We start from the raw sequence: 56,577 nt of genomic DNA, 5'->3' as shown, positions 1-56,577 counted from the left end.
CCATTGGCAACGCGCGGCGACAATTCCTGCTCGAGCGAGCAGCAACGATGTTCCGACAGGGGCATGTCGGCATAGTCACCGCCGGCAAAGGCGTTGAGAAACTGTCGTCGCCATTGGTTGTGCAAGCGTATGGCGCTGTCGATGTCGATACGCTTCATGCGTCGTATTCTCCGGGAAAAAAAGACCGGAAAGTAAAGCAATTCCGGCGGTAGGCCGGATTATGCCGCAGCGGGGCGCTTGGGCAAATGGGGGAAGACGACGATTGTGCCCGGACAAAGCGGTTGACTACCCCATCTCCAGTTCCCCGCCAGCTAAAACGCGGGACGAATTTCCTCTGTTTAGATGCTGATCCGTTGCCGGCGTCGCCAGCAGGCCGGGACATTCAGCGCCGTTGCATCCCAGCGGTTGTCGGCAAAGATGGCCTTGGCGCGGGCGAGGCGTGCGTCTTCTTCGGCGGAAATGCCGGCCAGCAGTTCAAATAGCTTCTGAATGCGTTCCATGATGGTGACCTCCGGGAGGATGTGCGATTGACTGTATGAATAGCCAGTTGTTTGGCCGTGAGTGCACATTAAACGATAACTGTATGGATGTACAGTATTCGTTAAAATCTTGTTCGGAGGTAGCCTTCAGCTGTCTAGATCAACAGGACAAGCCAAGATGCCCCGTGACAAATTCTCTTCGTTTCCCGCAGCCGGTACGTTTGTGGCCTACCGCGGGCGAAGCAGCAAGGCGGAGCGCAATGTCCGGGTGATCGCCGAAGCCTCGGGCGGGCGAATGGTTGTCGAGGCGATCGGCCGGCAGGGGATTCCCGTCCGGCTGACCGTCAAGCGGGAGAATCTCGCCCCTATGCAACCCTGCCTGTTCGACTGATCCGCGCTGCAGTTTCACGCAACACCATTGCCAGTTCGTCGCCCAGGCGACACCAGCGCCTCGATGCCACCCGAACGACGGCGGGACATTCAAAACGAATCTGCGCTTGGCCGACACCCTCGATGAGCGTCAGGGCGCGGCTGTCGATTTCATGCCATTGGTCGCTGCGAAGAAAAATGTCATCGGCCCGGCCCGTCGTCGTGATCCAGACTGTGCCCTGCAAGCAGCAGACACGTATGCCACGCGCGCCGGTTACCCGTAGCGGCCTGCCTTCGGTCAGGAAAAGTTCGCTGTTCAGCCATTCGATATTCATTTCACTCTCCGTGCTTTGTCGGTGAAAAGTGTAGGCTTTGCGCAATGAGTGATACAGTCACAATAAAATCAAATTGTGATCAATACAGTTATTGAAAATACAGACTGTACTGCACCCTTTCCAACCTCACTGTATTGGTGTGGCATGCCCGAAGACTTCTTGCGATATGAAAAACTGGCCGACGAACTGGCTGGAATGATGGCCGGCGGCGTGCTCAAGCACGGCGACCGGCTGCCCTCGGTGCGTCGACTGGCAGAGGAACGCCGCGTATCGGTCAGCACCGTGGTACAGGCGATGCGCCAACTCGAAAACCGGGGCCTGATCGAGGCCCGCCCGCAATCCGGATTCTATGTCCGCCGCACAAGGATGGCGCATGCCGAGCCCTTGCTGCGGACGACGCCCGACATGCCCCTGGCGGTCGATATCTCGCAACGCCTGGTGCGTGTGATGCAAGCCGGCATCCGTCCCGGCGTGGCACCGTTGGCGGCGGCGTTGCCGGCTTCGGAGCTCATGCCGGTCGCGGCGCTGCACCGCCTGTATGCCAGCGTGGCCCGCCGCCATCCCGATCTGCTATGCAGCGGCAGCCACATCAACATGGACGATCCGGTGCTGGTGCGGCAGCTGGTCAGGCGTTCCCTGGCCTGGGGCGGACCGCTGGCAGCCGAGGAATTCGTCATCACCAACTCCTGCACCGAGGCGCTTGCTCTCTGCCTGCGCGCCATTACCAAACCTGGCGACACGGTGGCCGTCGAATCGCCGGCCTATTACCTGATGCTGCAACTGCTCGAGAAGCAGGGGCTGCGCGCCCTGGAGATACCGACCGATCCGCGAACAGGCATGTCGGTCGAGGCACTCGATCTGGCCACGCGCAACGGCGGGATCGCTGCCTGCCTGCTGGTATCGAACGGCAGCAACCCGCTCGGCTCCCAGATGCCCGACGAACGCAAACGGGCATTGGCCCAGCTAACCGCCGAGCGCGGTGTACCGATCATCGAGGATGATATCTACGGGGATCTGCACCTTGCCGAAGGGCGCCCGTGGCCGATCAAGGCTTTCGATACCAGTGGCAACGTCATGCTGTGCTCGTCGTTCTCGAAGAGCCTGTCACCATCGTTACGAATCGGTTATGTCGCCGCCGGGCATCGTCGGAGCGCCATCGCCTTGCAGAAAACCATCGGCAGCGGCGCGACGAATCCGATCACCCAGCGCGTGCTGGCCGAATATCTCGAGTCGGGCGCCTACGAGCGTCACCTGCGAACCCTGCGGCGCTGCTACCAATCCCAGGTCGACGCGATGAGCGCAGCCGTCTCCCTTCATTTTCCGCCCGGTACCCGGATTTCAAGGCCGCAGGGGGGATTTGTCCTGTGGATCGAGTTGCCCGAGGGAATCGATGCGACCGAGCTGTACGAGCGGGCGGTCGCCGAAAACCTTGCCTACGTGCCGGGCGAGCTGTTTTCTGCCAGCGGCATGTATCGCAATTGCCTGCGCCTGAACTGCGGCAATCCCCATACGCCGGAAATTGAAGATGCCGTGCGTCGCCTCGGCATCCTGTTTTCAGGCGCCCAAATCAAATAGGGCAGGGGCAAACTACGGTATGATTCCCCTTTTTTGGGCAAGCTGCTTTTTGCCTTTCTGAACGCATCCGAAGGATTTTTCTGCTCATGTTCGACGCAGTCCGCAACAACAAAAGAATCGTCCAGGTTTTCCTTGCGCTGATCGCCCTGCCGTTCGCCTTTTTCGGCGTGGATTCCTACGTACGCAATTCCGGGGCTGGTGGCGACGTAGCCGCCATCGGCGACGTCAAGATCACCCACCAACAGTTCCAGCAAACCCTGCGCGAGCAGCAGGAGCGCCTGCGCGCCCAGCTCGGTGCGCAGTTCGATCCCAAAATGCTGGACAACCCCGAAGCTCGCAAGGCGATTCTCGATGACCTGATCAACCAGCGCCTGCTGCTGATCGAAGCCGGCAAGAACCGGATGTTCGCCAGCGACGATGCGGTGCGCCAGATGGTCGGCTCGGTCGAGGCCTTCAAGGTCGACGGCAAGTTCTCGGTCGAACGCTACGAAGCTGCGTTGCGGGCGCAAGGCATGTCGCCACAAGGCTTCGAAGCCCAGCTGCGCCAGGATTTGACCGTCCAGCAACTGGCCGGCGCCCTCGGCCAATCCGGCCTCGTTGCCCGCACGGTCAGCGACCGCCTGCTGGCCCTGCAAACCGAAAAGCGTGAAATCGTCGAATATCGCCTGAATGTCGATAGCTATCTCGACAAGGTCAAGCTGGCCGACGATGCTGCAAAGAAGTTCTACGACGAAAACAGCAATCAGTTCCAGACGCCGGAACTCGCCAAGGCCGAATACGTCGTCCTGTCGATGGAAACCATCGGTGCCCAGCTGAGCGTCAGCGAAGCCGAAATCAAGGCCGCCTACGACAGCCGCAAGGATCGCTTCCAGCAGCCGGAAGAGCGCCGCGCCAGCCACATCCTGGTGGCCTCCGACAAGCTCGGCAAGGACAAGGCCAAAGCCAAGGCCGAACAACTTCTCGCTGAAATCCGCAAGACGCCGGCTGCTTTTGCCGATCTGGCCAAGAAGAACTCCGACGATCCTGGCTCTGCCGCCAAGGGAGGCGATCTCGGCTTCTTCGGTCGCGGCATGATGGTCAAGTCCTTCGAGGACAGCGCCTTCGGCCTCAAGGAAGGCGAAATCTCCGGCGTGGTCGAATCCGATTTCGGCTTCCACATCATCAAGGTTACCGGTATTCATGCCGCCAAGGAGAAGCCGCTGGCCGAAGTCCGTGGCGAGATCGAGGCAGAACTGAAGAAGACGGCCGCATCGCGCAAATTTGCCGAAGCTGCCGAAGCTTTCAGCAACATGGTCTATGAGCAGTCCGACAGCCTCGGCCCGGTTGCCGAAAAGTTCAAGCTGACCGTCAAGCAGACCGACTGGCTGGGCCGTCAGGCTTCGCCCGCCAATGGCGTGATGGGTAACGAAAAGATTCTTGCTTCGTTGTTCTCTGGCGATTCGGTCAAGAACAAGCGCAACACCGAAGCGGTGGAAATTGCCCCCAATACCCTGGTTTCGGCCCGCGTCCTCGATTACAAACCGGCTGCGCTGCAGCCGTTCGAAAGCGTCAAGGCCAGTATCGAAACCCTGCTGAAGCGCCAGGAAGCCCAGACACTGGCCGCCAAGGATGGCGCCGAGCGGCTGGCCGCTCTGAACAAGGGTGAGGACAAGCTCAACTGGGGTGCCGCCAAGATCGTATCCCGCCTCGATTCCCGCGCCATTTCACCGCTCGAGGCACAAGCGGTGTTCCGCCTTGAAACCGCCAAGCTGCCGGCCTACACCGGCGTCGAGTTGCCGGGTTCCGGCTATGCGCTGGTGAGGCTGAACAAGATCGTTCCGGGCGACAAGATCGACGACGCCACCCGCAAGGGCATGACCCAGCAACTGGGCAACCTGATGGCCAAGGAAGAAATTCAGCTCTATCTGGCCGCCCTGCGTGCCCGCTACAAGGTTGAAATCAACCAGGCTGCACTGGAGGCCAAGGAGAAGTAATCTCCTGCGGCAACCTGATATCGGAAAAACGGGCTGCGGCCCGTTTTTTTATGCCTTTGCCGGGCAGTTGTTCGGAACTGCCTTCATCCAGAATGCGAGCGGTTGACGAAATAGGTCAATCGCCCTACGCTATAGGTCAGTTGACCTATTTATGATGGAGCACTTGGCCATGACCGGACTTTTCTCTCCTCTGAGCCTGAGCGATTTCAATCTGCCCAACCGTATCGTGATGGCTCCGATGACCCGCAACCGGGCAAATGCGGAGGGTGTTCCGACGGCTCTGATGGCCTCGTATTATGGTCAGCGGGCGGATGCGGGATTGATTATCTCGGAATCGGTACCGATTTCGCCCCAGGCTGTCGGCTACCCCTGCACGCCCGGTCTCTTCAGCGCGGCACAGCTTGCCGGCTGGCGTCAGGTGACCGAAGCGGTTCACGCACGCGGAGGCCGGATTTTTGCGCAATTGCAGCATTGCGGCCGGATATCGCACCCCAGCCTGCAGCCCGAAGGAGCCGAGCCGGTTGCACCTTCCGCCATTCAGCCGCAAGGCATGGCGGTTACCTGTAACGGCATGCAGGCATTCGTATCGCCGCGAGCGTTGCGCACCAACGAAATTGTCGGCGTCGTCGAGCAATTCAGGGCCGCCGCCCAACTGGCCAGGACAGCCGGTTTCGACGGTGTGGAAATCCATGGTGCGAACGGTTACCTGATCGATCAGTTTCTGCGCAACGGAAGCAATCATCGGACAGATAACTACGGCGGCACACCAGCCCGGCGGCTGGCGTTTCTGCTGGAAATCATCGAGGCCGTTTCGGAGGTGTGGCCACGTGAGCACATCGGCGTGCGACTGAGTCCGGAAAACCGCTTCAACGACATGACGGATAGCGACCCGGACGAGCATTTCGCTTACTTTGTCACTCAGCTTGGTCACGCGAAACTTGCATATTTACACGTGCTGGAGGGTGAGATGATGACGCAGTCCGGTGTTCTGGACTATGGGGCGCTGCGACGTTGCTTCGCCGGGCTTTACATCGCGAACAATGGCTACGACAAGGCGCGCGCGCTGGACGTGCTGCGCGATGGCAAGGCTGACCTGGTGGCCTTCGGTACCGCTTTCATCGGCAACCCCGATCTGGTCGAGCGGCTCAGGCACGACTGGCCTTTGGGTGCGCCCGACCCCGAAACCTTCTATACCGGCGGCGAGCGGGGCTATGTCGACTATCCTGTTTTTGCCCCGATTGCAGGCGACCTGCCATGACCCGCCCCAGCTCCCAACCCAGCACGCGCGAACGAATCGTGGAGGCTGCCGACATGCTGTTCTATCGGCATGGCTTCGAAAAAACCTCGTTTGCCGACATCGCTGACGAAGTTCGGCTTTCACGCGGCAACTTCTACTACCACTTCAAGACGAAAGACGAGATTCTCGCCGCGGTGATCGAACTAAGGGCCGCCCGCACGCGAGCCATGCTCGATACTTGGACGGGAGATGCGCCGACGCCATCCGACCGGTTGCGGTGCTTTGCGGCCATGCTGGTTCATAACCGCGAGGACATTCAGCGTTACGGCTGCCCGGTGGGAACACTCTGTGCCGAATTGGCCAAGTTGAAGCATCCGGCGCAAGGCGATGCCGGCATGATCTTCGCTCAGTTCCGTAACTGGTTGGAGGGGCAATTCAAGGCGCTTGGCTTTGGTGACGAAGCGGATGCGCTTGGCATGCACCTCCTGACCCGTAGTCAGGGCATTGCCGCATTGGCCAATACTTTCCATGACGAAGCCTTTATCCGCCATGAAGTCGAACTGATCAATGCCTGGCTGGAGTCGTTGCATCCGGGCAAGATCGCACCGCCGGGACAGGCTCGCAAAGCAGCTCAACCACCAATCTAGGAGGCACCGTGTATATCGTTTTCTTGAAATTCGGCCCCAATCGGGGTCTGGCCGGCCAATGGATGGATGAACACGCACGCTGGATTCAGCAAGGCATCGAGGAGGGGGCTTTCCTGGTGGCGGGCTCGCTCGATGCCGCGCAAGGTGGTGTCGTGCTGGCTGCGAATATGGCACTCACCGAGATTCAACAGCGAGTCGGGCGTGACCCGTTCGTAATGCATGGCGTGGTTGTGGCTGAAGTTCACCGGGTCACCCCGTCGCGTATGGTTCAGGGCATGACTGCTCTTCTCGAGGGCGCCAAATCGCCTTCTCTCGCATCATGAGCGCGACCATTGCCGGGAGCGATGGCCGGCCGCGTTGCCGCTGGTGCGCAGCGGCCCCCGAATTCGAGGCCTACCATGACAAGGAGTGGGGCTTCCCCGTTGCCAACGACATTCGTCTATTCGAGAAGATTTGCCTGGAAGGTTTTCAGTCCGGGCTGAGTTGGCGAACGATATTGACCAAGCGCGAGAACTTTCGGCGCGCTTTCGACGGCTTCGATTTTAACCGGGTGGCAAGCTATGACGAGCAGAGAGTCATCCAGCTGCTACAGGATGAAGGCATTGTGCGCCACCGGGGCAAGATCGAAGCCGTCATCCACAACGCCCGATGCGCTGTGAATTTAAAGAACGAGTTCGGGTCACTGGCCGCCTATTTCTGGCAATACGAAACCGATCCGGCAAACCGCCCGCCGGCGCAGACGCTGTCCACCTCGCCAGAGTCGGTTGCCTTGTCCAAAGACCTGAAGCGGCGCGGCTGGAAGTTCGTCGGGCCGACAACGGTTTTTGCCTTCATGCAGGCGATGGGCCTGATAAACGACCACGTGCCCGATTGTGTCATCTCGGAAAAAGTCGCGCGGGCGCGGGAGAGGTTCCGGGTTCCTGCCTGAGGGATGTGACAGCAGGGGGGCTAAAAGAAAAACGCCGATCGAATCCGATCGGCGTTCTTGTTGGGCGGCGGAACGTCGGTTCAGGCCGGCAGCGGGTCCGCGTTGCCCAGGGCGGTGGTGTTCATGCCGCCGTCGACATACATGATTTCGCCGGTGATGCCGCTGGCGAGGTCGGACAGCATGAAGGCGGCAGCGTTGCCGACTTCATCGATGGTCACGTTGCGGCGCAGCGGGGCATTGTGCGAGTTGTAGGCGAGCAGCTTGCCGAAATTGCCGATGCCGGAGGCGGCCAGCGTCTTGATCGGACCGGCGGAGATGGCGTTGGCGCGGATGCCCTCGGGGCCGAGGCAGAAGGCGAGGTAGCGGGTTGCCGCTTCCAGGCTGGCCTTGGCCAGGCCCATGGTGTTGTAGTTGGGCATGGTGCGCTCGGCACCGAGATAGGAGAGGGCGAGCATCGAGGCATTCGGGCGGCCTTGCATCATCGGGCGGGCACCCTTGGCCAGCGCAGCATAGCTGTACGATGAAATATCGTGGGCGATGCGGAAGGCGTCGCGGGTGATACCGTTCAGGAAGTCGCCTTCGATGGCTTCGGTCGGAGCATAGGCAATGGAGTGGACCAGGCCATCCAGGCCATCCCAGCGCTTGCCGAGTTCGACGAACAGGTTGTCGATTTGCTCGTCGCTGCTGACGTCGACCGGAATGGTGATATCGCTGCCGAATTCAGCGGCAAACTTCTTGATGCGATCTTCGAAACGCTCGTTCTGGTAGGTAAAGGCCAGTTGAGCACCTTCACGATGACAGGCCTTGGCGATGCCGTAGGCGATGGAATGCTTGGACAGCAGCCCGGTAATCAGAATCTTCTTGTCGGCAAGAAAGCCCATGTGTTGTTCTCCCTAGGGGGGTTAAGCCCGAGGATTATAAACCGATAAGCCACAATTCGCGCCCATTGCGGACGAGAACTATGGCATGCCGGTTATTGGTAATTACATATTGGGGTAGGTCGGACCTTCGCCGCCCTGAGGGACGACCCAGTTGATGTTCTGGGTCGGATCCTTGATGTCACAGGTCTTGCAGTGGACACAGTTTTGCGCGTTGATCTGCAGGCGTGGCTGGCCTTCTTCCTGACCGAGGATTTCATATACCCCGGCCGGGCAAAAGCGCTGTTCGGGCGCGTCGTACCTGGCCAGGTTGACGCTGATCGGCACCGCGGCATCCTTGAGTTGCAGATGGCAGGGCTGATCCTCCTCGTGGTTGGTGCTCGACAGGAAGACTGATGACAGGCGGTCGAAGGTGATGACGCCATCCGGTTTCGGATAGTCGATCTTCGGACACTCGCTGGCCGGCTTGAGCTTGGCGTGGTCGGCCGTCTTGTTGCGCAGCGTCCATGGCGCCTTGCCGCCAAAGACGATCTGGTCGATACCGAACATCAGCGAACCCAGTTTCAGCCCCTTGGCCATCCACGGCTTGAAGTTACGTGATTTATGAAGTTCGTCGTACAACCAGCTGTTTTTAAACAATTCCGGGTAGGCAGACAACTCATCATTCTGACGTCCGGCGACCAGGGCTTCGAAGCAGGCCTCGGCCGCCAGCGAGCCGGTCTTGATCGCGCAATGCGAGCCCTTGATGCGAGCCGCGTTGAGGAATCCGGCATCGTCGCCGACCAGAACGCCACCCGGGAAGGTCAGTCTGGGCAGCGATTGCAGGCCGCCGGCAACCAGTGCGCGGGCGCCGTAGGCGATACGCTTGCCGCCCTCGAGGAAGTTGCGGATTTCAGGATGTGTCTTGAAGCGCTGGAACTCTTCATAGGGTGACAGATGCGGATTGGTATAGCCAAGGCCGACCACGAAGCCGATGGCGACCTGATTGTTTTCCAGGTGATAGAGGAAACCGCCGCCATAAGTATCCGGCTCCATCGGCCAACCGCCGCTATGGATGACGAGGCCGAGCTGATGCTTGTCGGGCTGGATTTCCCACAGTTCCTTGAGGCCGATACCGTAGGTTTGCGGGTCGGCATCCTTGTTCAACTGGAATTTTTCGATCAGTTGCTTGCCGAGATGGCCGCGGCAGCCTTCGGCGAAGAAGGTGTATTTGCCGAGCAACTCCATGCCCAGCTGGAAATTCGGACCTTCGGAACCGTCGTGCAGGCGGCCCATGTCGCCCGTGGCGACGCCCCTGACAGCGCCATTTTCATCGAACAGTACTTCCGAGCCGGCAAAGCCGGGGTAGATTTCGACGCCAAGAGCTTCGGCCTGTTCGCCCAGCCAGCGACAGACGTTACCGAGCGAGATGACGTAGTTGCCTTCATTGTGGAAGCAGCCGGGCAAAAGACTGTTCGGCACCTTGGTCGCACCGGTTTCGGAGAGGATGAAGAAACGGTCTTCGGAGACGGGGGCATTGAGCGGAGCGCCATCTTCCTTCCAATTGGGCAGCAGCTCGCTCAGGGCACGCGGGTCCATGACGGCCCCGGAGAGGATGTGGGCACCGATTTCGGCGCCTTTCTCGATCAGGCAGACTGAAATGTCGCTGCCCTTTTCTGCCGCAAGCTGTTTGAGCCGTATCGCCGAGGCGAGACCCGCGGGGCCGCCACCAACGACGACAACATCAAATTCCATGGATTCCCGTTCCATGATGCCTCCTAGAATTATTGTGAGCTTATTTTCAATACGGTACAGTATGGAAAATTTTTGATCAACCACACTCTAGTATTCGTATTCATGGAACACAAGAAAAAGCTCATTCATGTGACCCGTTTACCCATCCGCTGGGGCGACATGGATGCCTACGGGCACGTCAATAACACTGTCTATTTCCGCTTCATGGAGCAGGCGCGGGTGGAGTGGATCGAAGACATGAAGGTTCAGGTTCGCCCTGGCGGCGATGGTCCGGTGATCATCAATGCCAGCTGCACCTTCCTGATCCCGATGAATTACCCGGGCACCGTGGAGGTGCGGACCTATGTCGGCGCCATTGGACGTTCCAGCTGCCAGACCTATGTCGAGATGCGCATCGAGGGCGACGACAGGATCTACGCAGAAGGCGCGGCCAAGGTCGTGTGGATGAATACCCAGAACGGCAGATCGGTTCCGCTGCCGGATCACGTGCGGGCACTGCTCGAAGCAGAGTAAACTCGCAGCCCATTGCATCCACGAATCCGACGCGCATGGGCCAACGAAAAATCTGGGAAAAACTGCTGTCGAGCGAACGTCTCGGTGCCGGCAAGGCACCGGAGTCGGCCGAACGGACGGCTTTTCAGCAGGACTACGACCGCATTGTCTTCACCTCGGCCTTTCGCCGCCTGAAGGACAAGACGCAGGTTTTCCCGCTCTCCAAGAGCGATTACGTCCGCACCCGTCTGACGCACAGCCTCGAGGCGAGTTGCGTCGGCCGTTCGCTGGGTGCGGTAATCGGTCGCGAGATCATTGCCCGGCATGGGCTGAAGGATGTGGAATCAGGCGATTTCGGCGCCATTATTGCCGCCGCCTGCCTCGCTCACGATATCGGCAATCCGCCTTTCGGCCATGCCGGCGAGGATGCCATTCGCGAGTGGTTTCGCAATTCCGGCCTGCTCGAGCGGCATGCCTTCACACCGGCACAACGGGCTGATTTCGAGCGCTACGAGGGCAACGCCCAGGGTTTTCGTATCGTCAGCCGCCTGCAAAGCCCGGCCAACCCCGGGGGGCTGCAGCTGACCAGCGCGGTGCTCGCCACCTTCACCAAGTATCCGCGGCCTTCTCACATCGATTGCGAACTGGACGGCAAAAGTGCCAGGAAATTCGGATTCTTCCAGCAGGATGCAGATAATTTTGCCCAGGTAGCGCGCGCGACCGGCATGGTCGAACGCATTCCGGGCCTTGCCTGGCGTCGCCACCCGCTCGCCTCGCTGGTCGAAGTGGCGGACGACACCTGCTACCTGATCGTCGATCTCGAGGATGCCGCGCGGCTTGGCTTCGTGCCCTACAAGGATGCCGAATGCCTGCTCGGCGACCTGGCCGGCAATGCCGTCAATGGCGGGCGCCTGGCACATCTGCACGATCCGAAGGAGCGCCTGGAATACCTGCGCGCCAAGGCCATCGGTTGCCTGATCAATGGCGCCGCGGCAGTTTTTCTCGAGAACGAATCGGCTATCCTGAGCGGCGACTTCGATGACGAGCTGCTGGAAAACTCGCCCATTGCCCGTCCCTTGCAGGCTGTCCTCAAGCTGGCCAAGGAAACCATCTACACGGCGCGCCCGGCGCTGGAGATCGAAACCGCCGGCTTTGAGGTACTGGGAGCCTTGCTGGGCTTGTTCACCAACGCCGTCGAAGCCAGGGCAGGCGTACCGGGGGCCCGCTACACGACGCGCGAACGCATGCTGATGAAACTGCTGCCTACCCAATTTCTCGGGCACGATGGCGAGCCGGATCCCGATCCGTACATCCGCCTCCTGCAGGTTGCCGATTTCGTAGCCGGGATGACCGACTCCTACGCGGTCGACATGTACCGCAAACTCAAGGGTTTCGATCTGCCGACCTGAAACTTCCCCAAGGCGGCGCCGGAGAAAACTGGCGCTCCAGTTCCTCCAGGAAAACGCGGACTTTCGGCAGGCGTACCCGGCCCGGGGTGTAGCAGGCATACAGATCGCGGCCAAGGCCGGTCAGGGGTTCGTAATCGTCGAGCACGGTTTCCAGGTTGCCGCGCCGGATTTCAGGGCCGGCCATGTAGGTGGGCAGGATAGCCAGTCCATGCCCGGCCATGACGGCACCGAAGATGCAGTCCAGGTTGTTGAAACGAAAGCGGCTGGATATCGGTATGCTGGCTTGTTCGCCGTTGCGCCCCAGCAGCTCGAGCGTATTGCTGGTTTCGGCCTGCAGGTAGCCAAAACAGGCGTGCCTGATCAGGTCGCCCGGGTGTTGCGGTCTGCCATGTGTCGCCAGATAGTCCGGCGTTGCGCAAATGACGCGTTCGATGGAAAACAGTCGGCGGGCGACGGCATCTTCGGGAGGTGCCTTGGTATGGCGCAGCGCGAGGTCGATGTTGTTGTCGAATAGATCGAGCAGTTGGTCGGAGAGAACCAGTTCACATTCCAGCTCCGGGTACTGTGCCGTGATACGCGGTAGTAGCGGGGCGATGTACAGGCGGCCGAAGGCGAGCGAAGCACTGATGCGCAGCAGGCCGCAGGGCGTGTCGCCGAGGTTGCGCACGGCGATCTCGGTGCTGGCCACGGCATCCAGGGCGCGCAACGCATGCTGGTAGAAGACTTCGCCGGAAGGCGTCAGGGCCAGTTTGCGGGTCGAGCGCTCGAACAGCCGTACACCGAAATTACGCTCCAGTTCGGCGATCTGCTTGCTGACCTGGGCGCGCGTGCAATCCAGTCGGCGGGCGGCGCCGGCCATGCTGCCGGTTTCGACCACCCGGACAAAACTTTCCCAACTGCTGAGCCAGTTCATTTGTCAATTCTCCGTTGACGATATGGTGCCGATTATGGGCTATTTGGTAACTTATTTGGCGACTATAGTTCGGGCTGGCAACCGACAGGCATAACAACATGTTTCGCGCACTGAACCGCCCCGACATTCTCATCACCGCCCTGGCGGCCGCCGGGATCATGATGATCTCGATGGGCATCCGCCAATCGCAGGGTCTGTTCGTGGCGCCGCTCAACGACACCACCGGCCTGGGGATCGCTACCATCAGCTTCGCGCTGGCCATCGGGCAATTCACTTGGGGCGCCATCCAGCCGCTGGCCGGTGCCATTGCCGATCGCCACGGACCGCGTGTCGTGCTGATTGCCGGCATCGTGATGCTGGCCGTCGGTTGTGCGCTGACGCCGTACATGGGCACCGGCTTCGGCCTGGCCGTGTCGCTCGGCCTGTTCTGCGCGATGGGCTCGGGCGCCAGCAGCTTTTCCGTATTGCTGGGTGCCGCCGCCCAGCGCATGCCGGCCGAGGCGCGTGGTGCAGCTTCCGGATTGATCAATGCCGGCGGCTCCTTCGGGCAATTCATCTTTGCTCCCATCCTGCAGAAGTTGATCCAGGGCTTGGGCTGGGTTAACGCCATGTGGGCGATGGCTGCCACGGCCTTGCTGGCCTTGCCGCTGGTCGGCAAGCTGACGCAATCAACCCATGCCATGCACGTTCAGGACGACGAGGGCGGGGTGCTGAAGGCGCTCGGCACGGCCATGCAGGATCGCAGTTATCTGCTGCTGCACGCCGGTTTCTTCACCTGCGGGTTCCACATTGCCTTTCTCGTCACCCATTTGCCGGGCGAGGTGAATTTGTGCGGCCTGCCGCCCGCCGTGGCCAGCTGGTCGTTGGCCATCATCGGCCTGACCAACATCTTCGGCAGCCTGTACGCCGGTTCCTGCGTCGCCAAGTACCGCAGCAAATACGTGCTGGCGATGATGTACGGTTCGCGGGCGGTGCTCATCGCCTGGTACCTGATGATGCCGCGCACCGAATGGACGTTCTATGTTTTTGCCGCCGGTCTCGGTTTCACCTGGCTGGCCACGGTGCCGCCGACCGCTGCCATCGTCGGCAAGCTGTTCGGCATCCGCTACCTGGCAACGCTGTTCGGTATGACGCTGCTGTCGCACCAGATTGGCGGTTTCCTCGGTGCCTGGCTGGGCGGCCTGGCCATCACGCAATTCGGTGACTTCGGCTGGATGTGGTATGCCGACATGGCGCTGGCCGCCGTTGCCGCCGTGCTCAACCTGCCCATCCGCGAAGCACCGGTGGCCCGTCCGGCTGCAGCCTGATTACCTGAGACGGCCGAGGAAGCGTTCGCGCGCCTCGGCCAGTGCGGGCAGGGCGGATGCGTCGAGCAGTTCGCTGCAGGTCCGGTAGAAGTCGTCGAATGCGGCGAGCACTTTTTTCTCCTCCACCTTGCGGCGCAGGCCGGGCTTGTCGTCTTCGCAGACCGGCGCGTCGAGGGGCTTGAGGATTGCATAGCGGGGAATCATCTGCTGCCCGCCGTTCTCGGAAGAGGCCGTGACCGGGCCGGTTTTTACGAAAATCTTGCCGTCGTATTCGAAGCGATCGCCGATCGCCAGGTGTTGCAGTTTCATGTTCGGTGTTTCCGGATTGCGCTGGCGCCAGAGTGTACAGGATTCTTCGCTTGCCAAAAATCGATTACTGTACAAAAATACAGCTAACGAATTTTGCAGGGAGCAGACCATGAAGCTCACGCCACGCCAGCAGGAAATTCTCGATTTCATCAAGAACACCGTCGAAGTGCTCGGCGCGCCGCCGACGCGGGCGGAGATCGCCTCCGCCTTCGGTTTCGCCTCACCCAATGCGGCGGAAGACCACCTCAAGGCGCTCGCCAAGAAGGGCGCCATCAATCTCGAGCCGGGTTCGGCACGCGGCATTCGCCTCGTCGAGCAGCTGGGCTTGCCGCTGATCGGCAGCGTGGCCGCCGGTTCGCCGATCCTTGCCGTTGAAAACGTGCAGGCACGTTATGCCTTCGATGCCGGCATGTTCAATCCGCGCGCCGACTTCCTGCTCAAGGTGCGCGGCCTGTCGATGATCGACGTCGGCATCTACGACGGCGACCTGCTGGCCGTACACAAGACCAACCAGGCCCGCGACGGCGAAATCGTCGTCGCCCGGATCGACGAAGAGGTCACCGTCAAGCGCCTGCAACGCAAGGGCGGACACATCGAGCTGATTGCCGAGAATCCGGATTTTGAACCGATCATCGTTCGCCCCGGCGAAGTCGAATTTGCCATCGAGGGCGTTGCCGTCGGCCTGATACGCGGGGCAGGCTCGAAGCTGTCATGAACGCCTTGCCGTTGCCGGTCGCTTTGGCGGATGTGCTGGCCAGAGGCGATGTCTGGCGCGGCGATACGCTGGCCTCCCTGGCAGAGGCCGCTATTCCCAGCGGCCATCCCGAACTTGACGCCGAATTACCCGGCGGCGGCTGGCCGCGTGGCACGCTGACGGAGTTGCTCGTCGGACGTAGCGGCGTCGGCGAAATGAGTCTGTTGCTGCCGGCCCTTTCCAGGCTGTCGCAGGCCGGAGGCTGGCTGGCCCTGGTCGCGCCGCCATGGCTGCCGCATGCGCCGGCCTGGGCCGCAGCAGGCATTGCGCTGGAGCGCCTGGTCATCGTGCGGGCCGGCAAGGATACGGCCTGGAGCATCGAACAACTCCTTGCCTGTGGCGGTTTCGCCGGCGTGCTGGGCTGGCCGGGTGACGGAGTCGATGCCAAAACCCTGCGCCGCCTGCAGGTTGCGGCTGAAGGACGTTCGACATTGGCCTGTTTGTGGCGCTCCATGGCCGCGGCAGATACGCCGTCGCCGGCGCCGTTGCGGGTGGCGCTGGCCAACGGCGACGACGCGCTGAACATCCGTATCCTGAAACGGCGCGGCAGGCCGGCATCACGGCCGCTCGAACTGCCGTATTCATCCTCCATTCCTCGCCCTGGGAGACGTTTGCGTGCTGTGGCTGGCCCTGTCCTTTCCCGGATTGCCGATCGAGGCCTTGCCGCTGCGCCAGCCGCCTAGCGCGGTGGTCGTGCGCGGCCGGATCATGCAGGGCGATGTGGAGGCCGTTGCGGCCGGCATTTGCCCTGGCCAAAGGCTATCGACCGCACTGGGCCTGCTGTCGACCTTGTCGGTTTTCGAGCGCAATGAAGCGCGCGAACGGCAGGCCCTCGAAAGCCTGGCCTGCTGGGCGGGACGTTTTACGCCCACCGTCAGCTTGGTGCAGCCCAACGAACTCCTGCTCGAAATCGGTGCTTGCATCCGCCTCTTCGGCGGCATCGAGCCGATTGTCGGCGCCGTGACGGCCGGCTGTGCCGAACAAGGGCATGCTCCCGGCTGGGCGGTGGCCCCGACGCCGCTCGGCGCGCGCTGGCTGGCGCGTGCAGGCAGCGGAACGATCCATCGCAAAGCAGTCAGTCTGCACGCGGCGCTCGCCGATTTGCCGTGCCATATCCCCGACTGGCCGGCCGAAGCCATGACCCGTCTGGAATCCTTCGGCCTGCGGCGGCTTGGCGGATTACGCGACATGCCGGGAAGCGGCTTGCGGCAGCGTATCGGCAACCGTCCGGTGGACGACCTGGCGCGTGCCTGGGGGGATTTGCCGGACCCGCAAACGGCTTTCGCCTTTCCGGAAGACTTTGCGATTGAGCTCGAACTGCCATCCCGCGTCGAGCATGCCGAAGCCCTGGTTTTTTCCGGCCAACGCCTGTTCTCGGCATTGGCCGGCTGGCTGAATGCCCGGCACTTGCTGCTTCGTCGCTGCACCTTGCGCTTCCGGCACGATGACGCCGAACCGAGCGATCTCTCCCTGCGTCTTGCCGAACCGGTCGCCGACGAGGCGCGCTTTTTACGTCTGCTGCGCGAGCATCTGGGGCGCTGGCAATTGCCAGCGCCAGTCGAAGCGGTACGCCTGCAGGCCGACGAATTGGCCGAAAAAACAGGAGCGAGCGTGCCTCTGTTTGAAGGGGCTGCAAGCGGCGAGGGGCATCTGGCGTGCCTGGAGCGCTTGCGCGCCCGGCTCGGCGAGCGCGCCGTGCAAACACTGGATGCTGTTTCCGATTATCGGCCGGAGTGCGCAAGTCGCGAGCGGGATGCCGTGATTGCCTCGCGCTCGCCGGCGAACAATGCATCCGGCAAGCCGGCAACGCCCCCCGGCTCGGCACGTCCGCTGTGGTTGTTGCCGATCCCGCAGCCGCTCGCCGAACGGGCAGGCAGCCCGGACTGGCACGGACCGCTCAAGCTCTTGTCCCGCGCCGAACGACTGGAAACCGGCTGGTGGGACAGCGGTGAGAAAGGGGCGACCGGCGATGTCCGGCGCGACTATTTCGTGGCCCGCAATCCGCAAGGGGAATGGGCCTGGATTTTTCGCAATGCCGAGGGCTGGTTCCTGCATGGCTTGTTTGCCTGACACGGGGGAGTCATGTCGCTGCCTGCCTATGCCGAGTTGCATTGCCTGTCGAATTTCAGCTTCCTGCGCGGCGCCTCGCATCCGGATGAACTGATCGAACGGGCTGCGGAGCAGGGTTATGCGGCACTGGCGCTGACCGATGAATGTTCGCTGGCCGGCATCGTCCGGGCGCATCAGGCGGCCAAGCGGGCGGGCTTGAAATTGATCGTCGGCAGTGAAATGACACTGACCGATGGCCTCAAGCTGGTGTTTCTGGCCATGAATCGCGAAGGTTACGGCAATCTCTCGGCGCTGATCACCCTGGCGCGCCGGCGTGCGGGGAAGGGGCATTACACGCTGCAGCGTCATGACCTGACGGCCGTTTCACCAAGCGGGGCAGTGCCTGATTGCCTGGTTCTCTGGATTCCGGACGAGAAGCCTTCCATCGAGGATGGGCGTTGGCTGGCCGAACGTTTTCCCGATCGGCTCTGGATTGCCGCCGAACTGCATGCCGGACCGGACGATGCGGGAAAACTGGCCGATCTGCTCGCCCTGGGCCGGGCATGCCGCTTGCCGCTGGTGGCGGCCGGCGATGTTCATATGCATGCCCGCAACCGGCGGCCGGTGCAGGATGTACTGACCGCCTTGCGCCTGAAGACGACCCTCTTCGAGGCCGGCTATGCGCTGTTTCCCAACGCAGAACGGCACCTGCGGACGCGGCTGCGCCTGTCGCGCCTCTATCCGGACGATTTGCTGGCCGAAACGCTCAGGATCGCCGAGCAATGCTGCTTTTCACTCGACGAATTGCGTTACGAATACCCCGAAGAGATCGTCCCGCCGAATCATTCGGCCAGTTCCTGGCTGCGCCACGAAACGGAGCGCGGCCTGCAATCCCGCTATCCGCAAGGGGTTCCCGATGCCGTTCTGCAACGCGTCGAACACGAATTGGCCCTGATCGCCGAACTCCGATACGAAGCTTATTTTCTGACTGTCTACGACATCGTGTGCCATGCGCGCAGCCTTGGGATTCTCTGCCAGGGGCGCGGTGCGGCGGCCAATTCCACCGTCTGCTTCGCGCTGGGGATTACCGAGGTCGATCCGGCGCGTTCCGCCATGCTGTTCGAACGTTTCATCTCGAGGGAGCGCGGCGAACCGCCGGATATCGATGTCGATTTCGAGCATGAAAGACGTTCCGAAGTCATTGCCTATATCTACGGCAAATACACGCGTGAACGCACGGCATTGACTGGGGCGCTGATCACCTACCGAACCAAGGGCGCCCTGCGCGATGCGGGGCGGGTTCTCGGTTTCGAAGCGGCGCGCATCGATGCCCTGACTGCCTCGCTGGCCTGGTGGGACAAGCGGGAGCAACTGCCCGGGCGCTTTGCCGAGCAGGGGCTCGATCCCGCGTCGCCGCGCGTCGAGAAATGGCTGTGGATAGCCGGACAATTGCGCGGATTCCCCCGCCACCTGACCCAGCATGTCGGTGGTTTCGTGATGTCGCGAGGTCCGCTGGCCCGCCTGGTACCGGTTGAAAACACGGCCATGCCGGAACGTACGGTGATCCAGTGGGACAAGGACGATCTCGATGCCGTCGGCCTGATGAAAGTCGATGTGCTGGCGCTCGGCATGCTGTCAGCGTTGCGGCGCATGTTGTCCATGTTGAGCGAGACGACAGGCCGGCGCTGGCATCTGGGCGATATTCCGGCCGAAGACCCGGCCACCTACGCCATGCTCGGCCACGCCGACAGTATGGGTGTCTTCCAGGTCGAGTCGCGTGCCCAGATGTCCATGCTGCCGCGCCTCAAGCCACGGTGTTATTACGATCTCGTCGTCGAGGTGGCGCTCGTCCGGCCGGGGCCGATCCAGGGCGACATGGTGCATCCTTACCTGAAGCGGCGACAGGGCAGGGAGCGCATCGAGAAAATTTCGCCGGCGGTCGACAAGGTGCTCGAGCGCACCTATGGCGTACCCATCTTCCAGGAGCAGGTCATGCAGCTGGCCATCGTCGCCGCCGGTTTCACCCCCGGCGAAGCCGACGAGCTGCGCCGCGCCATGGCTGCCTGGCGGCGCAAGGGCAACCTGCAGCGCTACCAGGACAAACTGCGTGCCGGCATGGCCGCCAACGGTCTGCCAGCCGAATTCGCCGAACGCATCACCTTGCAGATCCAGGGCTTCGGCGAATATGGCTTTCCCGAATCGCATGCCGCCAGTTTTGCCCTGCTGGTCTATGCCTCGGCCTGGCTCAAGCGACACCACCCGGCCATCTTCCTGTGCGGCCTGCTCAACAGCCAGCCGATGGGTTTTTATTCGCCATCGATGCTGATCCAGGATGCCCGCCGCCATGGTGTCGTCGTCTTGCCCCCGGATGCCGGCAGCAGCGACTGGGATTGCACACTGGAGCAGGCAGGGGCCGTGCGCCTTGGCCTGCGCGAAATCGGCGGCTTTGCGCAGGCCGCCGCCGAACGCATCGCAGCAGCACGAAAAAATGCGCCTTTCCGCGACGTTACCGACCTGGCGATGCGTGCCGGACTGCAACGCCGCGATCTCGACCGGCTGGCCGCCGCCGATGCCCTGCGCAGTCTGGCCGGGCATCGCAGGCAGGCCGCCTGGGCCGCCACGGCAGCGGTGGTGCAGGGCGACCTCTTCGACGGCATCAAGCCGCCGGAGCAGACCGTCACGCTAAGCCCGCCCAATCAAGGCGAGAATCTTGTCGCCGATTATCGGCATCTCGGCCTCACGCTGCGCGAGCATCCCCTGAGTTTGCTGCGCCCGCACCTGGCGGGGCGCCGTTTCGTGCCGGCCGCCGAACTCAGGCTGTCCGGAAACCGGTCGCTGGTCCGCGCTGCCGGCATCGTCGTCGGCCGCCAGCGGCCGGGGACTGCAACCGGCATCGTATTCGTTACCCTGGAGGACGAAAGCGGCCTGACCAACGTCGTCATTCATCCCCAATTGGTCGACAGGCAGCGTCGTGAACTCCTCGGTGCCAGCCTGCTCGGTGTCTTCGGGCAATTACAGGTGGAAGGCGAGGTCGTCCACCTGGTCGCCAAGCGCCTGGTCGATCTGTCCGCCTGGCTGGGTGGGCTGGAAACCTTCAGCCGGGACTTTCATTGAGCAACCGCCCGCCTACCTCAAGTCGTGCGCGCTGCCGAGACAAGCATCGCCAGTGTATTCACCGAGCGCAAATGCTGGCGCGATCCTTCATCGTTCGCCTCGATCACGATCCCGTACTTCTTCTTGAGTGCCAGGACCAGTTCCAGGGCGTCGATTGAGTCCAAACCCAGCCCATCGTCGGCAAACAAGAGGGTGTCATCGCCAATGTCGGCGGGTTGCACATCTTCGAGATTCATGGTCTCGATAATGAAGGCTTTGAGTTCCTGGTGCAGTTCGTTCATGGTCGTTTCAATTCAACTTCTTGCGTAGTTGCAGGCCCGAGAAGTTCAGGATGGCTTTATCGCCCGATTCGATGAGCCGCAGGGTGTCGCCGCGACTGGTTCCCAGTCCGGCCGTAACAACTTCGTGGTCCGATACGGGGTTGAAGGCGATGCGCAATAGCAGGTCGGGGACTTCGGGGAAGTGCGCTTCACCGATAAGCAGCCCGTTCTCCTCGCGGAGCAGCAGCCGGTCAGGCTTCGGGCCATCGAGGGGGCTGGCGACTTCGTAATGGCCGAGGCTTTTCATGAAGCGTTCCGGAACCTTGCCGGGGCTGAGTCGTTCGCCAAAGATCATCGATTCGCTCCCCATCTTCCCCACGATGATCTGCCGCCCATCGACATTGACCGCCGACAAGCGAATGTCTTCGAATGCCCCGACGCGTACCGGCAACATGCCCAGCACCTTGTATTTGATGGTAAGCAAGCCATCCTCGTGTGGTACGAGGCGGAACTGATGACCAACCGCTTCGACGTCGATCACTCCGGATTTCGTGCTGATCTTTGCCAATCCGACCATCGAATCGAAATAGCCATTGAAGAATCTCAATTCTTCATCCGTCGGTTTCCGTTCAACCGCATGCACAGGCGATGCCGCTTCCTGACGAATGCCGGTTTTGGCTTCCAGCATCAGGCGTAGCGCTTCGGCGGCAATTTTGCTCACGGTCACATGCGACGTGGCTGAATTAGTCAGGACCACAACGCCCAGCTTGTGCTCGGGCAACATCGCCATCATGCTGTGCGAATCCGGAAGCGACCCCCCGTGGCTGGCCACGGGGCCACCGCCCGGAACGTCGATACCGCTCATCATCCAGCCCAGCCCAACGTATTGCCCGAAAGTCAGCGGAAAATCCTTGTTCTGGATACGCCGCATTTCGTTCAGCGATGAGCGGCCGAGAATCCTTTGCCCGCCAACGTCACCGTCGGAAAAGTGCATTTTCATGAATTGCGCAAGGTCAATCACATTGCTCAGCAAATTGGCTGCCGGCATGTCGCGCATCGAGAAAACCTCGGTTTCCTTGTTGCGATCATAGACTTTGGTGACGGGGCGCTGGGAAAAGCGGGTCTGGTTCATGCCCAGTGGCTGGAAGAAATGATGCTCCATGTATGTATCGAACGGTTCGCCGCTGACTTGCTGGATGGCTGCGCCCAGCAAGGCCATCCCCAGATTGGAGTATGAGAAGACATAGTTGGCCGGGAAGGCCTGGTATTCGTCATGGATCGAATCGACCACCGTATCGAAACGACCGGGGTTGCGAACGAACAAGCCATGCAGGAAATTGGACGGCAACCCCGAGTGGTGACACATGATGTTGCGCGGTGTGATCGGCGCCGAATTCGGAAAACGGCTCTTGATCGAAAACCCGGGCAGGGCTGCGCTCAACGGACGGTCGATATCCAGCTTGCCCTGTTCGGCCAACTGCATGGTGGCAGCTGCGGTAAACACCTTTGCAATCGAGCCGGCGCGATAGACGGTTTCCGGGGTAGCCGGGGTCCCGTTCTCAAGATCGGCGTACCCAAATCCCTTTTGCCAGATGATCCGTTGGTCGTCCACCAGGGCAATGCTGACGCCGGTGATGTCGTTTTGGCTCATCTCGCGCTCCACCATCCAGGCAAGATAGACACGGGTATGGCTGTAATCTCCAGGCGAGACGCTGACCGCGGCAGGCGGAGCAATGGCACAAGCGCCGAGCAGGGCGAGGGTGCCAAAAACAACCGGAAGAAAGCGTGCAAGCATCGATGGCGACAGCGTAATGAGGCGTGAATTATAAGCGGATAAGCGGAGGCCCCCATTGGTGAAATAGCTGACAAATTCACTCGAGTATTCTAGAATTATCCCTCTTTGAATTGGGGAGATCAGGTTTCATGTTCCGGAATTTGCGTGAGGATATCCGTGCGGTCTTTGACCGAGATCCGGCGGCGCGCTCGTTCTGGGAGGTTCTGACCTGTTACCCGGGGATTCACGCCCTGATCCTGCACCGTGTCGCCCATTGGTTTTGGGGGCATCGTTTTCGCTGGCTGGGCCGGTTCACGGCGCATCTGTCGCGCATGCTGACGGGGATCGAGATTCATCCCGGCGCCACCATTGGCCGCCGATTCTTCATCGATCACGGCATGGGTGTGGTGATCGGAGAAACCGCCGTTATCGGGGACGATGTCACGCTTTACCACGGCGTCACGCTCGGCGGCACGTCATGGAACAAGGGCAAGCGTCATCCAACGCTCGAGAACGGTGTCGTCATCGGTGCAGGGGCCAAAGTACTGGGCCCCATCACGGTCGCCACCGGCGCCAAAGTGGGCTCCAATGCCGTGGTGACAAAGGAGGTGCCGGCCGGTGCAACGGCAGTCGGCAATCCCGCCCGGATTCTGGACAACTCGGAGCAGGGGCGCCAAAGGCAGGCGCAGGCCGAAAAGATGGGATTCTCGGCCTACGCGGTCGGGCGCGATCAGGATGATCCGCTGGCCAAGGCCATTCACGGCTTGCTGGATCATGCGGCAGAGACCGATCGTCGCCTTGCGTGCCTGGTTCGGGAACTGGAGGCGCAGGGAGTGAAGTGTGACAGCGAGGTTCAGGCTGTCGATTCTTTCGACCCACAATACCTGAGTAAAATAGTTGACTAATCGGCGGCAGCTTGCTTATAGTTGACTTAATTACTGGGCTATTTTCAGGAGTTCGAGAATGCGTTTGACAACCAAAGGGCGTTTTGCCGTAACGGCCATGATGGATCTGGCCTTGCGTGGTGAAGAGGGGCCTGTGGCACTGGCCAGCATCAGCGAGCGCCAGAAAATTTCCCTGTCTTATCTTGAGCAATTGTTTGGCAAGTTGCGTCGTCACAAGCTGGTGGATAGCGTTCGCGGCCCCGGCGGCGGCTACTGCATTGCCCGTCCGCTCGATCAGGTGCCTGTATCCGAGATCATTCGTGCCGTAGACGAACAACTCGATGCCACGCAATGCGGTGGCAGGGAAAATTGCCACGACGAGCATCGCTGCATGACCCACGACTTGTGGACGACGCTGAATACGAAGATGTACGAATATCTTGCTTCGGTCACCCTCGAGCATCTGGTTCAGCGCGAACGGCAGAAGCGGTCACCCGGCATGGCAGTCCTCGAAGATCAGCGCCGCCTCGGTCCGCAGCCGCGAACCAAAAATTCGCGCGACAAGGTTTCCGCCATCGTCTGATTTCCAGCCATGTTTCGCCCCGTCTATCTCGACCACAACGCCACAACGCCGATAGATCCGGTGGTGCTGGCGGCCATGCTGCCCTGGCTGGAGAGCCAGCACGGCAATGCCTCGAGTCGCCATGAGTATGGCCGGCAGGCGCGGCAGGCAATCGACGAGGCGCGGCAGCGTGTCGCAGCGGCGGTGAATGCGCACCCCACAGAAGTAATTTTCACCAGCGGTGGTAGCGAGGCCAACAACCTTTTCATCAAGGGTGCTGCGGGATGCCTGAAGGCGGGGGTCATCGCCGTGAGTGCCATTGAACATCCCTGCGTTCTGAAGCCAGCCTTGCAGCTTCAGGCACACGGCTGGCAGGTGCGTACGCTGGCTGTCGATGCAGACGCCCGTATCGACTTGGCAGACTTTTCTGAAGCGCTGCGACTGAAGCCAAAGTTGTTGTCCGTCATGGCAGCCAACAATGAGACCGGCGTTCTTCAGGATATCGAACGGCTTGCCGGCGAGGCCAGGGGTCATGGATGGTTTCATACCGATGCCGTCCAGATGCTTGGCAAGCAGGTAATCGATTTCCGGGGGCTGAATGCCGCGGGACTTCATGCGATGACGCTGTCGGCGCATAAGGCTTGCGGCCCCAAGGGCGCAGCCGCGCTGATTTTGGACAAACGCATTGAAATCCAACCGCAGATTGCCGGTGGCGGCCATGAGCGCGGCTTGCGCTCAGGTACGGAGAATGTGGCAGCCATCGTCGGGTTCGGCGTTGCGGCGGAACTTGCAGCGCGTCGCGTTGCCGAACTGCCGGCTCGTTTGTGTGTCATGCAGAAAGCGCTGGAGGCAGGGCTGCTGGGATTGGGCGCTAAAATATTCGCCCAAGGCGCAGCACGATTGCCCAATACCAGCTACTTTGCATTCCCTGGTATCGATGGTGAAACCCTGGTCGGCAAGCTGGATCGCGAAGGCTTTGCAGTAGCCAGCGGCGCAGCTTGTTCCAGCGCCAATCCGGAACCTTCGCACGTACTGCGGGCGATGGGCGTGGATGGCGAGCAGGCGCGAGGTGCTGTACGCGTCAGCTTGGGCTCTGGCAATACCGAAGCTGACATAGAACAATTCATCAACGCCTTGCAGGCTACAGTCGGACGCTTGCAAGGACTGACAGCCATGGCTGTCTGAACAACCCGACTTTGCGAGAATAACGATGAAACTCCCGATCTACCTGGATTATTCGGCTACTACCCCGGTTGACCCGCGCGTTGCGGAAAAAATGATTCCTTACTTGTGCGAGGACTTCGGCAACCCGGCTTCGCGTTCGCACAGTTTCGGCTGGGTGGCCGATGCGGCGGTGGAGGAAGCGCGCGAGCAGGTGGCTGCACTGGTCAACGCCGACCCGAAGGAGATCGTCTGGACTTCGGGAGCAACCGAGTCGAACAACCTCGCGATCAAGGGCGCAGCCAATTTTTATGCTGGCACCAAGGGCAAGCACATCATTACCTTGAAGACAGAGCACAAGGCCGTCCTCGATACGGTACGCGAAATGGAGCGCCAGGGCTTCGAGGCAACTTACCTGGATGTCCAGGAAAACGGCCTGCTTGATCTTGAGGTTTTCAAGGCTGCGATTCGACCCGATACCGTGCTTGCATCGGTGATGTTCGTCAACAACGAAGTCGGCGTTATCCAGCCCATCGCCGAACTGGGTGAAATCTGCCGCGAGAAGGGCGTCATTTTCCACGTCGATGCCGCCCAGGCAACCGGCAAGGTAGAGATCGACCTGCAGAAGCTCAAGGTCGACTTGATGAGCTTCTCCGCACACAAAACTTATGGCCCGAAGGGCATCGGCGCCCTGTACATCCGCCGCAAACCGCGTATCCGCCTCGAGGCCCAGATGCATGGTGGCGGTCACGAACGCGGCTTCCGTTCCGGCACGCTGGCGACGCACCAGATCGTCGGTATGGGCGAGTGTTTCCGCCTGGCCAGGGAAGAAATGGCCGAAGAAAACAAACGCATCGGCACCTTGCGCGACAAGCTGCTCAAAGGACTGCAGGATATTGAGGCAACCTACGTCAACGGGGACTTGGACCAACGCGTCGCGCATAACCTGAATATCAGCTTTGCCTATGTCGAAGGCGAATCGATGATCATGGCCATCAAGGATCTGGCGGTCTCCTCGGGATCCGCCTGCACCTCGGCCAGCCTTGAGCCATCCTATGTCCTGCGTGCCCTGGGGCGCGACGATGAATTGGCCCACAGCTCGATCCGCTTCAGCATTGGTCGCTTCACGACAGAAGAGGAAATTGACTATGCAATCAAATTGTTGCATGCGAAAGTTGGGAAACTGCGTGAACTTTCGCCGCTATGGGAAATGTACAAGGACGGCATCGATCTGAGTACCGTTCAATGGGCTGCACATTAAGTTACCGGCCGTGAGCCGTTAGTTTGTTAGCGGGCTTTGGCTGGCTATCAATAACGAGAAACAATAGCGGGAAACCAACAACAGAGTTTAGGAGAAACAACATGAGCTATAGCGTAAAAGTCATTGATCATTATGAGAATCCACGCAACGTCGGCTCCTTTACCAAGGAGGATGACGGCGTGGGTACCGGCATGGTCGGGGCGCCCGCCTGTGGCGACGTCATGAAACTGCAGATCAAGGTCAACAAGTCCGGTGTGATCGAGGATGCCAAATTCAAGACCTATGGCTGCGGTTCGGCCATTGCCTCGTCTTCGCTGGTGACCGAGTGGGTCAAGGGCAAGACCGTGGATCAGGCACTGGCCATTAAAAATACGGAAATTGCCGAGGAACTGGCGTTGCCGCCGGTTAAAATCCATTGTTCGATCCTGGCCGAGGATGCCATCAAGGCAGCCGTGGCGGATTACAAGAAGAAGCACGGAGAATGACCATGGGCGTCACCTTGAGCGACAAGGCGGCAAAACACGTCGCCAACTTCCTGACCAAGCGGGGCAAGGGTATCGGCTTGCGCCTCGGTGTGCGTACCAGCGGCTGTTCCGGCATGGCGTACAAGCTGGAGTTTGTCGACGAGGTGAACGAAGACGATCTGGTCTTCGAAAGCGCAGGCGTCAAGGTGATTGTCGACGCCAAGAGCCTGCCTTACCTCGACGGAATGGAACTGGACTACGCCCGCGAAGGCCTGAACGAAGGGTTCAAATTCAATAACCCCAACGTCAAGGATCAGTGCGGCTGCGGCGAATCGTTCAACGTCTGATGGATTTCAAGGCGGATTACTTCGTCCTGTTTGGAATCAAGCCTGTATTCAGGCTTGATCTGTCGGATCTGGATTCGCGCTATCGCGATATCCAGGCCCAGGTTCATCCGGACCGGTTTGCCCATGCCGGCGAAGCCGAAAGGCGCCTGTCCATGCAGTGGGCAACGCATGCCAACGAAGCCTACCAGGCACTGAAAAAGCCGCTGGAAAGAGCCAAGTACATGCTTCACCTGGCCGGGCACGAAATTCAGGCCGAAAACAACACGGCCATGCCGGCTGACTTCCTGATGGAGCAGATGGAGTGGCGCGAAGCCGTGATGGAAGCGCGTAGCGGCGGCGACCATCACGAACTGGAACGCCTGCATAACCGCCTGCGCAGCGATATCAAATCGCGTTACGAAGAACTCGGGCAGTTGCTGGATGATGCTGGAGATTTTGCTCTGGCAACGGATCGTGTCCGCCGGCTGATGTTCCTGGAAAAACTTTTGTACGAAATCGACGACGCATTGGCGTCGCTGGAAGAATAAACAATGGCTTTGTTTCAAATCGCCGAACCCGGCGAATCGGCGGCTCCGCACGAGCACAAGCTTGCCATCGGGATCGACCTTGGCACCACCAACTCCCTGGTTGCCACCGTGCGCAGCGGCATCGCCGTTTGCCTGAACGACGATCAGGGGCGCCCCTTGCTGCCATCGGTGGTTCGCTATCATGCCGACGGCAGCACGGAGGTCGGCTACGACGCGCAGAAGAATCAAGCCGTCGATCCCAAAAACACGATCGTTTCGGTGAAGCGTTTCATGGGGCGAGGCACCAAGGACATCGCCCATATCGAGTCGATGCCTTACGATTTCATCGAAGCGCCGGGCATGGTCAGGGTCAAGACCCATGCCGGTATCAAAAGTCCGGTGGAAACCTCGGCGGAGATACTGAAAGTCCTTAAGGCGCGCGCCGAAGCAGGGCTGGGCGGTGACCTCGTCGGGGCCGTCATCACGGTCCCGGCCTACTTCGACGACGCACAACGCCAGGCCACAAAGGATGCGGCTCGACTGGCTGGGCTCAATGTCTTGCGCCTGCTCAACGAACCAACGGCGGCGGCGATTGCCTACGGTCTGGATAACGCCGCGGAAGGTGTCTACGCGGTTTACGACCTGGGTGGTGGCACCTTCGATATCTCCATCCTCAAGCTGACCAAAGGCGTATTCGAAGTCATGTCCACCGGTGGCGATTCCGCCCTCGGAGGTGACGATTTCGACCATCGCATCTATTGCTGGGTCATCGAGCAGTCCAAGCCACAGCCATTGTCGCCGGAAGATTCGCGCCGCCTGATGATGCGCTGCCGCGAGGCCAAGGAATTCCTGACCAACAATCCGGAAGCACCGATCTCGCTGCGCGTTGCCAGCGGCGAAATGATCGACGTCAAGCTCGACGTGGCGACCTTTGCCAATATTACGCAAACCCTGATTTCCAAGACCCTCCAGCCGGTCAAGAAGGCATTGCGCGATGCGGGCCTTAGAGCCGAAGACATCAAGGGTGTCGTCATGGTCGGCGGCGCCACGCGCATGCCGCAAATCCAGAAGGCAATCGGCGACTTCTTCCGCCAGGAGCCGCTGACCAATCTCGACCCGGACAGGGTCGTTGCGCTCGGTGCGGCCACGCAAGCCAATTTGCTCGCCGGCAACAAGACGGGTAAGGACGACTGGCTGCTGCTGGATGTCATTCCGCTGTCGCTCGGCCTGGAAACCATGGGTGGCTTGACCGAAAAAGTCATTCCGCGCAACTCGACCATCCCGACCGCTCGCGCTCAGGAATTCACCACCTTCAAGGATGGCCAGACGGCGATGGCCATTCATGTCGTGCAAGGTGAACGGGAAATGGTTTCCGATTGCCGATCCCTGGCCCGTTTCGAACTGCGCGGCATCCCCCCGATGGTAGCCGGGGCGGCACGTATCCGTGTCACCTTCCAGGTCGATGCCGATGGTCTTTTATCGGTGACCGCGCGCGAACAAACGACGGGGGTCGAGTCGAGCATCACGGTCAAGCCATCCTATGGCCTATCGGACGATGAAATCGCCGGCATGCTCAAGGATTCGATGGCACATGCCAAGGACGATGCCGTGGCACGCGCCCTGAAGGAAGCGCAGGTCGAAGCCCAGCGCATGATCGAGGCGACCGAAGCGGCTTTGGCCGAAGATGCCCATTTGCTCAACGAGGCCGAGATTGCCAAGATCAAGGCCACGATTGCCAAGCTCGCAGAAACCATGGCTGGCGATAATCGCCGCCTGATCAACATCGCCATGGACGATCTCGGCTACGAAACACAAACCTTTGCCCATCGCCGCATGGATCAAAGCATCAAGAAGGTACTCTCCGGACGCAATGTTGACGACATTGAGGTTGGAGAAGAGGGAGAAAAGGCATGACCCAACTCATCGTGTTGCCCCACGTCGAACTGTGCCCGGATGGCGCGGTCATCGAAGCGGAGGAGGGCAAATCCATCTGTGAAAATCTGCTGCACAACGACATCGAACTCGACCACGCCTGCGAAATGTCCTGCGCCTGCACCACCTGCCACGTGATCGTACGCGAAGGCTTCAACTCCCTGGAGCAGGCTGAGGAAGTCGAGGAGGATCTCCTGGACAAGGCATGGGGACTGGAACCCAACTCGCGCCTTGGCTGCCAAGCCATCGTCGGCAAGACACCACTGACGGTCGAAATCCCGAAATACAGCATCAACATGGCGAAGGAGGGGCATCGCAAATGAAATGGACCGACATCAACGACATCGCCATTGAACTGAGCGAAGCCCATCCCGACAAAGATCCGCTGAAGGTCAATTTTGTCGATCTTCGCGATTGGGTAATGGCCTTGCCCGGCTTCAACGACGATCCCAAGCATTGCGGGGAAAAAATTCTCGAAGCAATTCAACAGGCCTGGATTGACGAAGTATCGTGAAGCAATCGGGAATACTGTTGGCTGCACCCTTCTATTAACAAAAAAGCCCCGGAATATTCCGGGGCTTTTTTTTCATCTGGACATATAAGGGACACAAGACAGCATCGCAAGTCCGAGAAAACAGTATTCCAGGTTGCGATATCAATCGACAAATTCGCCGCGCTTGAACTCGCGGTCAGGAAACATCGGTTGCCTTTTGGGCGGTTTGGGAATGGACCAGTTGTTGGCCTTGGCCCAGGCCTTGATATCGGGAATGATGCCGGGGGCTTCGCCATTGGGGCATTCGTGGAGGCAGACCCAGGCTTTGCCGTGTTTGCCGATGACGGGTTTGGGGCGCTGGCCGAGCAACTCGGCCGCTTGGGCTCTCAGGTTATTGGATCCGGTATGGTCGACGGCGAGTATCGTGAAGCGGGCGTCGTCACCGGCGTATCCGTCGTGCTGAGGGCTATTTGCTGTACTCCAACAGAAGCTCTCGAATCTCATCTTTTGTTAGAAAGCTAGATTTCAAAATTGCAGCGAGTTCACTTTTTCCAAGTGGGTATCCCGCCAATAGCTTTTTTAACTCACCTTGATCTGGAGGAAAAGCTGTTAGCGGGTCGAGCCAAAATTTATCTGTTGCCTCTTGAGAGTCAAGACGAACCCCTTCGACATTGAAATAAACCTTGTACCGCACAAACCCCTCTGGAAACGCTTGGTCGAAATAAAGACTGGTTCCTGCAGGTAATATGTATTGATGCTCTGGAGCACCCGCGCCATTGAATAGCAGTGGAGTTTGAAGTTTGTGAACGAGAGGCATGGATTGCTCCTTTATGATTTGGTAGGTCAGAAATGCGCCGGAACAGAAAGCAAGGGCAGCCATGACCACATAATTGAAAAAACGTCTATCTCCCATAATTGAAAGCCTTATTTTGTACCGCCATAGGTATCGATGCGCGCAGGTTTTTGAGGTGGCTTTGTCAAAAGAAACGTTTCGAGATTTGCTGGTAAAAATATCCTTGTGGGAATCCCTCCGCCCACTGTTTTCATTGCCAAGCGTTCGCTGAAGGTCATAACAGCCTCCGGTTTAATAAATGATGAACTACCCTCTTCAAAATTCGGAATGGCCTTTTTAGCCCCATCCAAGCTGAGAGTCGTACAGTTGTAGCCAAGGGCGTGATAGTTCGTTGCAAGATGATAAATCTTGATACCGTTACGCCCCCTCTCCGCCTCTGGGCGAGGAGTGGCACTATCAATGATGGACTTGTAGTAACTGTTGATTGCCGAAGCCTGGTGATCAAAAATCAAAAAAACAAAGCCGGTAGTTCGCCTACCAGTGGCATTCTCACCCGCAATGTACGGTGAGAAATTTGACCAGACACGCAGAATACCCTCACCCTCAGCACCAAAGTCACCAGTAACCCGCCCATACCTGCCAAAGTCGTAGGTAGTGTCTGAGCCCTTTATCTTGACCCGAATTGCCGTATGACCATATCGATGCTCTGTTCCATCCAGAGTATAAGGCCCTCCTACAAGAATATGCATTTCTGACGACGGCGTTAGCTTGTCATCGACAACGCTGCCACGACGATCATTGGTCAATGGCTGAAACGGCTTTGACTTATCCATGCAACGACCTTTCCGGCGGCAAATATCCCCAATACACCTTGATCTGTTCTGGATTTATCGTCGCTATACGCATGGTTTTCCCTTCGGAGTCGGTGAGACCATAGAACACATCACCATCGCCCGTCTCAATCTTGTAGGGCAAATCCGGGATAACTTCTCCTGTCAGCGAATTGATGGCACGAGCCTGCTCATCGTACATTTTGACCCGCGAATCCGGCAGTGAGTCCAATGCCGCCGGACTCTTCCCGGCCTCAAGGAAAGCAATCCCGCTCCCCTTGACCGAGAACTTTCCAGGGCAGGCAAAGGTGATGTTGCTGCCTTCGAGGGTGACGGACGATTGCCCGGCCTGGAGGACGATCTTCTCCTTGGCCAGCAGATGAATTTCGTCGTTGGAACTGGTCACGGTCAGCGACTGGTCGGCAAGAATCTCCAGCTGGTCGGTATGCGCCTGGACAGTGTGGCTGCCGGCCTGGGCAATGCTCCTGATCCCGCCTGAATGGCTGAACCAGCTTGCTCCTTCGCCCACGGCGCTGGAGATCGTGTGAGCACTGGCAACATGCAGATCTTGCTGCACCGTGGCATGCAGGTGGCCGCCGGCGAAGAGCAGGCTACTGGTCGGGGACGAGAGTCCGATGTCGGCAGGGGCTTCGTTAACGATGAAAGGCTTGGCAAAGCGTTCGGTCGGGTCGCCGAGGTCGCGGCTGCCCGGAATGGCCTTGCGGGCTTCCTGGCCGCCGACACGGCTCTGGTATTGGCCGTCCTGTTGCGGATCGATGGCTTTGATGAATGCCGTTTGGTCGGCATTGGCTTTCAAAGGGAGAGCCGTTTGTTGCCTGGCCGCATCGGACAGGGCCTTGGCCGTTTCAGCGGCAGCTTTCAACTGGCTGGTCGTCTCCGCCACATCCATCTGGGTACTTTGCCCGTTGGGGCGGGCGGTGGCCGAGATCAGCATGCCTTCGCCGGCCCGCACCGCCAGCCAGCCGTCGGTTCTCAGTTCGAAACCGCTGCCCCGCCAGGCACCGCGGGTGGCCGATTCGGGGGCTTGATGAACCAGATGCCCCAGGCCCAGTTGCCCGGCGTTCTCGGAAGTGGCGAGCCGGGACCGTAACTGTCCCGGGGCATCGTCGGTGATCCATTGGTTGAAGCCGGCTTCGTGATTGTGGCTCATCCAGCCGGAGATCACGCCGGGATGGTTGGCACCGGCCTCATGGCCGGCAGAAAAGGGGGGGAGATCGGCCCCGTTGTAGCTTTGTCCGACGACGATGGGGCGGTCGATATCGCCATCGAGAAAGTCGATCAGCACCTCGGTGCCAATACGGGGCAGGAAGTGACTACCCCAGTTGGCGCCGGACAGCCATTCGGCAACCCGGACCCAGGTACCGGATTGATCGTTGCCCGGCGCGTTGCCTGTCTTGCCGGCGTTTCGTCCGGCCGGGCCGGTTTCGGTCAGCCCGCCCGCATGCGGCGTGGCACCGCGTCCCCCAAGGGGACTTCCTTCGGGGCGTTGCCAGGGGAACTGGATCTTGATGCGATGATCCCGCTCGGTGGTGACCACCTGGTTGGGGAGGCCCACCACATGGGCCACCTGCGGCCGGGCGACAGGCCGGGGCAGGGATGGTGAGAACAGGGAGGCAACCACCGGCAGCGCTGCCGGCTGGGCGGTGAACAGGTTGCGGTAGGTGCCTGCTTCAACATCCGCATGGCCGAGCAATTCGGCCGCTTGGGCTCCCAGGTTATTGGCGCCGGCATGGTCGACGGCGCGTATCGTGAAGCGGGCGTCGTCACCGGCGTATCCGTCGTGCTGACTCAACGTGACCCGTGTTCCCTCGGCCAGATGACGGATGGTGCTTTCACCCACGCAACGGCGATAGCCGGACTCGATAGCGGCCAGGGCCAGATCAGTACGCAGGCTGGCGGCTGCACCGTCCTCGAATCGGTAGGGGCGGGACGCATCGTGGATTTCCAGACGCGGCAGTTCGCCGTTGTCGGCAACAGTCGTGGATTGGGCGCCCGTGGCGACCAGGGTCTTGTAGTCCCAACCGGCCAGCGTCACCGCATTGGGCGCGACAAGGCGGGTTTCCTGCCAGATTTGCACGGTATCGGCCGCTTCGGTGGCATCGTTGCGATGAAAGCGGATGACCGGCTGGGCGCCAGCCGGCAGCTTGGCTTCGCGGTCGAAAATGACCAGCTTGTGCCGGGCGTGTGGATGGTCGTTCCCGGCAACCGCAGACTGGTCGTGTTCAAAGCGAAACGACAGCCCTTCTTCAGCGAGAAGACGACGGATGAAGTGATCGTCGGTTTCCCTGTATTGCGTCGCGATGCTGTAGGTGCGCAAGGGCTGGGTAACCAGGTTGGCCCAATCGGCCTCCGGGTAGTCGGCAAGAATTTGGCCGACAATGTCGATGACCGTTTTGTCTTGAAATAGATAACAGTCGCGGCGCTGGCCGAGAAAGGCGAGGAAGGGCTCCATGATCAGCCGGTAACGGGCAAAGCCGCCATCGGAGCCAAGCTGCATGACCTGGGTGATGTACCCATGCCAGGATCGCTTGCCGCCATCGGCCTGCAGCAGGCGCAGGGTAAGCTCTTCGCCGAGCAGCAGTTGGAGGTCGACATGGGCATGACTCGATACACAGTCAATCTCGAAGCGGAAAGACTCGGATAGCGCTTCGCGACCGGTAAAACGCTCGACGATCAGCGCTGCTTCCGGTAGCGGCGTCTTGAGCTCCAGCAGGCGGGCGTTCTGATTGAACAGCGTGTCAAGCAGGGATTCAAGCATGGCGAAGGGATCAGGGCAGGGTGATGGTCAGCGTCGGAGCGCGCGGCGCCAACTGGACGACGTTCTTGAAGGGCGACAGGGTCTGCTGCACTGTGCGACCGGCATGCCAGTCCAGTCCAACGTAGGCGATCAGGCCGAAAAGGGCGAGCACGGAGACAATCACCCAGATCGGAATGTCGCGCTTGATGGCATTGGCAATGCTGTCCGGAGCGGCCCAGTGGGGTGAAAACGTGGCGGCTTTGCCCTTGATGTGGGCAATTTGCTCGCCCAACTGCTGAGTCAGGTATTTGAGCTTTTCCGGGCCTTCGAGCAGGTAACGCCCCTTGAAGCCGATCAGCAGGCACATATGAAACACTTCGAGCGCGTTGATGCGATTGGCTCCTTCGTTGCGCGCTGCTTCGAGTTTGTCGAAGAAATGTTCGCCGGCCAATTGGTCACCGAACAGCAACAGCTGCAGCGGCCGGCGCTCCCAGGTGTCGCGAATATTCATCTGCGACGACAGCACCGCTTCATCGATCGCTGCGCAGAAGGCGTATTTGGCGTCGAAGATGTCAGTCGCCGAAAAATTGTTCTTCCGGGCGGCACGCTCAAATTGCTCGAGAAATTTCTGGATGTTTCCGCAGAATTCGTCGGGGTCCTTGGGTACACTCCGATGGTTCAACAGGATGAGCATGTGGAAGCCGTCGTAGAGCAGATCGACAAGGCTTTTTGCCGGGCGGTCGGCTGCCGGCTCCTCGGTACGCAGGCTGGGGGCAACGGAAAACAGGCTGGGGGCTGTGGTCATGGCGTGACGGCAATCAGTTCAATGGCGAGATCCCGGTAGCTTTCCGGGGCATAAATCATGACGGACTGGGCCTTGAGCATGCGCTCGTAGAGCGGGCCGTGGGCATCCAGCGCGAAGTAGATGGCGCCGGGACGTACCGGAATGGCGCCTGGCACTTGCTGGGCATGGGTCAGACGAACCCCGGACATGGCCGAAAGAACGAGTTTTTCGACGTCATCAGGCGCCCCCAGCTTGATGCGCAAGGGAATCGACTCGATGATTTCCGATTGCGGGTGAGCCGCCGTGACCGAGAGGTAGAACGCGGTTTCGCTGTCGATCTTGTCGGAATCCAGATGGCCGGAATAGAACGCGGGTTTGGGCTGGGTCAGGGTGATCGCGAAGTAGCGCGTCGATATGACCGTATCGAGCAGTTCGCGAAGAATCTGGTCGATACGTGAGAAACACGGACCCGGCTGCAGATGGTCGTAAGCAGGCAAGTCGTTGAGCGAGTAGCCTTTGGAGAAAGTCATCAAGCCACCGGCAAGGCGAAGCAATTCCTGAAACAGCCGCTCAGGAGAGGTATCGGGCTGGCGAAACAAATGGGTCAAGGTTGCGCAGGCACTGCTGGCCGTATGTAGCAACCAGAATGAAGCGATATCGCCCGAGCGGAATTCGATCACGTTCTTGGTCGGTTCCCGATGAAAACCATAGAGTGCTTCGACCTTGGCCAGCAGGGCATCAATTTGCCGGCGCAGCATCATGAACAGCGGCGGTGCGCTGCGCAGACTGACCGACGGCGGCATGAAAGCAGGATCCGGCTCGAAGCCATTACTTGAAGTCCGACGAATCCGGGCAATCGGCAGTGTCAGGAAGTGATCCCGGTTTTCGCTCCCGGTTTTCAGGTAAGCGATCTGGCTGAGAGTGGAGACATCAGCTTCCGCTGCATCGGTAAATAGATCGGTGGTAGCGCGGGGAACAATGAGGTAGCGAGCCTGCCCTGAAGCGGATGCATTTTCCGCACAGTTACCGCCATGAGCGTTGATGTGATGAAGCGCCAGAAAGAAATCGCCGACCCCGTCATCGCCAATGGCGTCACTCAAGGCAAGCGACGGTGGAAGCTGGTCGACGTCCGGTGCGGAAAAAAAATCCCCATTGGGAAAAATAGCGGAAATCCGCTTGAACCGCAGAATCCCGTTCTTGAGCGACTCGATATCGAGGTCGAGTTCCCGAAATCCCCATGCGTATGGATTTGCGGCAAGCAGTGAAGTCCTGACAAGGCCCTCGGCATAAGCATCCTGCCCCTGGAAGTGTTGAGGGCGCAGGAACAATCCTTCCCCCCAAAGCATCTTTGTATTGTTCATTCTGTTACCTGCTTACGCATTGCATTGCACACCGACCAGCGAGCGCACGGTTTCCGGGCTGATGTCGGCTATCAGCGCCCCCTTGCTGGCGCTGAACGCGCAAGCATGAGCGCCGATGGTGATTCCGTTGTCAAAAGATAGCTTGTTGTCAAAAGCCAGTTTCCAGCGGGCCTGATAAGGCGTTCGGAACATACCGGCAACACCGATCGCGGTCGCATCGCCGGGAACCTTGAGTGTTATGTCATAAGACTTTCCAGGCAACAACACAATCTCCCTAACCGAAATCAATTCTTCGCCAAGTGCCTCTTTTTCTTGTTCACCCGAGGTGATCTGTGGATAGGTCATACCTTTGAACTTTTCGTTTGCCCGCAGCACATAGATCTTGGCAACGAGCGACAGCGGCTTGCCGGAACTTGAGAGATTCAACTGATCCCCGGTATATATGCGAACGCTCATATCCCGGCTTATCTTGCTCGGATCACCATCCTTCTTGATCACGCCAGTCGCCTCGAGAACCATGCCAACTGCCGATCCGGCAAGCTGAACAGCCGACATCTGGGCGCATCCGTTCATCGCAGCCACAACGAGAAGCGAAACGGCCAGCCGCCCGCCCATGCGCGCAAACCTGCCGACTGCTTTGATGAGATTGGTACAGCCTGCAAACGAGATCAAACGGACTTTCCCGACAAACAAAAAATGCATTTGGGTTGAACATACCAAAGGCATTAATGTACTATTTCGTCTTTCAACAGGCAAACCATATGGCATCAATTATGCGATTTAGCATAGCGAGGACAGGAATGCACGTGCTCAGGAAATCAACTCCCGTCATCTTGATTGCTGCGGCAATTGCTCTTTCCGGATGTGCATCGAAGAACACCACCATGTCTCAGGAAGAGTTCTCCACGGCAATGGCTCAGTCGAGTGCGACAGCAGACACATTGCTTGAAAAGGGAAACCGGGAAGAGGCAGTCAAGGTACTTGAGGATTTAGCAAAGAAAAATCCCGGACGGAAGGATCCCTGGGTGCGCATGGCCAGAATTCATTTTGATGGTGAAAACTATGCGCAAGCCATCGTGGCCGCCGAAGAAGCTCTACAGCGCGATAGCGCGGATCGCACCGCCAAGAGCATTCGCGCCGTTGGCGGTCTGCGCGTAGCGGCGCAATCGCTGGCCGATCTGCGCGGCGATGTCGAGCTGAAGGGCGATGCCCGCTCCGATGCGCTCGGTTTGGCAAAGGTCATGCGCGAAACGCTGGGTGAAGACATTCTTGTTCCACTGGAAGACAAGAAGAAAAAGCCAACGGCACCGGTCGCCCGCCCCAAGCCTGCGCCGGTTGGCGGGCAACCTGCATCGGCACAGCCGCCTGCAGCGAAACAACCAGCATCGTCCGGCAATCCGTTCGGTGCCCTGAAGTAGTCATCGTATCAATACAAAACACGCATTTTTGATTGCATAGACAACTGCGCGTCGATTTCAGTATTTGTTCTGGAGGTTCAAGTGGCAAAAAAGGAAAGTGTTCAAAAGCGCTTGCAGAAGGTTCGTCCGCCGCGCGTTCAATTGACGTATGACGTCGAAATCGGTGATGCCATCGAGGTCAAGGAGCTTCCGTTCGTCGTTGGCGTACTGGGCGATTTCACGGCGCAGTCGAAACAGGATCAAGGCAAGGTTCGCGATCGCAAGTTCGTCAATGTGGACATGGACAACTTCGATGACGTCATCGCAGGCATGGCGCCACGTGCGGCCTACCGCGTCAAGAATCGCCTGACGCCCGAGGGTGGCGAACTGGGTGTGGATATCGAATTCAGAAAATTCGAGGATTTCCGTCCCGAGTCCGTGGTTCAACAAGTGGAGCCGTTGCGCAAACTCCAGGAGGCTCGCGCCAAGCTGGCCGACCTGCGCAACAAGCTGGCCGGCAACGAAAAGCTCGAAGACCTGCTCAACGACGTGCTGAACAGTACCGAACAGTTGCAAAGCCTGGGTGGCAAGAAAAGCGAAGGAGAACTCCAGTGAGCCTGCAAGCCGCCATTACGGGTAGCGCCACCGGCGTTCAGGAGTCCGGCCTGCTCGACAGGATCATCGAAGAAAGCCGCGTCGCCCAGTCCGATCAGGAAAAGAACCGTGCCCGCGACATCATCAGCGAACTGGTCAGCCAGGTTCTTGACGGCGAAGTGGTGGTTTCGGAAAACCTGGCCGCATCGCTCGATGCCCGGGTAGCCGAACTGGATCGCCTGATCTCGGAGCAACTCAGCGAGGTCATGCATGCGCCCGAGTTCCAGGCGCTCGAGAGTGCCTGGACGGGCCTGCATTATCTTTGCAAGCAGACTTCGACCGGCCAGCAGCTCAAAATCAAGCTGTTCAATGCCGCCAAGCGCGATCTGGTCAAGGATTTCAAGACAGCCATCGACTTTGACCAGAGCGCCCTGTTCAAAAAGGTCTATGAAGAGGAATTCGGCACCTTCGGCGGCGCACCGTTCGGAACGCTGATCGGCCAATATGAAATCTCCCGCCAGCCGGAAGACATGTATTTCATCGATCAGATGTCGCATATCGCTGCCGCGGCGCACGCTCCCTTCATTGCCTCGGCCGCACCGCAGCTGTTCGGTCTCGACAGCTACACCGAGCTGGGCAGGCCGCGCGACATGGGCAAGGTGTTCGACACCGTCGAGTACGCCAAGTGGAAGTCCTTCCGCGAATCCGAGGACTCGCGCTACGTCGGTCTGGCGCTGCCTCGTTTCCTTGGCCGCCTGCCGTACAACCCGATCGACGGTGAAGTTACCGAAGGTTTCAATTTTGTCGAGGACGTGGACGGCACCGATCACGACAAGTACCTCTGGTGTAACGCTGCCTTCGCCTTTGCCGCCCGACTCACGGCTGCATTCGAGAATTACGGATGGTGCGCCGCCATTCGCGGCGTCGAGGGCGGTGGCCTGGTCGAAGACTTGCCGACGCATACCTTCCGCACCGACGACGGTGAGGTGGCGCTCAAGTGCCCGACCGAGGTTGCCATTACCGACCGCCGCGAAAAGGAATTGAGCGATCTCGGCTTCATTCCGCTGGTGCACTGCAAGAACACTGATTACGCCGCTTTCTTTGGTGCCCAGTCGGCGCAAAAGGCCAGGAAGTACGACACCGATTCGGCCAATGCCAATGCATCGCTATCGGCCCAGTTGCAGTACATGTTCGCTGTGTCGCGCATCGCCCACTACATGAAAGCGATGATGCGCGACAAGATCGGCAGCTTCGCCTCGGCTTCCAATGTCCAGAATTATCTGCAGCGCTGGATCGACCAGTATGTGACCGCCGACGATTCGGCCTCGCAGGAAACCAAGGCGCAATTCCCGTTGCGTGAAGCCTCGGTGGAAGTCAGTGAAGTACCGGGCCGCCCCGGTGTCTATCGGGCCGTATCGTTCATCCGTCCGCATTTCCAGTTGGACGAACTGTCCGTCTCCCTCCGTCTGGTGGCCGAATTACCGCAATCCAGCAAGGGCTAATCGTTTCCCATAACCGTTCAGGAGAACACAGAAGATGAAGGATATTTACGTCGAGTTCAAAAGCAGCGACATCAAAGGCGATTCCCGCGATGCCAAGCACAATGACACCGTCGAGGTTTACAGCTGGGCGCACACCATGCGCCAGCCGAAGTCGGCTACCGCGTCGTCTGCGGGCGGGCACACCGCTGAACGCGTCGAGCATGGCGAAATGATCTTTACCAAGGACATCGATGCCTCCAGCCCCAAGCTGTACCAGGCCTGCTCCTCCGGCCTGGTGGTCAACGATGTCATCATTTACTTCTATCGTGCCCTGGGCGGCCAGAACAATGCCGGCGGCCCGTCCTCTTCGCAGAACCGCCATCAGTACCTGAAAATCGAACTGAAGAACGCCATTGTCTCCTCGGTTTCCCCGTCGGTGGTCGAGGAGGGGATTCCCAAGGAAACCTTCGCGCTGAAATATTCCGCAGTGAAGTGGACCTACGATGAACTGGGGGTCGACGGCAAGAAGGGAACCAAGGTCAATATCCAGGGCGCATGGAACCTGGCTAACAACACGCCGAATCTCACCTGATACCACCTGCGTGGAGAACGCGGCGGAACCGGTGTTCCGCCGTTTTTCATGAACAAGGGCTTCGAACCTTCCCTTTTCGACAAATTATTCGACGACCAGCCGGTAGGGGCTGTGCGGCGTCGATTGTCGCTTGAGCAACTCAAGGATTCGGTTGCCCGTGACCTCGAAGCACTGCTCAACACCCGCATGGCGCTCGACGAGGAAGCCGCCGAGTCGCTGCCGCTGGTCAGTCGGTCAGTTGCCAGCTTCGGCCTGGCGGATTTTGCCGCGCTGAGCCTGGCCAATGTTCATCATCGGCGGCAAATCTGCGCCTCCATCGAATCGGCCATCGCCGCACACGAACCCCGGTTACGCGATGTTCGCGTCGACCTGGAATTGCAACGCAAAACGGTAAACGCCCTCTATTTCTCGATCAACGCAGTTCTTGTCGTCCGCCCGGCGCAGGAACCCGTCAGTTTTGATGCCCTGTTGACCCCAACCAGCCTGCAATATTCGGTCAGCCGCCAGCGGCGCCCAGGAACCTGATGGAAGATCTGCTGCCCTACTACGAACGAGAACTGGCCTACCTGCGCCAGCACTCCCGGCAGTTTGCCGAGCGCTATCCCAAGCTGGCCGCCCAGTTGCTGCTTTCCGGGGAGGGCTGCGACGATCCGCATGTCGAGCGGATGATCCAGTCTTTTGCCTTGCTGACGGCGCGCGTTTCCAAGAAGCTCGAAGACAGCTACCCGCAGTTCACAGAGGCCTTGCTCAATGTCCTCTACCCGCACTACCTGCGTCCTTTCCCCAGTTGTTCGATCGCCCACGTCGAGCATGGCGGCGGGGAATTGACGTCGATTACCACCATTCCTCGCGGTACCGAGCTCCATTCCCGGCCGATCAAGGGGGCAGTCTGCAAATTCCGGACAGCTTGGAATCTCCAACTGGCGCCGGTCTCGCTGGAGGAATTGCACTTCGATCCGATCGCCCATTCACCCACTGAGGTTCGCCTGCCGGTGGGCTGCAATGCCTTGCTGTCGTTTTCGCTGACATTGCGCGGTGCCGGCCAGGAGGGCGGGATTGGCAAGCTCGACACATTGCGGGTCTATATCGATGCCGAGCCCTCTGTAGCCTCGGCACTACGCGACGCATTGTTCCTGCGCAGACTGAAGGTTTATGCCGCCGGAGCCGACCAACGTTGGCGGGTAGCCCGCGAGAATCTGATCGGCGAGGTCGGTTTCGAGGAGGATGAGGCGCTCATCGAGATGCCGGCCACGGCACATAGTGCCTATCGCCACCTGACCGAATATTTCTGTTTTCCGGAAAAATTCAATTTCTTCGACATTCATATCGTCGCAATCCCGTCCAGTCTTCATCACGAGGGGAAAATCAGGCTGCATGTGGCGCTGGGCGATCTCCGCGCCGACAGCGATGCCTCGCGGCTGATGCAGACGCTGACTTCCCACAACCTGCGCCTGGGTTGTGTGCCCGTGGTGAACCTCTTTCCCCAGCGCGGCGATCCGATACGGATCAGCAACCGCCAGACCAACTATCCGGTGGTAGCCGACAGTCGGCGGGCATTTGCCTACGACGTGTATGCCATCGATTCGGTCCGCCGCGTGCGGCAGACTCCGCAAGGCGAGTCGATCACCGAATTCCGCCCCTTCTTTTCCTTGCGACACGGCGAAACGCCCGAACGCAACGGCTACTACTGGTATGCCCAGCGCGACCATCTGGTGGCTGAAACGAGCCCCGGCTACGAGACCTCGCTGTCCATCGTCGATGCCGATTTCGATCCGGTACAGCCCAAAACGGACGTATTGAGCCTGCAACTCACCTGCACCAATCGCGATCTGCCCACCCTGATGTCGGTCGGCCTGCCATCCGGTGACCTGTTTCTCGAAGGCGGCTCCAGCGTCCGCTCGATCAAGCTGCTGCGCAAGCCAAGCCAGCCGTGTCGCTTCGACCATCGGGGCGATGGCCAGTGGCGCATCATTTCCCACCTTTCACTGAATCACCTGTCGCTCACCGCGAGTGGACTGCCTGCTTTTCAGGAAATGCTGGCCCTCTACGACCTGCCGAGAAGCGCGGCCAGTCGCCGCCAGATCGAAGGCGTGCTGGCCATTACCCAGTCGGAAAAAACGGTGTGGATGGCCGGGCAACCCTTTGCCTGCTTCGTGCGCGGCGTGGAAGTCAGGCTCACCATCGACGAAACGAGCTTTGCCGGTAGCGGCCTTGATGTCTTCGTCCGCTGCATCGACCGTTTCCTCGGACTCTATGTCGGCATGAACAGTTTTATCCAGCTGGTGGTCGTCTCCCAGCGGACCGGAGAGGAATTGATCCGATGCGCACCCCGCAACGGCGACTCGATCCTCCTCTAGTCGACCACAGCCTGCAGGAGCCGGAGCGTTACGAGTTCTTCCAGCTGGTTCGTCTATACGAAATCGTCTTTGCTCGACATGTGCGCGGGCAGGGCAGCGATGTCGTGAACGAACGCATCCGTTTCCGCAATTCGCTGCGCCTGGGTTTTGCACCCAGCCAGGTCGATGCCGTCATTCCAAGCTATCGCCTCGACGATGACGGCCTGAGCACCGGCGAGCTCGAACAGATCGAGCTAACCCCCAGTTTCATGGGAATGCTGGGGATCAACGGTACCCTGCCGATCCACTACACCGAGCAGGTCATCAGTCAAGCCCGATTCAAGAAAGACGAATCCGGACGCGCCTTTCTCGATCTGTTCACCAACCGCGCGGTCGGCCATTTTTATCGTGCCTGGAAGAAATACCGCCTGCCGATCCTGTACGAAACCAATCGACAGAACCGTTTTCTGCCGCTGGTACTAGCGCTCGGTGGCCAGGGTTTCGACGCATTGCGAGAACGCCTGGGCAGCGCCCCGGGCGCCATCAACGACGAGTCGATTGCCTGGCTGACCGGCTTGCTCCGCCAGCGTCCGGTTTCGGCCGAGGCCCTGAAACGGGTGCTCGGCGGGTATTTCCGCGAATCCGTGCGGATCGAACAGTTCGTGGGCCACTGGTACGTCGTACCGGGCGAACAGCGCACTTGCCTGGGCAGCCAAAATGCCACGCTGGGCGGCAACGCCTTGGTCGGCGAGCGTGTCTGGCAGCGCAACCTGCGTGTCCGCATCCATATCGGCCCCCTGCGCCATGACCGCTACATGGGCTTTCTCCCCAAGGGCGAACTGGCGGCTGCGCTCGAGAAAATTCTCTCGCTGGCGACCGGCGGCCAGTTTGAATACGAAATCAGGCCGATCCTGCGCGCCGACGACGTGAAGCCGGCGACGCTGGGTGGTAGCACCGGTTGCCGCCTGGGCTACGACAGCTTCATGTTGAGCCGTCCCGAGAAGCACGACCGTGCCGACACCACTTATCTCACCCATTTCATTCAATAGACCCATCATCGCAATGAGCACCTCCCTGAAGACCCTGATCAGCAAACTCAATACCACCTGCCGCCAGGCAGCCGAGCGGGCAGCCAGCCTGTGCATGGCACGGGGCAACTACGAGGTCGATCTCGAGCACCTGCTATTGGCGATCCTCGAAAAACCAGGTACTGACCTGCAGGTCATCGCCAAACGCAGCGGCATCAGCCCAACCGGTCTGGAACGGGAGCTGGATCAGGAAATCAGCCGCTTCAAGAATGGCAATACACGGACTCCGGTGTTTTCGACCCACATCCTCAAGCTGCTGGAACAAGCCTGGCTGATCGCCTCGCTGGATGCACGCCTGCCGCGCATCCGTTCCGGTCACGTGCTGCTCGCGCTGCTTACCGAGCCGGAGCTGTCGCAGCTTGCCTTCCGTGGTTCCAAGCTGTTGTCCAAGGTACGACTCGACGAGCTCAAGCACAATTTCGACAAGGTCACCGAAGGCTCCGCCGAAGCCGCGGAAGTAGCCGGTTTGGGCGCCGCGCAGGAAGGCGGGGAGGGCGACGATCCGTTGCTCGCTGCCTCCCCGCAGGGCGGCAAGACGCCGGCGCTGGACCAATTCACCACTAACCTGACGCAGCGCGCCCGCGATGGCAAGGTCGATCCGGTCATCGGTCGCGATGGCGAGATCCGCCAGGTCATCGACATCCTGATGCGTCGCCGCCAGAACAATCCCATCCTCACCGGCGAAGCGGGCGTTGGCAAGACCGCCGTCGTCGAGGGGCTGGCCCTGCGCATTGCCCAAGAGGATGTCCCGCCGCCGCTGCTCGGCGTTGAGCTGCACACCCTCGACATGGGCCTGCTGCAGGCCGGCGCCAGCGTCAAGGGCGAGTTCGAGAACCGTCTCAAGAACGTCATCGACGAGGTCAAGAAAAGCCCGAAACCCATCATTCTGTTCATCGACGAAGCACACACCATGATCGGGGCAGGGGGACAGTCCGGCCAGAACGATGCCGCCAACCTGCTCAAGCCGGCGCTGGCGCGTGGCGAATTGCGCACCGTGGCGGCCACGACCTGGGCCGAATACAAGAAATATTTCGAGAAGGATGCCGCCCTGGCCCGTCGTTTCCAGGTCGTCAAGGTCGAGGAGCCGAGCGAAACCCTGGCTTCCGCCATGCTGCGCGGCATGGTGCCGTTGATGGAAAAGCACTTCGGCATCCGCGTGCTCGATGAAGCCGTCACCGAAGCGGTGCGGCTGTCACACCGCTATATCAGCGGCCGTCAGCTGCCGGACAAGGCAATCAGCGTACTCGACACCGCTTGCGCCAAAGTCGCCCTCGGCCAAAGCGCCACGCCGGCCCTGATTGACGAGGCCGACAAGCGCCTGCTGCGCGAAAAGGCCGAACTGGCGGCGCTGGAGCGCGAAGCGGCAAGCGGTGCATGGCATGAGACGCGGATCGCGGAGTTGAAGGAGCATGTTGCCGCCATCGAATCCGACCTGGCCATTTTCAAGGCGCGCTTCGACGACGAAAAGGCGCTGGTCAATCGCATCCTCGAACTGCGCAACCAGCTGGAAAGCGGCGAGGGCGGCGCCAGCGAAGCCAAACCCAAGGCAAAGGGCGCGAAAAAGCCGGTCGCCACGACCGGCAACGACGAACTCGACAAGGCATTGTCCCGCTTGCGCGAATTGCAGGGCGAGTCGCCCATGGTTCCCTTGCAGGTCGACGGCCATGTCGTGGCCGAAATCATCGCCGCGTGGACCGGTATTCCGCTCGGCAAGATGGTCAAGAACGAAATCGCCACCGTATTGAACCTCAAGCCGCTGCTGCAAGAGCGCGTCATCGGCCAGGACCACGCCCTCGAAGCCGTCGCCCAGCGAGTGCGCACAGCCCGCGCCAACCTCGAAGACCCGAACAAGCCCAAGGGGGTGTTCCTGTTCGTCGGCCCCTCCGGCGTCGGCAAGACCGAAACCGCGCTGGCGCTTGCCGACATCCTCTACGGCGGCGAGCGGAAGCTCGTCACCATCAACATGAGCGAATATCAGGAAGCGCACAGCGTTTCCGGCCTCAAAGGCTCGCCGCCGGGCTATGTCGGCTACGGTGAAGGCGGCGTCCTCACCGAAGCCGTGCGGCGCAACCCCTACAGCGTCGTGCTCCTCGACGAAGTCGAGAAGGCACACCCTGACGTCCTCGAACTCTTCTTCCAGGTTTTCGACAAGGGGGTGCTCGACGATGCCGAGGGGCGCGAAATCGACTTCCGCAACACCCTCATCATCCTCACCAGCAATGTCGGCTCCAGCCAGATCATGCAAGCCTGCCTGAACAAGGCGGCCGACGAGCTGCCGGCAGCCGATGCACTGGCCGACGCCCTGCGGCCGGTTCTCTTCAAATCCTTCAAACCGGCCTTCCTCGGCCGCATGAAGGTCGTTCCCTACTACCCGATTTCCGACGGGGTGCTGGTCAGCATCATCGAACTCAAGCTCTCGCGCATCCGCGACCGCATCGCGGCCAACCACAAGGCCGACTTCGTCTGGGACGACAAGCTGGTCGATGCCGTGCTTGGCCGGTGTACCGAAGTCGACTCCGGTGCCCGCAACGTCGATCACATCCTCAACGGAACCCTGTTGCCTGAGATTGCCGAAACCGTGCTCGCCCGCATGGCCGAAGGGGCGGCGGTCGAGCGCATCAGGGTCAGCGCCGGCAAGAATGGCGAATTCAAATACAGCATCAAATAGACAGGGCAGGGAGGTCGACCATGTTCAACCTGAGCTATAGCGGATTCGCCAATGCCTGGCGGCAGCATGCCGCCGCCGGTCACGCCGCCCGACTCGTCGAGGCAGGTTGCGACCTGCAGGCCGCCCACCTCGACAATGGCGCTTTCCTGACCAGTCTGGCCATGCTCTCCCTGGGCGTTCCGGTCGCCGGCTCGCTGCGCATCGCGACCGGCCCGCACGCGGGAGGCCGCGTCTTCACCGGCGCCAACGACATGGCCGACTGGTTGGCCCACTGTTTTGCACCCCCCGAAACCTTCTCCATCGACCATAGCCCAGTCGACATCGCCGACCGCCTCTTCGGGCGGCGCGGCATCGTCGCCTTCATCTCGGGCAGCGGCCCGCAAGGCGGGCTGATCGGCCTCGCCAACGGCAGCAACGCACACGCCCTGTGCGCCGCCGCCCAGATCCGGTACCCGCTCGAAGCCCGCTTCTGGGAACTCCACTAAAGCCAGGCCCCTCACGGCAGACCCGACTATGAACACCATCCTCGACACCCTCACCGGCGGCGCCGGCTGGCGCCAGACCGACCGCTTGCTGACCTTGACCACGCCGGCCGGTCCCGATGCGCTTCTGGCCGAAACCGTCCATATCGACGAAGCCCTCGGCCCGGTCAGCGAACACGCCGGCTACCGCATCGCGCTCACCGCCCGCTCGCCCGACGCCCACCTCTCGCTCACCGCCTTGCTCGGCCAAGCGGCTCGCCTCGACCTGCAGACGTCTGCTTCGCGCACCCTGAGTCGCCCATTCCACGGCCACATCACCCAAATCACCCGTGAAGGATCGGACGGCGGCTTCGCCCGCTACCGCCTCATCATCGAACCCTGGCTCTCCTTCCTTGGCCACACCCGGGACAGCTACCTCTTTCAGGACAAGAGCGTCATCGACATCGTCGACGAACTCCTGTCTGACTGGAAAGGGCAGGGCAAGCTCGTCCCTGCCTGGCGCTGGCAACTGGCTGATCCGGCGGCCTACCCCAAGCGGGGCATGACCACCCAGTACCGCGAAAGCGATCTCGCCTTCCTCAAACGACTGCTCGCCGAAGAAGGTCTCTTCTGCTGGTTCGAGCACCAGGCGGATGCAGGCGAAACCCTGGGCCGCCACACCCTCGTCATCGCCGACGCCAACAGCGCCTTTACGCCCAACCCGCAGCCCCGCATCCGCTTCACCCAGGCCGGCGCCACCCTCGCCGAGGACAGCCTCGACCGCTGGAGCGGCCTGCGCCAGCTCGACACCACCGACAGCCACGCCAGCAGCTGGGACTACCGCAGCCTCTCCACCCGGACGCAAAGCGTCCCAAGCGCCATCGATGCCGGACCGATACCGCGCACAGCCGCCTGGCACGATCCCGGCCAATACGCCTGGCAGACCACTGCCCACGGCGAACGCATGCTCGGCAACCAGCGCCAGGCCATCGATGCCCGCGTCAAGCAATTCACCGGCGAAGGCACCGTACGCACAGCGGCCCCCGGCACCACCTTCACCCTCGCCGATCACCCCGAACACGACCGCGACGAGCCTGAACAACGCCAGTTCCTGATCACCGCCATCACACGCGAAGCCCGTGCCGCCCTCGATCTCATCGGCAGTGGGGAAGGGGAAGCCGCGGAGACACCCGCCGTCGACTACTACCGCAACGCGCTCACCGCCATCCGCGCCGGTATCCCCTGGAAGCCGCTGATGAACGATGCCCATGGTCGCGCCATCCATCCCCGGCCGACTGCCGGCGGCATGCTGACGGCCATCGTCGTGGGCGACGGCGGCCCCACCCATACCGACCGCGACGGCCGTGTCCGCGTCCAGTTCCCTTGGCAACGGGGACAGGACGCCGGTGCCCGGCACGACCACCCGACAGGAGCGAACAACGCCCCGGCCAACCAGAGCCTCGGCGTCTGGCTGCGCGTCATGACCCCGGTCGCCGGCGCCAACTGGGGCGGCCATCTCGTTCCACGTCCCGGGCAAGAAGTCCTCGTCGCCTTCCAGAACGGCAACATCGACCGTCCTCTCATCGTCGGCACCGCTTACAACGGCAGCGGCAATCCCGATGCCCCGGGCAACCGGATTGCCGGCGGCACCCAGCAAACCAGCGCCAATGCCCCGGCCTTCTTCGCCGGCCAGGAAGACCTCGCCCACACCCATCAGGCCAGCCTCTCCGGCCTCAAGACCCAGCAATTGTCCACCAGCAAGAGCGGGCAGGGCGGGTTCAACCAGCTCGTCTTCGACGATACCCCCGGCGAAGCCCGCATCGAACTGGCCACTACCCAATACAAAAGCACCCTACAACTGGGCCACCTCAAACAGCAAACCGACAATGCCCGGCAAGCCGACCGCGGCCACGGCGGCGAACTGCAAACCCAGGCCAGCCTGGCGCTACGCGCCGGTAACGGACTGCTCCTCAGCGCCGATGTCCGGCCCAACGCCAGCAGCACGCACCTCGACAGCCGCGAGGCAATCGCCCAGACCCAGGCGGCCAGAGCCCTGAGCCACAGCCTGGCCGATCTCGCCCACAAGCAGAACGCCGGACTCAAGGGCGATCCCCAGGCCGACCGACTCCCGGCCATCGACAGTCTGCAACAGGCCGAAACCGCCTTGAGCGCCACCGCCCGCTGTGGCGCAAACACCGACACTGGGCAAGGCGGCGGTATCAAGGCCACCCTCGGCGGCACCGGCACCGTCCCCGCCTGGAGCCAGCCGCAACTGCACCTGAGCGCCCCGGCCGGCATCGCCCTGCTGACACCGGAACACCACCTCCTCGCCGCCGGCAAGCACCTCGCCATCGCCACCGGGCACGACACCAACTTCATCGCCCAGGGCAACCACAGCCTCGCCGTCAAGGAGGGCCTGGCAATCTTCACCGCCGGCCAGGCCACCGACAAACAAAAACCCAATCAGGAAACCGGCATCCACCTGCATGCCGCCAGCGGTGCGGTCAGCCTGCAAAGCCAGAGCGGCAAGACCACGGCTGCCGCCGACAAGAAAGTGACCTTCGCCAGCACCACCGGCAAACTCACCGCCGGCGCCAAACAGAAAATCCTCGCTACCGCCCAGGGGGCTTACCTCAAGATCGAGGGCGGCAACATCGAATTGCATGCGCCCAAGAAGGTGGAATTCAAGGCTTCCAAGAAGGAGTGGACGGGGCCGAAGTCGGCAGCTGTCGAACTGCCCAGCTCGCCATCCGCCGGGGAACTGAATCTGGCTCAGACAAACATCACCGAAAAGATCAGCTATAGCCAACGGCTCAACGTCGCGGGATTGATCGGCGGTGATCCACAGAGCGGCGCACTCTACGCCAACATGCCTTATGAAGCCTATAACGAACAAGGCCAGAAGATTGCCGCTGGCCAATTGAGCGCCGAAGGCACCACCGGAACCATCCGTTCCACACAACCGGAAAAAGTGAAAGTCGTCATCAGCCAAGGCGCCTGGCTCTTCTTCCAGGATGTAAACCACCTCTGAGCGAGAAACAGCGATGAACGCACAAACCGATGCCGCCTTGCTCGAAGAAGATCAGACAAGCGCCGAAACCGAACGTGAGCAAGGTAGCTTGTCCTCCGAAGACGCAACGAGCGCAAAGAACGCCAGGCAACCCACGCTCGATATCAACTTCCTGGCACTCGACGGCTCACCCATTTCCAAAATGGGCGTTGCTGTCCGCTGGCAAGGTGGAGAACTATTAGCCCGCACCGATGCCGAAGGCGCCATTTCACCCGTCGAAGCGCCGCCCGGTGAAACCCTGAGCATTGCCGTTCAGCGCTTTGATGGCAGCTACAAGAAAATCGGCGAATGCTGCATGCCGTCGAGCGATGGTGTGCTCACCGCAGTCAGCCCCAACGTGGTACTGGAAACCCGGACCGAAAAGCACGAAGGCCAACCCGGCAAAGCGGAGGAGCACATTCCGAAGCCGGAGCAGGGCGATCTCGGTGATCTGAGCGCCGCAGCGAAAGAATCCGGACCTGTCGACACCGCGCAACCACTCGACGAAGCCGAAACCAAACAGACCGAGACGGCCAAGCCAACGCCAACCACCACCGACAAAACTGCACCGCCCAAAACACCCCCCAAGCCCAAGGCACAGCCCAAACCACCGGAAGCCAAAGCCAAACAGCAAACCGACAAGCCGCCCCAACACATCTCCGGCAAGGAGGAAGTCAAACCCAAGCTGGAAAAAGGGCGCGACGACAACGGCAACCCCTTGGCCGTGATCACCAAAAAAGCCATCGACTGGTGGAACAGCTGGCGCATGCCCACCTTCAACCTGTGGGGAACGCAGGCACCGGTGGCAAAGGGCGGTACCGTGCCTGCCACACCGGTCAAGGTCGATGCCGAGATGGTGAAGAAGGTCGAAGCGTTACTGGAGTTTGCAAGGGGGCAGACGGAGTACGACTACAAGGCATCGGGTGAGGGAACGGCAGCGGTTCTGGCTTCGATGGGGAAGGGGACGTTTAAGCATGAGAGGAACGAAAAAGAATCATATAGATCCCGCGGTCTCTGTTACACCTACGTCAAAGTAGCGCTCTCCCGTACCAAGATCATTGACGGCATTTTGGCTGCAGAGAAAGATCGTGCTATCCAGGAGTCTGCCAGCAAAGCGGGGCCGGCCCTGATTGCCAAGGGATTTAAGGATGTCACGACGGAAGTGCCGGATGCACGCTGGGCGGCAGCAGGCGATGTGATCGTATACGCATGGTCGGACACCACTTGGGAGCAACGCAAGAGAAAAGACCCGAAAAGCCCGAACCATGGGCATATCGATATTCGGGACTACGATTTTTATGTCAGCGATTTCATTCCTTTGCCACCAACCTTCTTAGGGCATCCTCGTTGGACTAGGGAACATCCGAAAAATCCCAATGGACAATATCCAGAGCAAGGCAAGTATTACCCGGAGTACGTCAATATTCGCATCTACCGCAAAATCTTTGATCCCTTGCCAACACAACGCATCCGTGCCTTCCTGCGCTGCATTCGCGAGTTCGAGTGCCAAGCCGAAAAGGATGACAGCAAGCGTTACCAGATGTTGAATGCGCCACTTCCCTCGGGAGACCACCGTTTCGCCAGCTACAAGACGCATCCGTGGGATGGGCAAGGAAAACCGGTCAAGGGGTCGACGGCGGCCGGGGCGTACCAGATTCTCGCGGGCACCTGGAAAGAAATTTTTGATAAAGGACTGATAGAGCCGAAAGGAGATCGCTTTAGCCCTATGATCCAGGACCGGATCGCTGTCATGAAACTGGAGGATCGAGGTGTCTTGCACCTGATCCGCACTGGGCGTATCCAGGAGGCGCTGGAACTCAAAGGCCCGAACGGTAGTTTGGCCTTGCCGAGCGAGTGGACAAGCCTTCCCGGCGGCAAGGAAAATGCGCATCGGCTGACAGCGGACAAGAAGCCCATGAACATGGCCTACTTCCAAATGCTGTTTGAGCAATACCTGAATGAAGAAAAGGCAAAGGAATGAATTATCTGACAACAGTTTATGGATTGCTGGTGCTGCTGACGGCTGGCATGGCTTGGTCAGCCGATACGCTGACGCCAGAGCAAAAAGAAGTGAAACAGTTTATTGAGAAGATGTATTCGTATGATCCCGATACGTTTGAATTTGGAGAGTTCTCTAAAACAGATGGCAGTCCATTTGCAAGAAATCGTGTACCAAATAAGTCGGGAAAATATCAGCCGCAAAAAAAATGTGAACTTCATAACGAGTTCTTTGATCCCCTTGTTGTCAGAAAACGGGAAATTAAACCTGGGTTGCTTGGATGTGATGCACCAAGCCGTTATCCATATTTGGGTGCCGAAGATATGCCATCGGATATAAGGGTTGATGCTATCCCATCTCCCTACATCAAACCCCCAGTCGTCTCCGGAAACCGAGCCAAGGTAGAAGTTTTCCCCGCCGGCAACAAGAAAATCTCGAATCCGCCGAATTTCGATCTCGGCCGCAACCTCTATTTCCTGACCAAAACCGAAAACGGCTGGCGCGTCACCAACGTGATGATTCATACCAAGTGGCCGGATTTGGACGACGGAACCCATCATTGCTACTTCAGCTTTGCCAAGGTCCCAAACGAAGAAGAGGCCAAGGAAATCCCGAAGCATTGCAGGCGTTGAGTGAAACCGGAGGCCGCAGCGGCTTTTTAGATTTAGATGGGGTTTGACTATGCGTTTCGTTTTCCTGTTTCTCGCCGTTTTTTCTCAATCTGTTCTTGCTGACGCCTACAAATGCAAGTCGTCTAGTGGTCAGGTTGTCTTTACAGAAAAGCCTTGCGAGGTAGGGCATACGCTTGCGGGGTCTTCCCAAACGGATCATGTGGATTCGCATCGGGCTCAAGCGGATTTAAATCGTCAGCGCGGGTGGCTAGCTGGCCGTGAGCAAATGCACCGCCAGGATGCAATCAACGCTCAAAATCAGGCATCTGCGATTCATCGTATGTATCCTCAAGAATCGCCGAAAGTTCTAAAGTCGGAGTCTATCTTTGACAAACCGTGGGGCTGTGGAAATCGCTCCTGTCCCTCTGTCTCTAGTTCTCCGCGTTGATTGCATGTTTATTAGCCCGGAAGGGATTCGCTATACGGCAATTGCATCGTTTGCCGCATCAAAATTCCCGATTCGCAACAAATAATCCTGCTGCGCCTCCAGCTCGTCAACTCGATTGGCCAAAGCCTTTGCATGAGCAACCTGATATTGCCACCCCGCAATTTCCCGGGCTGAATAACTTAACCGGGTTCCAACGAGCTGTAGCCGGTCTCCATCAAAACGCCAGTCTCGCCAATCCTCGGACATACCCGGTAATCGACCCTCGGCCAGCATCACCAGGACAAGCCATGCCGATCGCGGGATAACGCTTTCACCGGCAAGCCACCGCGCCAACGTGCTGCGATGAACATCCAGAACCATAAGCACCCGTCGAACGCCCAGCTGGTCGACCACATTGGCAATCTCGGCCGGATGCGTAGGCGGCTCAGGAAACCCGATTAAACGTGCTGCCTTGCGTTTCTTTTGCCGCCGCCGTTCCACCTCGTAACGAGAAAACCAGCGTTGATAAGCGATGTCATAAGCAGAATTTCCATGAATTTTTTGCATCGTTTTAATATCCCAGATAGATGCCGCCAATCGTCAAAATTATTTGTCATAGGCGGACTGGCTTTCTAAAACGGGTCGTTTTCATCGGGGAATGAAAAAATCGACTGTTTGGGAAACTTTGCTTATTTTTAACACGCATAATTTGTATTATGTAAAATAATAGGCATAAAAAAGGATCAGTTAAGATCCTCTTCCTTTACCGCAGGGAGACTCAGAATCTGTATCCCCTCGTTTCTAAGCTCTTCGCACTCATCTGCACTTGCTTGACCACGAATGGGTCTTTCCGGAGCTTCGCTGTAATAAATTTTCCTTGCCTCTTCAGCGAAGGATTGTCCAACATCTTCGCTGTTGGCAACAATGGCATCAACCAATTGACGATAGAGCGCCATTGCCTGAATGCCTACTGGCATGAGTGCGGTACTCCCTGACGTGCCTGCGGGGCTGGCTGCAAGTTCTCTTTGATTACCTGCGTTAGATGAAATTGCTACAGCAGACGGTATGCGACGAACTACTTCGCTATCGCATTGCGGACAAATGATCTGGTGTGCGTGAAGCTGCTGTTCAAAATCGTCTGAGCTACGAAACCAACCTTCGAATTTGTGATCGTTATCGCAGCTAAGGTCGTAAATAATCATCTTTGTACCTGCACGTACCCAAGAAACAATGCCGAAATAAACCGCCAGATACTCTGATTGCCGTAGCCGGCATTGAGGATTTACCTGCGGGAAATCGCTGTTGCTAAAAACAGGATGGATGGTACCCGGGACGGGCACCAAATATCAGCCAAAAACGCGCCTTTCAGGGCGCAGTGCGTAAATAATGCGTAGATCGATATTATTTTTATGGGGAATCGAACTACTGCACTTCAACAACCAGACAGCCCTCGGCTACTGGATATAGCGCATTCTACCGTCGGAAAGCAACGAAGAATAGGATTGCCATGCCGACCAGCAGTTTCGATATACCCCGACCGATCACCGGCTTACAAAGCAGAATATCGATCAATCATCTTTCAGCCAACACACCCACGTCTGAGCAAAATCCTCAACCCGATTCACAAGCGGCTCTTCTATCCGCTCGATGCCGGACAGGATCAGACGGCAGTCGCTGAGCTCGATCAGCTGCGCATCGAGCAGCCGGGGAATGTCCAGCGCCGCCGCCCCGCCAGGCGCCCGCAAACGGGCGACCCGGGTATGCCTGTTGAGCACGTCGTCGCGCTCTTCGCGCAGCATTAAATCCCCCGGAATAGGCCGCAGGGTAGCGAATTGCCACTTCGGGATCGCCCGGCCGTGATCGCGCAGTCGTTGGAGATAGATCAGCATCCACATACTGTACGTACACACAGTCATTGCCGCAATACTGTATGCCGCGATACGCGCCGGCCTACCGCCGGAAGGCACTGAAGAATAGCGACTACCAGGCCGCGACGGCGCGGCCCTGAGCTACCCACAATCGCACGAGCGGCGGGTGGCTGGCTTTCCATTTTTCAAGATCAACGATTTCCGCGCTCATTCCCCTGCCCTCCCAAAAACGGAAGCGCGGCATCGGTAATACACGCCGGCTACCTCGGCAAGCTTCTCGGTTGTTGCACCAAAACTATCGTCGCGCACCGGGCCCAGCGTTTCCGGGCAGCTGGCCACCGTCAGCGGGGACGGATCGATTTTCGAGAGCGGCGTTAAGCTGCTGCAGGCCGTCAGCAGAATGCCGGCAATCACGATAGACAGGGATTTCGCGCGTTTCGCGCTCGATGCGCTGCTGCAGGGTGACATGCTTGATCTCCAGTTTAGCGATTTCCTTGGCCGCACCCTCTTGGGCCGCGGCGACGGCCCTTTCGGCAACAGCCGTCTCACGAACCGATGCTGCAGCCTCGAGGGCGGCGCCATCGTGACGGCCCCAGACATAGCAGCCACCCAGCGAAAGGAGCAGGATGACCAACTTGTATTCGGCGGCCAGTACATTCAGAGGCGGCATATCAGGCCTCGCTGGGTGACAATTCCGCGCCGGCGATCACCGGCAACGGATCGAGATTGAAAATCGGCACGGCCGCCGGCCAGCGGTAGGCAACGGCACGCAGGCGAGGAAAGGCGGCGATGCTGACCTTGTTGCCCTGGTTTCCCCCCAGCACAAGCAAGTTGCCGCGCTCATCCTGGCCGACGACAAACCCGACATGCCCCCCGCCCTGGCGCTCGAACACGACGATGCAGCCGACGATGGGGATTTCCAGCTCACGGCCCCAGCCGGCCCACTCGCGAGCGCGCATCCAGTATTTCGGTACGGAATAGCCGGCATGCCAGATGCAATGTGCGACGAAGGTTCCACACCAGGGCGTTTCATCGTCTCGCCACCAGGCGGACAACTCGACCAGCCAGCGGGCGATCACTGAATTGGTCGCGCTGCCCGGTATCTCCTTGAGACCAAGATAGCGACGACCTTCGATCATCCAGTCGTAATCGTTCACTGGATATCCTCCGGCAGCTTGCCGCGCGGATGTTTATGCTGCGCCACTTCCCATGCGCCGATGACGGCCAGCACAAGGCCGATGACAATCACGATAGCCACTTCCATCACGCTGCCCTCCCCTGGATAACGCGCTGGAACAGACGCTCGAGGCCTGACGTGCCCAAGCTGGCCAGCA

At 59.8% G+C, this 56,577-nt stretch carries 58 protein-coding genes (2 of these 58 running past the window's edge); 36 read left to right on the top strand and 22 right to left on the bottom strand.

Annotated features, from left to right (window positions below; all coding sequences use genetic code 11):
• A protein-coding gene (locus F1002_RS10240) for a CZB domain-containing protein (protein ID WP_150428934.1) crosses the window boundary here: on the bottom strand, positions 1-158 show its beginning. The gene continues 190 nt to the left of window position 1, outside the view; only the first 158 of its 348 coding nucleotides appear in the window; it begins with the start codon at positions 156-158; its stop codon lies beyond the left edge, outside the window.
• Between the two features lie 180 nt (positions 159-338).
• On the bottom strand, positions 339-500 hold the full coding sequence (locus F1002_RS20970; RefSeq protein WP_191090364.1) for a hypothetical protein: 162 nt from the start codon (positions 498-500) through the stop codon (positions 339-341).
• Positions 501-657: 157 nt separating this feature from the next.
• Here F1002_RS20970 and F1002_RS10235 point away from each other — a divergent pair, with 157 nt between their 5' ends.
• The gene (locus tag F1002_RS10235; protein ID WP_150428933.1) at positions 658-870 is read left to right on the top strand and encodes a hypothetical protein; all 213 of its coding nucleotides are present in this window, start codon (positions 658-660) and stop codon (positions 868-870) included.
• Here F1002_RS10235 and F1002_RS10230 read toward each other — a convergent pair.
• A complete protein-coding gene (locus F1002_RS10230; RefSeq protein WP_150428932.1) occupies positions 845-1,183 on the bottom strand; it encodes a DUF2917 domain-containing protein in 339 nt (112 codons plus the stop codon). The two genes, F1002_RS10235 and F1002_RS10230, sit on opposite strands and share 26 nt — an antisense overlap.
• Before the next feature lie 159 nt (positions 1,184-1,342).
• On the opposite strand from F1002_RS10230, the gene F1002_RS10225 reads away from it, so the two are divergent.
• From F1002_RS10225 to F1002_RS10200, 6 genes are all read left to right on the top strand, one after another.
• Positions 1,343-2,758 carry a PLP-dependent aminotransferase family protein gene (locus F1002_RS10225; RefSeq protein WP_223879535.1) on the top strand — a complete coding sequence of 472 codons (1,416 nt, stop codon included), beginning with the start codon at positions 1,343-1,345 and terminating at the stop codon, positions 2,756-2,758.
• An 86-nt stretch (positions 2,759-2,844) separates the two neighbouring features.
• Complete coding sequence (locus F1002_RS10220; protein ID WP_150428930.1) at positions 2,845-4,731, top strand: SurA N-terminal domain-containing protein; 1,887 nt, start codon at positions 2,845-2,847, stop codon at positions 4,729-4,731.
• Positions 4,732-4,900: 169 nt separating this feature from the next.
• Entirely contained in the window at positions 4,901-5,989 is a 1,089-nt protein-coding gene (locus tag F1002_RS10215) for an alkene reductase (protein WP_150428929.1), read from the top strand.
• Positions 5,986-6,615 (top strand): TetR/AcrR family transcriptional regulator, encoded by a 630-nt coding sequence (locus F1002_RS10210; protein ID WP_150428928.1) that lies wholly within the window; start codon positions 5,986-5,988, stop codon positions 6,613-6,615. The genes F1002_RS10215 and F1002_RS10210 overlap by 4 nt, the downstream gene beginning before the upstream one ends.
• Positions 6,616-6,623: 8 nt before the next feature.
• Positions 6,624-6,938 (top strand): YciI family protein, encoded by a 315-nt coding sequence (locus tag F1002_RS10205; protein WP_191090363.1) that lies wholly within the window; start codon positions 6,624-6,626, stop codon positions 6,936-6,938.
• Complete coding sequence (locus F1002_RS10200) at positions 6,935-7,543, top strand: DNA-3-methyladenine glycosylase I (RefSeq protein WP_150428927.1); 609 nt, start codon at positions 6,935-6,937, stop codon at positions 7,541-7,543. Before F1002_RS10205 ends, F1002_RS10200 begins: the two co-directional genes overlap by 4 nt.
• A gap of 80 nt (positions 7,544-7,623) precedes the next feature.
• On the opposite strand, the gene fabI is transcribed toward F1002_RS10200, so the two are convergent.
• Both fabI and F1002_RS10190 read right to left on the bottom strand, forming a co-directional pair.
• On the bottom strand, positions 7,624-8,424 hold the full coding sequence (gene fabI, locus F1002_RS10195; protein ID WP_150428926.1) for an enoyl-ACP reductase FabI: 801 nt from the start codon (positions 8,422-8,424) through the stop codon (positions 7,624-7,626).
• 102 nt (positions 8,425-8,526) lie between these two features.
• The gene (locus tag F1002_RS10190) at positions 8,527-10,170 is read right to left on the bottom strand and encodes an electron transfer flavoprotein-ubiquinone oxidoreductase (protein WP_150428925.1); all 1,644 of its coding nucleotides are present in this window, start codon (positions 10,168-10,170) and stop codon (positions 8,527-8,529) included.
• Between the two features lie 87 nt (positions 10,171-10,257).
• Between F1002_RS10190 and F1002_RS10185 the strand changes: the two genes are divergently transcribed.
• Together F1002_RS10185 and dgt are read left to right on the top strand one after the other, a co-directional pair.
• On the top strand, positions 10,258-10,668 hold the full coding sequence (locus F1002_RS10185) for a thioesterase family protein (protein ID WP_150428924.1): 411 nt from the start codon (positions 10,258-10,260) through the stop codon (positions 10,666-10,668).
• Positions 10,669-10,703: 35 nt separating this feature from the next.
• The gene (dgt, locus tag F1002_RS10180; RefSeq protein ID WP_150428923.1) at positions 10,704-12,056 is read left to right on the top strand and encodes a dGTP triphosphohydrolase; all 1,353 of its coding nucleotides are present in this window, start codon (positions 10,704-10,706) and stop codon (positions 12,054-12,056) included.
• Here dgt and F1002_RS10175 read toward each other — a convergent pair.
• Positions 12,031-12,969: a LysR family transcriptional regulator gene (locus F1002_RS10175; protein ID WP_150428922.1), complete on the bottom strand. Its 939-nt coding sequence runs from the start codon at positions 12,967-12,969 to the stop codon at positions 12,031-12,033. The two genes, dgt and F1002_RS10175, sit on opposite strands and share 26 nt — an antisense overlap.
• Before the next feature lie 98 nt (positions 12,970-13,067).
• Here F1002_RS10175 and F1002_RS10170 point away from each other — a divergent pair, with 98 nt between their 5' ends.
• Positions 13,068-14,276, top strand: coding sequence for an MFS transporter (locus tag F1002_RS10170; protein ID WP_150428921.1), 1,209 nt, complete (start codon positions 13,068-13,070; stop codon positions 14,274-14,276).
• Here the strand turns inward: F1002_RS10170 and F1002_RS10165 are convergent, their stop codons facing one another.
• Complete coding sequence (locus F1002_RS10165; RefSeq protein WP_150428920.1) at positions 14,277-14,585, bottom strand: hypothetical protein; 309 nt, start codon at positions 14,583-14,585, stop codon at positions 14,277-14,279. It abuts the gene before it with no gap.
• Between the two features lie 109 nt (positions 14,586-14,694).
• Here F1002_RS10165 and lexA point away from each other — a divergent pair, with 109 nt between their 5' ends.
• Genes lexA through F1002_RS10145 form a run of 4 tightly spaced genes read left to right on the top strand, consistent with a single transcriptional unit; the run spans position 14,695 to position 20,502 of the window.
• Positions 14,695-15,300, top strand: a complete 606-nt coding sequence (gene lexA / locus F1002_RS10160) for a transcriptional repressor LexA (RefSeq protein ID WP_150428919.1) — start codon at positions 14,695-14,697, stop codon at positions 15,298-15,300.
• Positions 15,297-16,022, top strand: a complete 726-nt coding sequence (gene imuA / locus F1002_RS10155) for a translesion DNA synthesis-associated protein ImuA (protein WP_150428918.1) — start codon at positions 15,297-15,299, stop codon at positions 16,020-16,022. Before lexA ends, imuA begins: the two co-directional genes overlap by 4 nt.
• Positions 15,955-17,409: a DNA polymerase Y family protein gene (locus tag F1002_RS10150; protein WP_150428917.1), complete on the top strand. Its 1,455-nt coding sequence runs from the start codon at positions 15,955-15,957 to the stop codon at positions 17,407-17,409. Before imuA ends, F1002_RS10150 begins: the two co-directional genes overlap by 68 nt.
• A 12-nt stretch (positions 17,410-17,421) precedes the next feature.
• Complete coding sequence (locus tag F1002_RS10145) at positions 17,422-20,502, top strand: error-prone DNA polymerase (protein WP_150428916.1); 3,081 nt, start codon at positions 17,422-17,424, stop codon at positions 20,500-20,502.
• A gap of 17 nt (positions 20,503-20,519) precedes the next feature.
• On the opposite strand, the gene F1002_RS10140 is transcribed toward F1002_RS10145, so the two are convergent.
• A complete protein-coding gene (locus tag F1002_RS10140) occupies positions 20,520-20,783 on the bottom strand; it encodes a phosphopantetheine-binding protein (RefSeq protein ID WP_150428915.1) in 264 nt (87 codons plus the stop codon).
• 7 nt (positions 20,784-20,790) lie between these two features.
• On the bottom strand, positions 20,791-22,557 hold the full coding sequence (locus F1002_RS10135; RefSeq protein WP_150428914.1) for a serine hydrolase: 1,767 nt from the start codon (positions 22,555-22,557) through the stop codon (positions 20,791-20,793).
• A gap of 128 nt (positions 22,558-22,685) precedes the next feature.
• On the opposite strand from F1002_RS10135, the gene cysE reads away from it, so the two are divergent.
• The 10 genes from cysE to iscX all read left to right on the top strand — a co-directional run bounded on the left by cysE (position 22,686) and on the right by iscX (position 30,167).
• Positions 22,686-23,441, top strand: a complete 756-nt coding sequence (gene cysE, locus F1002_RS10130; RefSeq protein ID WP_150428913.1) for a serine O-acetyltransferase — start codon at positions 22,686-22,688, stop codon at positions 23,439-23,441.
• Between the two features lie 58 nt (positions 23,442-23,499).
• Positions 23,500-24,003, top strand: coding sequence for a Fe-S cluster assembly transcriptional regulator IscR (gene iscR, locus F1002_RS10125; protein WP_150428912.1), 504 nt, complete (start codon positions 23,500-23,502; stop codon positions 24,001-24,003).
• A gap of 9 nt (positions 24,004-24,012) precedes the next feature.
• Complete coding sequence (locus F1002_RS10120) at positions 24,013-25,167, top strand: cysteine desulfurase family protein (RefSeq protein ID WP_150428911.1); 1,155 nt, start codon at positions 24,013-24,015, stop codon at positions 25,165-25,167.
• A gap of 25 nt (positions 25,168-25,192) precedes the next feature.
• Positions 25,193-26,404 (top strand): IscS subfamily cysteine desulfurase, encoded by a 1,212-nt coding sequence (locus F1002_RS10115; RefSeq protein WP_150428910.1) that lies wholly within the window; start codon positions 25,193-25,195, stop codon positions 26,402-26,404.
• Positions 26,405-26,505: 101 nt separating this feature from the next.
• Positions 26,506-26,889 (top strand): Fe-S cluster assembly scaffold IscU, encoded by a 384-nt coding sequence (iscU, locus tag F1002_RS10110; RefSeq protein WP_150428909.1) that lies wholly within the window; start codon positions 26,506-26,508, stop codon positions 26,887-26,889.
• A 2-nt stretch (positions 26,890-26,891) separates the two neighbouring features.
• Positions 26,892-27,215 carry an iron-sulfur cluster assembly protein IscA gene (gene iscA, locus F1002_RS10105; protein WP_150428908.1) on the top strand — a complete coding sequence of 108 codons (324 nt, stop codon included), beginning with the start codon at positions 26,892-26,894 and terminating at the stop codon, positions 27,213-27,215.
• Positions 27,215-27,742: a Fe-S protein assembly co-chaperone HscB gene (gene hscB, locus F1002_RS10100; protein ID WP_150428907.1), complete on the top strand. Its 528-nt coding sequence runs from the start codon at positions 27,215-27,217 to the stop codon at positions 27,740-27,742. Before iscA ends, hscB begins: the two co-directional genes overlap by 1 nt.
• A 3-nt stretch (positions 27,743-27,745) precedes the next feature.
• Positions 27,746-29,635, top strand: coding sequence for a Fe-S protein assembly chaperone HscA (gene hscA / locus F1002_RS10095; protein WP_150428906.1), 1,890 nt, complete (start codon positions 27,746-27,748; stop codon positions 29,633-29,635).
• Positions 29,632-29,976 carry an ISC system 2Fe-2S type ferredoxin gene (fdx, locus tag F1002_RS10090; protein ID WP_150428905.1) on the top strand — a complete coding sequence of 115 codons (345 nt, stop codon included), beginning with the start codon at positions 29,632-29,634 and terminating at the stop codon, positions 29,974-29,976. The genes hscA and fdx overlap by 4 nt, the downstream gene beginning before the upstream one ends.
• Positions 29,973-30,167, top strand: coding sequence for a Fe-S cluster assembly protein IscX (iscX, locus tag F1002_RS10085; protein ID WP_150428904.1), 195 nt, complete (start codon positions 29,973-29,975; stop codon positions 30,165-30,167). The genes fdx and iscX overlap by 4 nt, the downstream gene beginning before the upstream one ends.
• Positions 30,168-30,308: 141 nt before the next feature.
• Here iscX and F1002_RS10080 read toward each other — a convergent pair whose 3' ends face one another.
• The 7 genes from F1002_RS10080 to tssJ are packed head-to-tail and all read right to left on the bottom strand — an operon-like array spanning position 30,309 to position 37,374.
• Complete coding sequence (locus F1002_RS10080; protein ID WP_150428903.1) at positions 30,309-30,650, bottom strand: hypothetical protein; 342 nt, start codon at positions 30,648-30,650, stop codon at positions 30,309-30,311.
• On the bottom strand, positions 30,613-31,059 hold the full coding sequence (locus F1002_RS10075) for a hypothetical protein (RefSeq protein ID WP_223879534.1): 447 nt from the start codon (positions 31,057-31,059) through the stop codon (positions 30,613-30,615). Before F1002_RS10075 ends, F1002_RS10080 begins: the two co-directional genes overlap by 38 nt.
• A gap of 11 nt (positions 31,060-31,070) precedes the next feature.
• Positions 31,071-31,772, bottom strand: a complete 702-nt coding sequence (locus F1002_RS10070; RefSeq protein ID WP_150428902.1) for a hypothetical protein — start codon at positions 31,770-31,772, stop codon at positions 31,071-31,073.
• Positions 31,765-34,548 (bottom strand): type VI secretion system Vgr family protein, encoded by a 2,784-nt coding sequence (locus F1002_RS10065; RefSeq protein WP_150428901.1) that lies wholly within the window; start codon positions 34,546-34,548, stop codon positions 31,765-31,767. Before F1002_RS10065 ends, F1002_RS10070 begins: the two co-directional genes overlap by 8 nt.
• A 10-nt stretch (positions 34,549-34,558) precedes the next feature.
• Entirely contained in the window at positions 34,559-35,332 is a 774-nt protein-coding gene (gene icmH / locus F1002_RS10060) for a type IVB secretion system protein IcmH/DotU (RefSeq protein ID WP_150428900.1), read from the bottom strand.
• A complete protein-coding gene (gene tssK, locus F1002_RS10055) occupies positions 35,329-36,672 on the bottom strand; it encodes a type VI secretion system baseplate subunit TssK (RefSeq protein WP_150428899.1) in 1,344 nt (447 codons plus the stop codon). The genes icmH and tssK overlap by 4 nt, the downstream gene beginning before the upstream one ends.
• Positions 36,673-36,684: 12 nt before the next feature.
• Positions 36,685-37,374: a type VI secretion system lipoprotein TssJ gene (gene tssJ / locus F1002_RS10050; RefSeq protein ID WP_191090362.1), complete on the bottom strand. Its 690-nt coding sequence runs from the start codon at positions 37,372-37,374 to the stop codon at positions 36,685-36,687.
• 26 nt (positions 37,375-37,400) lie between these two features.
• Here tssJ and F1002_RS10045 point away from each other — a divergent pair, with 26 nt between their 5' ends.
• The 12 genes from F1002_RS10045 to F1002_RS09990 all read left to right on the top strand — a co-directional run bounded on the left by F1002_RS10045 (position 37,401) and on the right by F1002_RS09990 (position 52,969).
• Positions 37,401-38,090 carry a tetratricopeptide repeat protein gene (locus F1002_RS10045; protein WP_223879533.1) on the top strand — a complete coding sequence of 230 codons (690 nt, stop codon included), beginning with the start codon at positions 37,401-37,403 and terminating at the stop codon, positions 38,088-38,090.
• Between the two features lie 81 nt (positions 38,091-38,171).
• On the top strand, positions 38,172-38,684 hold the full coding sequence (gene tssB / locus F1002_RS10040; RefSeq protein ID WP_150428897.1) for a type VI secretion system contractile sheath small subunit: 513 nt from the start codon (positions 38,172-38,174) through the stop codon (positions 38,682-38,684).
• A complete protein-coding gene (tssC, locus tag F1002_RS10035; protein ID WP_150428896.1) occupies positions 38,681-40,165 on the top strand; it encodes a type VI secretion system contractile sheath large subunit in 1,485 nt (494 codons plus the stop codon). Before tssB ends, tssC begins: the two co-directional genes overlap by 4 nt.
• Positions 40,166-40,199: 34 nt before the next feature.
• Positions 40,200-40,736: a type VI secretion system tube protein Hcp gene (locus F1002_RS10030; RefSeq protein ID WP_150428895.1), complete on the top strand. Its 537-nt coding sequence runs from the start codon at positions 40,200-40,202 to the stop codon at positions 40,734-40,736.
• 48 nt (positions 40,737-40,784) lie between these two features.
• Positions 40,785-41,261, top strand: coding sequence for a type VI secretion system baseplate subunit TssE (tssE, locus tag F1002_RS10025; protein WP_150428894.1), 477 nt, complete (start codon positions 40,785-40,787; stop codon positions 41,259-41,261).
• A complete protein-coding gene (gene tssF, locus F1002_RS10020) occupies positions 41,261-43,093 on the top strand; it encodes a type VI secretion system baseplate subunit TssF (RefSeq protein ID WP_150428893.1) in 1,833 nt (610 codons plus the stop codon). The genes tssE and tssF overlap by 1 nt, the downstream gene beginning before the upstream one ends.
• Entirely contained in the window at positions 43,057-44,121 is a 1,065-nt protein-coding gene (gene tssG / locus F1002_RS10015) for a type VI secretion system baseplate subunit TssG (protein WP_150428892.1), read from the top strand. The genes tssF and tssG overlap by 37 nt, the downstream gene beginning before the upstream one ends.
• Positions 44,122-44,134: 13 nt before the next feature.
• Positions 44,135-46,828, top strand: a complete 2,694-nt coding sequence (gene tssH, locus F1002_RS10010; protein WP_150428891.1) for a type VI secretion system ATPase TssH — start codon at positions 44,135-44,137, stop codon at positions 46,826-46,828.
• A 20-nt stretch (positions 46,829-46,848) separates the two neighbouring features.
• The gene (locus tag F1002_RS10005) at positions 46,849-47,313 is read left to right on the top strand and encodes a hypothetical protein (protein WP_150428890.1); all 465 of its coding nucleotides are present in this window, start codon (positions 46,849-46,851) and stop codon (positions 47,311-47,313) included.
• A gap of 28 nt (positions 47,314-47,341) precedes the next feature.
• The gene (locus F1002_RS10000) at positions 47,342-50,320 is read left to right on the top strand and encodes a type VI secretion system Vgr family protein (protein WP_150428889.1); all 2,979 of its coding nucleotides are present in this window, start codon (positions 47,342-47,344) and stop codon (positions 50,318-50,320) included.
• Between the two features lie 13 nt (positions 50,321-50,333).
• Positions 50,334-52,319 (top strand): glycoside hydrolase family 104 protein, encoded by a 1,986-nt coding sequence (locus F1002_RS09995; RefSeq protein WP_150428888.1) that lies wholly within the window; start codon positions 50,334-50,336, stop codon positions 52,317-52,319.
• Positions 52,316-52,969: a hypothetical protein gene (locus F1002_RS09990; RefSeq protein WP_150428887.1), complete on the top strand. Its 654-nt coding sequence runs from the start codon at positions 52,316-52,318 to the stop codon at positions 52,967-52,969. The genes F1002_RS09995 and F1002_RS09990 overlap by 4 nt, the downstream gene beginning before the upstream one ends.
• 457 nt (positions 52,970-53,426) lie before the next feature.
• Here the strand turns inward: F1002_RS09990 and F1002_RS09985 are convergent, their stop codons facing one another.
• The 6 genes from F1002_RS09985 to F1002_RS09960 all read right to left on the bottom strand — a co-directional run.
• Positions 53,427-53,942: a hypothetical protein gene (locus F1002_RS09985; RefSeq protein ID WP_150428886.1), complete on the bottom strand. Its 516-nt coding sequence runs from the start codon at positions 53,940-53,942 to the stop codon at positions 53,427-53,429.
• Between the two features lie 176 nt (positions 53,943-54,118).
• A complete protein-coding gene (locus tag F1002_RS09980; RefSeq protein ID WP_150428885.1) occupies positions 54,119-54,577 on the bottom strand; it encodes a DUF1178 family protein in 459 nt (152 codons plus the stop codon).
• Positions 54,578-54,943: 366 nt separating this feature from the next.
• Entirely contained in the window at positions 54,944-55,264 is a 321-nt protein-coding gene (locus tag F1002_RS09975) for a hypothetical protein (protein ID WP_150428884.1), read from the bottom strand.
• Positions 55,265-55,538: 274 nt separating this feature from the next.
• On the bottom strand, positions 55,539-55,913 hold the full coding sequence (locus tag F1002_RS09970) for a hypothetical protein (RefSeq protein ID WP_150428883.1): 375 nt from the start codon (positions 55,911-55,913) through the stop codon (positions 55,539-55,541).
• A gap of 1 nt (position 55,914) precedes the next feature.
• Positions 55,915-56,400, bottom strand: a complete 486-nt coding sequence (locus tag F1002_RS09965; protein WP_223879532.1) for a TIGR02594 family protein — start codon at positions 56,398-56,400, stop codon at positions 55,915-55,917.
• A 106-nt stretch (positions 56,401-56,506) separates the two neighbouring features.
• A protein-coding gene (locus tag F1002_RS09960) for a hypothetical protein (protein ID WP_150428882.1) crosses the window boundary here: on the bottom strand, positions 56,507-56,577 show its 3' end. The gene runs 238 nt beyond the window's last position; only the last 71 of its 309 coding nucleotides appear in the window; its start codon lies beyond the right edge, outside the window; the stop codon is at positions 56,507-56,509.

The sequence above is a fragment of the Dechloromonas sp. CZR5 genome (assembly GCF_008711155.1).
Classification (GTDB): Bacteria; Pseudomonadota; Gammaproteobacteria; order Burkholderiales; family Rhodocyclaceae; genus Azonexus.
The sequence above is the reverse complement of the archived record's forward strand: the minus strand, read 5'-3'. Positions and strand labels throughout refer to the sequence as shown.

Coding starts and splice junctions, on each gene's coding strand:
- F1002_RS20970 (WP_191090364.1), bottom strand. CDS start 500: ATGGAACGCATTCAGAAGCTATTTGAACTGCTGGCCGGCATTTCCGCC.
- F1002_RS10235 (WP_150428933.1), top strand. CDS start 658: ATGCCCCGTGACAAATTCTCTTCGTTTCCCGCAGCCGGTACGTTTGTG.
- F1002_RS10230 (WP_150428932.1), bottom strand. CDS start 1,183: ATGAATATCGAATGGCTGAACAGCGAACTTTTCCTGACCGAAGGCAGG.
- F1002_RS10220 (WP_150428930.1), top strand. CDS start 2,845: ATGTTCGACGCAGTCCGCAACAACAAAAGAATCGTCCAGGTTTTCCTT.
- F1002_RS10215 (WP_150428929.1), top strand. CDS start 4,901: ATGACCGGACTTTTCTCTCCTCTGAGCCTGAGCGATTTCAATCTGCCC.
- F1002_RS10210 (WP_150428928.1), top strand. CDS start 5,986: ATGACCCGCCCCAGCTCCCAACCCAGCACGCGCGAACGAATCGTGGAG.
- F1002_RS10200 (WP_150428927.1), top strand. CDS start 6,935: ATGAGCGCGACCATTGCCGGGAGCGATGGCCGGCCGCGTTGCCGCTGG.
- fabI (WP_150428926.1), bottom strand. CDS start 8,424: ATGGGCTTTCTTGCCGACAAGAAGATTCTGATTACCGGGCTGCTGTCC.
- F1002_RS10190 (WP_150428925.1), bottom strand. CDS start 10,170: ATGGAACGGGAATCCATGGAATTTGATGTTGTCGTCGTTGGTGGCGGC.
- F1002_RS10185 (WP_150428924.1), top strand. CDS start 10,258: ATGGAACACAAGAAAAAGCTCATTCATGTGACCCGTTTACCCATCCGC.
- dgt (WP_150428923.1), top strand. CDS start 10,704: ATGGGCCAACGAAAAATCTGGGAAAAACTGCTGTCGAGCGAACGTCTC.
- F1002_RS10175 (WP_150428922.1), bottom strand. CDS start 12,969: ATGAACTGGCTCAGCAGTTGGGAAAGTTTTGTCCGGGTGGTCGAAACC.
- F1002_RS10170 (WP_150428921.1), top strand. CDS start 13,068: ATGTTTCGCGCACTGAACCGCCCCGACATTCTCATCACCGCCCTGGCG.
- F1002_RS10165 (WP_150428920.1), bottom strand. CDS start 14,585: ATGAAACTGCAACACCTGGCGATCGGCGATCGCTTCGAATACGACGGC.
- lexA (WP_150428919.1), top strand. CDS start 14,695: ATGAAGCTCACGCCACGCCAGCAGGAAATTCTCGATTTCATCAAGAAC.
- imuA (WP_150428918.1), top strand. CDS start 15,297: ATGAACGCCTTGCCGTTGCCGGTCGCTTTGGCGGATGTGCTGGCCAGA.
- F1002_RS10145 (WP_150428916.1), top strand. CDS start 17,422: ATGTCGCTGCCTGCCTATGCCGAGTTGCATTGCCTGTCGAATTTCAGC.
- F1002_RS10140 (WP_150428915.1), bottom strand. CDS start 20,783: ATGAACGAACTGCACCAGGAACTCAAAGCCTTCATTATCGAGACCATG.
- F1002_RS10135 (WP_150428914.1), bottom strand. CDS start 22,557: ATGCTTGCACGCTTTCTTCCGGTTGTTTTTGGCACCCTCGCCCTGCTC.
- cysE (WP_150428913.1), top strand. CDS start 22,686: ATGTTCCGGAATTTGCGTGAGGATATCCGTGCGGTCTTTGACCGAGAT.
- iscR (WP_150428912.1), top strand. CDS start 23,500: ATGCGTTTGACAACCAAAGGGCGTTTTGCCGTAACGGCCATGATGGAT.
- F1002_RS10120 (WP_150428911.1), top strand. CDS start 24,013: ATGTTTCGCCCCGTCTATCTCGACCACAACGCCACAACGCCGATAGAT.
- F1002_RS10115 (WP_150428910.1), top strand. CDS start 25,193: ATGAAACTCCCGATCTACCTGGATTATTCGGCTACTACCCCGGTTGAC.
- iscU (WP_150428909.1), top strand. CDS start 26,506: ATGAGCTATAGCGTAAAAGTCATTGATCATTATGAGAATCCACGCAAC.
- iscA (WP_150428908.1), top strand. CDS start 26,892: ATGGGCGTCACCTTGAGCGACAAGGCGGCAAAACACGTCGCCAACTTC.
- hscB (WP_150428907.1), top strand. CDS start 27,215: ATGGATTTCAAGGCGGATTACTTCGTCCTGTTTGGAATCAAGCCTGTA.
- hscA (WP_150428906.1), top strand. CDS start 27,746: ATGGCTTTGTTTCAAATCGCCGAACCCGGCGAATCGGCGGCTCCGCAC.
- fdx (WP_150428905.1), top strand. CDS start 29,632: ATGACCCAACTCATCGTGTTGCCCCACGTCGAACTGTGCCCGGATGGC.
- iscX (WP_150428904.1), top strand. CDS start 29,973: ATGAAATGGACCGACATCAACGACATCGCCATTGAACTGAGCGAAGCC.
- F1002_RS10080 (WP_150428903.1), bottom strand. CDS start 30,650: ATGAGATTCGAGAGCTTCTGTTGGAGTACAGCAAATAGCCCTCAGCAC.
- F1002_RS10075 (WP_223879534.1), bottom strand. CDS start 31,059: ATGGGAGATAGACGTTTTTTCAATTATGTGGTCATGGCTGCCCTTGCT.
- F1002_RS10070 (WP_150428902.1), bottom strand. CDS start 31,772: ATGGATAAGTCAAAGCCGTTTCAGCCATTGACCAATGATCGTCGTGGC.
- F1002_RS10065 (WP_150428901.1), bottom strand. CDS start 34,548: ATGCTTGAATCCCTGCTTGACACGCTGTTCAATCAGAACGCCCGCCTG.
- icmH (WP_150428900.1), bottom strand. CDS start 35,332: ATGACCACAGCCCCCAGCCTGTTTTCCGTTGCCCCCAGCCTGCGTACC.
- tssK (WP_150428899.1), bottom strand. CDS start 36,672: ATGAACAATACAAAGATGCTTTGGGGGGAAGGATTGTTCCTGCGCCCT.
- tssJ (WP_191090362.1), bottom strand. CDS start 37,374: ATGCATTTTTTGTTTGTCGGGAAAGTCCGTTTGATCTCGTTTGCAGGC.
- F1002_RS10045 (WP_223879533.1), top strand. CDS start 37,401: ATGTACTATTTCGTCTTTCAACAGGCAAACCATATGGCATCAATTATG.
- F1002_RS10030 (WP_150428895.1), top strand. CDS start 40,200: ATGAAGGATATTTACGTCGAGTTCAAAAGCAGCGACATCAAAGGCGAT.
- tssE (WP_150428894.1), top strand. CDS start 40,785: ATGAACAAGGGCTTCGAACCTTCCCTTTTCGACAAATTATTCGACGAC.
- tssF (WP_150428893.1), top strand. CDS start 41,261: ATGGAAGATCTGCTGCCCTACTACGAACGAGAACTGGCCTACCTGCGC.
- tssG (WP_150428892.1), top strand. CDS start 43,057: ATGCGCACCCCGCAACGGCGACTCGATCCTCCTCTAGTCGACCACAGC.
- tssH (WP_150428891.1), top strand. CDS start 44,135: ATGAGCACCTCCCTGAAGACCCTGATCAGCAAACTCAATACCACCTGC.
- F1002_RS10005 (WP_150428890.1), top strand. CDS start 46,849: ATGTTCAACCTGAGCTATAGCGGATTCGCCAATGCCTGGCGGCAGCAT.
- F1002_RS10000 (WP_150428889.1), top strand. CDS start 47,342: ATGAACACCATCCTCGACACCCTCACCGGCGGCGCCGGCTGGCGCCAG.
- F1002_RS09995 (WP_150428888.1), top strand. CDS start 50,334: ATGAACGCACAAACCGATGCCGCCTTGCTCGAAGAAGATCAGACAAGC.
- F1002_RS09990 (WP_150428887.1), top strand. CDS start 52,316: ATGAATTATCTGACAACAGTTTATGGATTGCTGGTGCTGCTGACGGCT.
- F1002_RS09985 (WP_150428886.1), bottom strand. CDS start 53,942: ATGCAAAAAATTCATGGAAATTCTGCTTATGACATCGCTTATCAACGC.
- F1002_RS09980 (WP_150428885.1), bottom strand. CDS start 54,577: ATGATTATTTACGACCTTAGCTGCGATAACGATCACAAATTCGAAGGT.
- F1002_RS09975 (WP_150428884.1), bottom strand. CDS start 55,264: ATGCTGATCTATCTCCAACGACTGCGCGATCACGGCCGGGCGATCCCG.
- F1002_RS09970 (WP_150428883.1), bottom strand. CDS start 55,913: ATGCCGCCTCTGAATGTACTGGCCGCCGAATACAAGTTGGTCATCCTG.